The organism is Viridibacillus arvi, from assembly GCF_001274945.1.
In the GTDB taxonomy this organism is placed as follows: Bacteria; Bacillota; Bacilli; order Bacillales_A; family Planococcaceae; genus Viridibacillus; species Viridibacillus arvi.
In genome coordinates, this window is sequence record NZ_LILB01000001.1 from 1085937 (window position 1) to 1136082 (window position 50146).

The window sequence follows — 50146 nt, forward strand, 5'->3', positions numbered from 1 at the left end:
GCATTTACCGCATGCACCGCCGTAACGTGCTACATTTTTAAGATCCTTAATTTGCATTGGTTTCGCTTTAATTTTCACTAGTTTTCACCTCCTTTAATTTCTCTGCAGTAACAAATGCAATGACATTTTTTGATGTATAACTAATCGAGTGATGTAAAATAATTCCTTCTTCTTTTAAATTGATTTTTGATGTATAAATATTTGTCTCTCCATTATCATCGATGAAAAATTCAATATTTAAAAAATTAAATTTTTCATAAACAAGATGATTAATGGCTTTATATGCTGCCTCTTTAATAACGAAACATTTAGCTATCCATACTAATCTAAGCTCACTATCTTGTAATCCCATACAATAGTCTCTCTCTTTTTTGGAGAGAACCTTTTCAATGATCCAAATTTCATTTCTTTTAAGCATTTTATCTAAACTGGCTAGTTCAATCATATCTACTCCGATTCCAACTAACACTACAATGTATCACTCTTTCATATAATTAATTTTAAATCTTATTTATTTTAATAATTGACTAATATTGAGTTTTTTTTATTAAATACTTATCTACATTAGGATTCATTATTTACTTTTTTTGCAAGTTAAACAAACTGTATAGTATTGGTACAATAAACAGCGTTAATAAAGTAGATGTTGACAGCCCTCCAATGACGACAACAGAGAGTGATTTTGACACCATTCCTGATTCATTTGAGATAGCCATTGGAATTAAAGCACCGATTGTTGCAATAGCAGTCATCAAAATTGGTCGAATACGTATGACGCCGGCTTCAATTATAGCTTCTTGTTTGATCATTCCACTTCTTTCATTTTGCTTCACCTTATCTACTAGAACGATAGCATTCGTTACTACAATCCCATTCAACATGAGTAAACCAATCATTACAGGCATACCAATTGGTTCATTTACTATATAAAGTCCAATTAGCGCTCCAATGATAGAAAATGGTATTGCAAACAGAATAACAAATGGAGCCTTTCCTTCTCTAAATGCAATTACCATGACTAAATATACTAAGAAAATACTGATTACGATGGCAATGAATAGATCTTTAAAGCCATCTGACATCGATGCAGAAGCGCCTTCCTTGTAGTAGCTAATATTTTCTGGTAACTCTAAATCATTGATAATTTCATCTGCTTTCGCTATTACATCCCCTACTTTTTCATCTGTGATTGTACCATTTACCATGATATATTCATTTCCATTCAAATGAGAAACAGCGGTAATATTATCGACTCTTTTCAATTCACCTATCTCTTTGAGAGAAACCGGCATACCCATTACATTGTTAATTTTTTGATTCCCTAGTTTTTCGATGGATGTTATTTCGTCCATCTTCAATCCAAGTTTCACTTCTAATATTTCGCCTTCCATTCTCATTGTTGTTACTATATCACCGCTAATTAGTGTTCGAAGACTTTGTGCTACCACGGCTGGCATTAGTCCTTTTTCAGCAAGCTTAACTTCGTCCAAATCAATGACTATTTCAGGCTCTTCACCTTCTAAAGATGTTGTAACATCTGTCATTCCTTCTACTTCTTTTAAACTAGTTTTGATTTGCTCGCTTGCCTTTTTTAAATCCTCAGAATTAGACCCATTTACAACTAGAGTATACCTACCTTCTGCACCACCAATAATTCCACCTACCCCAGATACTGTAATTTTCTCTGGCTCTGTAATGGTTGTAAATTGGGATCTCAAATCTTTTACAAACCCATTAATATTTACTACAGAATCTTTTACAACAAATGAAATTGTTGCACTTTCAGAAGCTCCGTCAATATTTGTATTTACCAGATTTATATCCTCTTGATCAATTAAGATTTTCTCCACTTTACTAGCTGCTTCAATTGTTTTCTTTGGAGCAGTTCCTTTTTCCATTTTAATTTCGACATCAAAATCATTCACTTTCTCTTGCGGAAGGAAGGTTGTGCCGAGTCTAGGTGTGATTATGGCAACAGAACCAACTAGAATCAATAATGCTGTAGTTAAAGTTATGAATCGATGTTTTAACACCCAAGTCAATCTTTTACGATACCAAATTTGAAGTGCATTTTCTTGTGGTTCCTTCAGTGTAGTTTTTAAAAGAAAAATTCTCGATAATAGTGGAACAAGAGTTATTGCAACAATTAATGAAATCAATAATGAAATAACTATTGTCCATGCAAGTGGTTTGAAAAATCCCCCTACAATCCCTGGTACAAAAGCCAATGGCAAGAAAACCGCTACAGTTGTGATTGTGGAAGTGGTGATAGCAGATGCGACTTCTCTTGTAGCTTGTTCTATGAGCTTATCATTTCTTTCTTTTGAAGCCCTTACCCTTCTAAAAACATTTTCAATTACTACAATTGAGTCATCCACTACCCGTCCGCAAGCTACTGCAATTCCTGCAAGTGTCATAATATTTAATGTATATCCTATCGTTTTCATCAGAAGAAAAGATGCAAATATGGATACTGGAATGGATATAACAGCAATAATGGTCGAACGAATATTTCTTAAAAATAACAGGGTTACGACAACGGCCATTAATGCACCTAAAAATGCCTCCTTGAGCATAGAATAGACTGATTTCTTAATTTCAATAGATTGATCGCGCAGTGTTTCTACTTTATATCCTTCAGGAAGATCCAAATTTTTCATTTCTTCCTTAACTTGGTCAACTATAGCTACTACATTAGCTCCACCTTCGGCCATAATACCTAAACTTACTCCCTGTTCTCCGTTTATTCGTGTAATATTATTTGTGTATTCACTTTCATATGTAACTTCAGCAATTTCACCTAAAGTAATCGTTCCAGGTAAAGTCTTAGTGGTTTTTGAATTTGCTCCTTGTGTGAAAATCTTTATTTTTTTAACATCTTCAACTGATTTTAATTCTTTATTTATTCGCACCGGTAATACTTCGTTAGATACAGAAATATCACCGGTCGGCATCGAAAGATTATTTGCTGAAATGGCTGTTTTCACATCATTAATTGTAATTCCACTTTCCTCTAATTGTTTAGGTATTAGTCGAACAAGCACTAACCGATCTGCAACCCCGCCAACCTCGATTTCACTTACTCCATCGATTACTTCAATGAGTGGAATTATACGTTTTTTCATAAAGTTTTGAACTTCTTCATAATTTTCTTCGGCATAAATCCCCATTGAAAAAACAATTGGATTATCATCAGGACTAGATAATTCAAACTTCGGTTCTTCTGCCAATTTTGGGAGTTGAATCTTGTCAATACTTGCCCTTACTAACTGTTCAGCTTGCTTCATATCAATTGACATATCAAATTCTATCGTTGAATATGCTGCATTAGCAACGCCACCTGTATATACATTCTTTCCGCCTTCAAGCTTTATAAATTCTCTTTCCATTTGCTCCCCAATATCATTCATTGATTGTTCAGGTGAAGCACCTGGATAAGGTATAAAAACTGTCAAATATGGAATGTCCACGTTTGGATACTTCTCAATATGTAACTCTTTTAAAGAATAAATTCCCCCTGCAACAATAAGAAGTACCACTAAACACAGAGCTAAAGCACTTTTCATACTAAACTGAATTATTGATTTCATCTTATACCTGCCTCTATAAATATTTATTTAACTTCATTTCTGAACCATTTGATTAATTGTGTGCCATTCTATTGAAAATGATATGATATTCGGCGCAATTGGAAACTAGGTAAATACCAAATCACAAATCTATTTAGTATAAACAACTAATATATAGTGTTATTTCTGCCATTTACAATAAATTATATTTAATGAAATATATAGTAATTATTAATAAAAAAAAATAAAATAGTCCCAATTTGATTTCATAATTTGTCTGATTAGTGTATTACTAACTTCTTAATTCATCTATATTTTCTATATTCAGATTAATATACTATTATCCGTCATTTCAAGGTAAGAAATACGACATTACTATTTCGGTTTCCCGACATATTTTGTCATTATTTGTTAAAAACACTCTATAAAGATAGAGGTAACTCTATATAAAAAGAGTTACAGTCTACATAAAACAGTAATATAACACACATTTTTTACGTTATTTACCATTTTACTATTCCATTTAGTCGATATATGATTCATAATGAATGTATACTGAATGTATTTGTTACAACAAAAGGTGGTTTGTATAATGCGACATAATGAGGTCTTAATTATTAAAATGAAAGAACTAATTACAACGAATCAACATTTACATCTAGCTTTTCAGGACCAACTTATTCAATATATCAATGTCAAAACAAACGCTTCTTTCATGTTTGCTCATCTTTGCCTTTTCCATTATGAGGCATTTGGCTGTGAACTAGATGATGATGTGGTGTCGATTGCAGCAGCACTTGAGTTACTTATTTTAAGCTTTGATATAATTGATGATTTACAAGATGGTGATGTCGATACAATCTGGTCTCAGGATACCTCAATCGGTTTAAATGGAGCTATTGCGCTTCTGTTTATTGCGAAACAAATTGTATTAAAAACTTCAAGTCGATACAAATGGGAAGTTGCTTGTTTGCTAGAAGAATATGGCCTTGATTGTATTAATGGTCAACAACAAGATTTACTTAATACAGCACGGACTGAAGAAGCATATCTCAATATGATTCGCCAAAAATCTGGTTCATTAACTGCACTAAGTTGTCAGCTTGGTGTTGTCTTAGCTACTGGCCAAATAAATTCAACGGTTGCACGATATGCTGAACATATCGGCATGATTCAGCAAATCAAAAACGATATTACAGACTTAAAATATTGGAATGGAAAAAATGATATTCTCTATAAAAAATATTCGTTGTCAATTCTTTTTTTATTTTCACAGCCCTCATCAGTTGCGGTACATCTAAATGATTACTACGCAGGTAATACGCATTCAGTAAATGTTCCCTTACTTCAAAAAGCATTAATTGATAGTGGTGCGATTCAATATGCACTGGCGATTAAAAACTTATTAAAGCTAGAAGCTTTAGTATTTTTAAAGCAGATTAAAATGCACGAAGTAGACCTTTTATATGTAGAAAAATTAATGAAATGAGGTAATGTCAAATGATGAAATTCATTCAATACTTACAAGAAAACCCAGCGTTCATACAACTTTTAAAGGATAATAAGCTTTCTTTAGTAGGTGTAACTTCACTACAACAAAAAGCGATTGTGGAAGCATATGATAATGATGTATGCTTAGGCAGCCTAGGTTGGCGACCACTTTAATCCCTCTCCGTTCGTTCATCACCTTGTTAACACTTTATATCGCTGTTGGGAGTTATGTACTTTATATCAGCTATAGTTCTCCTATTATTGGGATAGAGGTTGTAAAACAAGACGATCGATTGGTAATTGAGCATTTCGAATATCCTGATTGGGCAGAACTCCATGAAATAAGTAAGGGTGATATATTAATTGCAATCGATGACTTCTCTCCTTATAAATTGGAGCACGTTGCACCAGACGGGATTGTTCGATCTGCTAAAACACTAACTGTAATGGACGCTACAGGAAACAATAAAGAAATTATTGTTTTGTATCATGAATTGCCTAAGGCATTTTCACATTTTTTCATTTTACCATTAATTTACTTTTTACTTATCTTGTCATTAGCAATTTATTTATATAAGCAAAAAAGTGGCAATGTCGCTTCACTGAATATTTTAATTTATTTTTTGCTAACGGTATCACTTGCATATTGTAGTGTTGGTGCATCCACCCAACTACATCCCGTGGGTAGTATTGTTAATAGTACATGTTTAATCCTATGCCTTGTACTACTCATTCACTTTTTACAAAAGTATTTTGCTTTTTTGCGTATACCATGGAGATTTAATAAAAACATTTGGATCTTATATCTCATTACAGTGTGTGTTTTCCTAGTATCTATGATAGAAATTTTCAATTCAGCATTTTTCACTTTGAATACGATCATCATATTGCTGCTATTTGTGGCTCTGATTTTTTATATTTTAATCATTCTTGCAACTTCGTACACTCGTGATCGAAGCATTCAGCTCCAAATACTTTTTTGGTTTATCGTTCTACCATTTTTACCTTTTGTCATTTTTTATGTACTCCCTGAATTATTATTTCAACAAACAATTTTAAGTCCATCGACTTGCGCTATATCGTTACTATGCATTCCCTTTACATTCACCTTTATGCAAGTAACGGAACGATTATTTGATGTTGACTATTATGTTTCTCGTATACGTTACTATGTGCTGTTTGCTGGTGGTATGACAGTTTGGCTAATGATAGGTATTGACTCGTTTTTATCGATTTCAATCCTTACTAATATAGGTATAGCACTTTTTATTTTCATTTCTATTTTTGTGCTGTTATGTGTTAAAGAAAAAATTGATTATGTGTATAGAAAAGTATTATTTTCTACGAACGGCAATAATATTCATTTTTTGTATTCGATTATCGATAAAGTCGGAAAAGAAATAAAAATGGAAGATTTATTTAACACACTTTCCGATCAACTTATGAAGCAATTAGAAATGAATACGGTTTATGTCATACATTATGATATGGAAACTGAACAGATTTCTCTTGCTAATGCTCAGTCTGAAGAGAATAGGCACCAACTCCAATTAACGCCAAAGGATTTACATCAACTACAAGTTGGATCAATAAAGAAATTTCAAACGTTTTACGTCGCTTGCTTACATCGAAATATAAAAACAAAATACTTTTTGATTTTAAGAACCAACTCCAAAATCCATTTAAAGAAGGAAGAACTTCTATGGTTAGAATTACTGCTTCATTACATTGATAATTTTGTTGAAAACACACAGCTTGTAGAGGATTTAATGTTTGAGTTAAAGCAAGCAAAGGAAGGACAAAACTATCCTGCTTGGCTACATAAGCTCTGCTGGTTACAGCTTGAAGAAGTAAAAAGTCAACTTGGACAAGAACTCCATGATACTATTTTACAAGAGCAAATTTTTTTAATTCGCGAATTGGACAACTTACTTTATGAACGTGATCGCAATCTCGTACAACAAAGAATTTTACAAATTCATCAGCAACTAATAACAATAAATGTCCAGTTGCGTCTATACTGCGAGCAACTTAAGCCTCCGCTTCTTCAAACACTTGGTTTGGAAGCTGCACTGACGAAATTATTTAATCAGACCGAACAACGAGCTCACTTTACTTTAATGCATTCTATTGAACCGTTACTAATAGATGACAATGAGATGTCGTTACTCATTTATCGTTTAATCCAAGAAATGTTAAACAATGCAATAACACATTCTAAGGCAACATATGTAAAAATTGAACTTCGTGCTTTATCACAAGGTTTTCATTTATTTTATATGGATAACGGGGTTGGCTGTCACTTAGAAGATTTGTGTTTATCTGGGACGATGGGGATAATTGGCATGAAGGAACGTGTTGCCGCATACAAAGGGACTATGGTTATTGACTCTTACCCTAATGAAGGTATGCAGTTTGATATTACGGTCAATAAAGGAGGCTAAACTATCCATGATAAATATTTTAATCATCGACGACCATCCAATTGTATTAGAAGGTAGTAAAAATCTATTTAATAATATCGATGATATGCGAGCGGATACAGAAAAAAATCCTGCAAATATTCCAGAAATTGTACAAAAAACACCATATGATGTTTATTTAATTGACATTAATATGCCAGGTACAAATGGTATTGACGTCGGAGCTACCATTTGCTCTCTCCAACCTGAAGCAAAGATTATTTTGTATACAGGCGATCAGATCGAAGATTACTACTCACTTATCGTGGAAAAAAAAATACATGGGCTTCTTTCGAAAACCGTCACAAAAGAGCGCATACTTCGGACAATACGTTCAACAATGGATGGCGATATTATCTTACCTTGGAGCTTCGTCGATTTCGTTCAGAAATTAGATCAACCTCAAATTTCTAAGCAACCACTACTTTTAAATGAACGTGAGAAGAAAATTTTACAATTCGTCGTACAGGGCTATACTAATAGTGCTATTGCTCTCGAAATTGATCTTACTCCACGAACTGTTGAACGAAACTTATCACATATTTATCACTTACTGAATGTTACAACACGAACAGAAGCCGCTCTAATGGCAAAAGAATTAAAATTAATTGATTAAATAAATCCAGTTGCACCAAAAAAATTGCACCCTATAAAGTTAAGTGACACTTATAAAAGTCTACTTTACTTTATAGGTTATTTGCATTTATTTTGAAAAAAATGAGTTTTTATATACAAATGTCGCACTGTTTTAGACATTAATCGAATTAATTTTAGGTTGGCTTAGCTTTTTGAAATCCTTACTTTTGGACTTGGAATCCGTATTGGAGCAGCTAATGGTGAGCCTAGGATGAATAAAACGATCTTGCTATATTTAAGTAAAGTATAGTGTATGTAGAAGTATTTTTATAGATAACAGAATCAATATCTTTAGAAATTGTGTTTTCTAAAGATGCATTCTTGATATCCACGAAAAACTTTTTTCCTATAATTAAAGAATATAACAATTGTTCAAACATTGCTTATGGGTATTCATCTTTTTTTCCTTAATTAAGTAATTTTTAAACCTAATAATAAACATATACACTCAAAAAATCCATTTTATAGTATAATTCTTCATATAAAACATTAGGAATAAATTAGTAACCAACAATTGTTTTAAATCCTTATTTATCGAGAAAGGAGCTACAAAAGATGTTAAATACTATATTCACTATTATTTTTATCTTTGGTATTTACTATTTAATTCGATATCGAATTAAATTGAGAAAAGCTGTTCAGCTCTCTAAAGACGCTCTCTACCCTAGTAAGGAAGAAGAATTTAATAGTATCCTCATCCCAACTGAGTGGCGGGAAATGGAGTGTCTCAGTAAAAATACGAAGTCTTACCAATATGTTAAATGGGGAACAGTAGTTGCAATTTTACTATTAGCCATTTTGTTAGCGATTGTGCTTGCAACTGATGTACTAGGAACTTCTTCATTTAGTATTGTTTCTTTATTTTTTGTGATTATTTCCGCCATTAAACATCGTAGTAATTTGTTCATATTAGCAAATGGCATAATCTTTGATAGCAAGTTCTATTCATTCAGTAATATAAAAGGTTATGAAGTAGAAAAAATAAGTCGTTGGCATGAGCTCTATGGTCTTGACCCAAAAGTAAATAATGGTTATAAATTTGTTTTAAACATAAAAAACAATCCATTTTCACCTAATTTCATTGTAGTAAAAGATTATGCAAGCATTGAAAAAATTGTAGATTTACTTGAGAAAGAGGGTGTTTCAGGGATAATAAATGAAGAGAAACCTTATGCTACTGTCAACTCATCTACTAATAAATTTTAGATATTAGATTTGAAGGTATATCAGTGCTTAACAATTGATAGATCATTAACCCATTTTTAATAAACAGATTTCTTATCAAGAAAAAAAGAGCATGTATTGATCAATCATTCAAAACATGCTCTTTTTTTATTCCCAGTATTATTTTGATGTATTTAATGTTCAGAACCCCTATATACCATTGTGATAGATGTGCCTGATATACCGAATTTTTGAAACCCGAGTTTATTATATATATGTACTGCGTCACTATTATCTGGATCTACACTTAAGGAAATGGACTTATACCCCTCTACCATAGCAAGCTGGATGATTTTGTTCATAAGTAAAGTTCCAATCCCCTTTCCCCTACCATTCTCTACAACAGCAATGCCTAATTCTGGCGTGTTGTGATCGACATATCCATAGCCTTGATTATTTTCTTCAAATAATCTGTACCAGACCGCTCCTACTTTTTGGTTTTCTTCATCGATAGCAATTAGTGCTCTATCGCCCTGTCTTCCCCAACCTTCATGATATTTTCTAATATGCGGGACATTTAACAACTCTTCTCTAGTCAGTTTATTGTTAGGAATATGGATTGACTCATACAACATATCCAATAAAAACTCGTGCTCATTTTCTTCAAGATCTCTTATAAAAACCAATATATATTCATCTCCTTTTCCTTTAATGTAATTACCCTTAAGCAAATTAATAAGCAAAGTCGTATTCGAAGAGCATCTAGCTTGTTCAGAAAGATTGTCCATAAGCATTTTTGATATCCTCTTACTATTAAAACAGGCTATGACCTCTATAAACCATAGCCTGTTTTTTAACTATCAAGTTTGTTTTTCAGTAATATAAGATTTTACAGTTGGTGCTTCATATGAATTAAATTGGTCGAGTAGTCCACTTGGTTCTACATCTACTAGCGCCATAGTACGGTACTTTTCATGTAAGAACTGTTCATCAGACATATGATTAAATAAAGCAATAAGAGGATCATAATAATGATTAATATTTAAGAGCCCACAAGGTTTTTGATGTAATCCAAGCTGAGCCCAAGTGAAAATCTCTAAGAATTCTTCTAATGTTCCTGGTCCACCTGGCAATGCCATAAATCCATCTGCAAGTTTTGCCATTTTTTCTTTCCTATCATGCATAGAGTCTACTACAATTAGTTCAGTTAGATTCTTATGAGAGATTTCTCTTTTCTCTAGAAAACTAGGCATTACTCCAATTACTTTTCCGCCCGCTTCTAATACAGCATCTGCAACTGCACCCATGACACCTACACTTGCCCCTCCGTATACAAGGGTAATATCACGTTTAGCCAACTCTTTACCCAGTTTTTTCGTCACTTCTACATAGATATCCGAAGCTCCATTACTTGATCCACAAAATACAGCTAGAGTTTTCAATATATCACGTCCCATTATGTAATTTTTCTTTCATATATTACATTACTTTGAAATTGCTTTTGCATCAATACCAAACATAAAAACCATTATTTTACTTTTATGTATTTTTAATTTAAACTTAAGTTTTATGAACGATTTTATTAAATGTTATTTTTTGATACTTTAAAGAAAGGGTGATCAAGCATGATAATTTTTGATTGGTTGGACAGCTGGTTAGCAAGCGATATAATGCATTTTAATTTATTTGTTGGTACCTCTACGATTCTCTCGTTAATTGCCATTATCATATTTTTTATTATAAGAAAAAAAATAGCGAGTAAAGGTGAGAATTCTTTTCGTATCTATTTCAAGATAACTTCTTCTATGTATATTTCACTGCTTATTTTGGTAACTGTATATATGTTCTGGGTTCCTGCTGGGACTTTGTATTCTAGGCAATATATAAACATGTCTATTTCACTTTCATTTTTTATTGGCGCTATTTCCAGCATTTATTATTATCGAAAAGCTTATTGAAAGAAGTGTATGGAATAAAAAAATGACTCCGCTACTTTTGCGAAGTCATTTTTTACTCAATTATTTTGATTTCTATAATTTGTTCTAATTACTACTTTTATTCATTTCAAATCAAAAGCTGTATATCATTCTATTTCTCAGCTTGAATAATAGCCGACACGATATATTCTTCCACTCGATGTTCTGGTGCCCATTCCTTGATAAATTCTTTCGATTCGTCTTTTGGAGTGATTTGAATATTTTTAAATCCTGCTTCTTGCAAGTAAGACGTCAATTCTTCTATTGGTGAGGCGCCTGCGATGCAACCTGAATATAGCTCCATATTTTGTTTCATATCAATTGGTAAAGTAGTTGTTAAAATTACATCTGAAATGGCTAAACGACCGCCATCTTTTAGAACACGGTATGCTTCTTCAAAAACGCGCAATTTATTTGGTGATAAATTGATGACACAGTTTGACATGATCACATCGACAGATTGATCTGCGACTGGTAAATTTTCAATCTCACCTAGGCGAAATTCCACATGATTAAATTGCGGTTTTTCTGCGTTTTTCCGAGCTTTCGAAATCATTTCTGGTGTCATATCTACACCAATGACTTTTCCATTCGAGCCCACTTTAGGCGCAGCTAAAAAGCAGTCAAATCCACCGCCAGAACCTAAATCTACTACAGTTTCACCTTCTTTTAAAACCGCAATTGCTTGTGGATTTCCACATCCTAATCCCATATTGGCACCGTTCGGAATACTTGTAAGTTCTTCAGTTGTGTACCCCATTTTTTGCGAGATCTCTTTTACAGAGATATTTTGATTTTCATCTGGTGTGCAACAGCTTGGAGTACAGCAGCTGTTTGTATCAATGTTTTTCAACGCTACTTTTTTATAATTATCACGCACACCTTGGCGTATTTGATCGTTTTTCATTTCTGTCATTTTTATATCCTCCGTCTACATCTATATATAAGCGTTCACTTATATAATGAGTTAAAATAAAACCTAGGCAACGCTAGGCGTAAACCTTATGATTCAATACTTACAATTCAACTTCAAAATATTTCTTTTTCCATCTAAGGGCTACTCCTACTAGAGCTATTAACACTGGTACTTCAACAAGTGGACCAATAACAGCGGCAAACGCAGCACCACTATGAATACCAAACACACCAACAGCTACTGCTATCGCTAATTCAAAGTTATTGCTGGCAGCAGTAAACGAAAGTGCTGCTGTCACTGGATAATTTGCTCCTGCTTTTCTTGAAGCAAAGAACGACACGACAAACATGATCAAGAAATAGATTAATAGAGGAATCGCTATACGAATTACATCCACTGGTAATTCAATAATCTTATCCCCTTTTAAAGAAAACATCATGACAATTGTGAACAATAAAGCAATCAATGTTAATGGTGAAATCTTAGGAATAAATCGATTTTCATACCACTCGATCCCCTTTACTTTAATACCAATAACACGCGTTAATATACCTGCAACAAATGGGATACCTAAATAAATCAGCACACTCTTTGTAATTTCCCACATTGAAATAGATATATTTAAATTTTCTAATCCAAACCAGCCCGGCATTATATTTAAAAAGAAATAGGCAAATACAGAATAGAATAAGATTTGGAATACAGAGTTAAAGGCAACTAACCCTGCCACATACTCGTTGTCTCCTCGCGCCAAATCATTCCAAACAATGACCATCGCAATACATCTTGCTAGACCAATCATAATTAATCCCGCCATATACTCTGGATAATCATGTAGAAAGATGATGGCTAGGAAAAACATTAAAAATGGACCTAATAGCCAGTTTTGTACGAGTGAGAGTAATAGAACTTTCCAATCTTTAAATACACGCCACATCTCTTCATATTTCACCTTAGCAAGAGGTGCATAGAGCATCACAATTAAACCGATAGCAATTGGAATTGACGTAGTACCTACCGATAAAGTATCTAATGTATCTTTAAAATTTGGTGCAATGACGCTTATAAGAACACCCAACCCCATTGCAATGAAAATCCACAGTGTTAAATACCGATCTAAAAAAGATAGCTGTTTTGTTAACGGTTTTTCCACCTTCAATCATCCCCTTCTTGGGAAGAACAAGTTGGTCCACAATGCTTATATGAGATTGGCTCTAATTCATCAATAATTGCTTGGATATATGGAGATTGTTCTTCATGTAATCGATAATGCTTCCAAGTCCCTTTTTTTCTTTCTAAGATGATGCCAGCATCTTTTAATTTACGTAATTGTTGACTAACAGCTGGCTGCGAGACCTGCAGGACATCAACTAAATCACATACACAGACCTCGCCTTGCTTTAAACAGGCTAACAACTTTAAACGGTTTGCATCACTTACGGCCTTTAACTGTTTTTCCATTATTGTTAAAGAATCCACAATCCCACCTCTTTTATATAATAATTTACTTATATAAGTATACTCTTATATTATAGAGTATTCAAGTTTATTACATTTGCTAATCCTTCATCTAATAAACAAGGTGCACGCTCTTTTTTTATCTTTTACTTGTAGCTTGATCAAAATCGATTAATTTTTTCTTAACTTGTACTTATAATTAAATATCCTTCATATAATTCATTACAATTGTTACAAATTTTTAACTTTTTTTCATATTTCTATTGAATATTAAAATATTTAATGCTATTATCTGAATATTAGAATAATAACGAATCGCATGTTACTGATACGATCAGGCATGGTGGTAAACAAAGAAGTTGTAAAAAACTACTTTGTTTCCTCCATGCCTTTTTTACGCTTTTCTAATGCAGCATTATTACATTATTCAATAAAGGAGTTTTATCATGCTATCAAATTTATTTAAAAAACGTAGTTTAGAAGTTATGGCACCTATAAGTGGAGAAATTATTCCATTAGGTGAAGTTCCAGATCCCGTCTTCAGCCAAAAAATGATGGGAGAAGGTGTCGCGATTATTCCTACTAATGGGAGTGTTCATGCCCCCGTAGAAGGAGAAATAGTTCTCATTTCAGATACAAAGCATGCTATAGGTATACGAACTAGTGATGGTTCAGAGATTCTCATTCACATTGGTTTGGAAACTGTCTCTTTAGGTGGGAAAGGATTTAAAGTACTTGTAAGTGCAGGTGATAAAGTTTCTACAGGGCAAGTTCTTATCGAAGTGGATTGGGAATATATTCGAGAAAACGCAAAAAGCATTGTTACACCTATCATCATTACTAATAGCGCTGACAAAAACATTCAATGCCATTATTCAAAAACAGGAATTCAAGATAAAACCGTATTAATGACCATTTCTGCTAAGTAATGCATCTTTACATTATCGTAAGTAAGGGGAGATCACTTTCGATGAAGATAACGAAGATTCTCAATAATAATGCCGTAGTTGTACTAGATAACGAGCGTGAGAAGATTGCTATAGGATCCGGAGTTGCCTTTAATAAAAAACGAAACGATATCGTCAATCTAGATAGAATAGAAAAGATATTTGTTATGAGGGAAAATGACAAACTTCAACAATTGTTAAGTCGAATTCCAGAAGAACATTTTACAATCTCTGAAGAAATTATTTCGTATGCTGAAGAATACATTGGTGGTAAGTTGAACGAACATATTCATATTGTTCTTACTGACCATGTGTCATTTGCAATTGAAAGGCTAAAAGATGGTATTCAACTCAATAACAAGCTCTTAAATGAGATAAAAATCTTATATAGGAGAGAATTTGAGATTGGTCTTTGGGCAATACAACATATAAAAGAAAGATGCCAAGTTGAAATGCCGGAAGATGAAGCTGCTTACATCGCTCTTCATATCCATACGATGAAACTACAAGGAGGCGATTTACATCAAACGTTAAAGCAAACGACAATTATTCGGGATATGGTTCAAATTATACAAAAAAAACTAAACATACATCTTGAGGAAAGTGATATTTCCTATCATCGTCTAATCACACATTTACGTTTTGCTTTAACAAGGATGAATCATTATGAGCTGCATACAATGGATGAAGAAATGCTCGTCATGATTAAAAAGAAATTTCCCTATTCGTACAATTGTGCTGTCGAAGTGACCAAAGAGTTAAAGAAGTTGCATGGTATTGACCTACCAGATCATGAGTTAGGCTACATCGCAGTCCATATTGAAAGATTACGAAAGCAATAAAAAATTGAAATTATTTTATTTTTTTAATCAGAGTTATCTAAATATTCTGTATTGGAGTGAGTTATTATATGATGAAATATTTACAACGGCTTGGTCGTTCTTTAATGTTACCAGTAGCTGTTTTACCTGCTGCGGCAATTTTGATGGGTATCGGCTATTGGATTGATCCGGATGGCTGGGGTTCCGGAAATGTATTAGCAGCTTTCTTAATCAAAGCTGGATCTTCGATTATTGATAACATGTCGTATCTATTTGCAGTTGGTGTAGCATTGGGGATGTCCAAAAATAAAGATGGCTCTGCTGCATTAAGTGGGCTAGTTGCTTTCTTAGTAGTGACGACATTACTTTCTACTGAAACAGTTTCTATGCTACTAAGTACTGATGTAGCCAATGTAAATCCCGCATTTATTAAAATCGAAAACCAATTTATCGGTATTATTTCAGGCATTGTTGCTTCTATCATGTACAACCGCTTTAGTCATGTACAATTACCAGATTTCTTAGCGTTCTTTAGTGGTAAACGATTAGTTCCCATAATGACAGCTGCTTCTATGCTAGTCGTTTCCGCAGCATTGTTCTTTATCTGGCCAGTTGTATATTCTGCATTAGTTAGTTTTGGTGAAGCTATTAGTGAATTAGGTGCTACTGGTGCAGGGTTATACGGATTCTTTAACCGCCTATTGATCCCAACTGGATTACACCATGCATTAAACTCAGTATTTTGGTTTGACGTTGCTGGCATAGATGATATAGGTAACTTCTGGAAAGGAACTGGCACAAAAGGTGTTACCGGAATGTATCAAGCAGGTTTCTTCCCTATCATGATGTTTGGATTACCAGCTGCTGCTTTAGCAATGTATCATACTGCTAAAACAAAAAGAAAAAAACAAGCTGCTTCATTAATGTTAGCTGCAGGTTTCGCTGCATTCTTCACAGGGGTAACTGAACCACTTGAATTTGCATTTATGTTCTTAGCACCGGCTCTTTATGTTGTACATGCTGCTTTAACAGGTTTATCCTTATTTATCGCTGCAACATTCCACTGGACAGCAGGTTTTGGTTTTAGTGCAGGTTTTGTCGATTTCTTCTTAAGTTCAAGATTGCCACTTGCTAACCAACCTTTAATGTTAATCGTCCAGGGCTTAGTATTTGCAGTCATTTACTATTTCTTATTCCGATTCTTAATAGTGAAATTCAACTTGAAAACACCTGGTAGAGAAGACGATGAAGATGTAGAAATAGATGAAGCTGGAGACACTGCATCAGGTAATAAATTCTCAGACATGGCATCTAAAATTTACGATGCGTTAGGTGGCGATAAAAACGTAACTTCTGTTGACCACTGTGCAACTCGTCTACGTGTAGAAGTTAAAAATATGGATGTTGTGGATCAAAAGAAAATTAAGGCTACTGGTGTTCCTGGTATAAATGTAGTAGGATTACAAAGTATCCAAGTAATCGTTGGAACAAACGTACAGTTTGTTGCTGATGAGATTGAAAAAATACGAAAATAATAGTAATTTACTAGACTGAGTTGTAAAATGCTCAGTCTTTTTTTATTTTTTTAAAAAATAACTCAACTTTCAAACCTAATATTACAACTACTTAGACGGCTCTTTTCTCTTATTCAACTTAAGAGGTAGTATAGTTGTAAAAAAACAATTTTAAATTACTGGAGTTAGTATAGATGTATGGACACATTGAAGTTAAGTCCTTATCCTAGAAATTAAGAGAGGACGTGTCCGTAATGAAACAAAAACGTTACAACAAAGAATTCAAAGAAACAATCGTAGAACTTTATCGCACTGGTACACCCGTCAATCAACTTGCCAGCGAATATGGTGTTACTGATGTAACTATTTATAAATGGATTAAATTGCATTCACCAATTGAAGGTGAAGAATCACTTACACCTGCTGATATCTCAGCCATACAGAAAGAAAACTTACGCTTAAAACAAGAGGTAGAAATTTTAAAAAGGCTATGACCATATTCGCGAAAAAGTGACGGATCAAGAAATTATCGAACATATTAATGAAGAGAAGGCACACTATCCTGTTCAATTGATGTGTCGCGTTTTAAAGTTGCCTAAAAGTACGTATTATCAGGCTGCCCATAAAAAACCTTCGGTATATCATCTGGAAAATCAACATATTACAGAACGTATTCGTGAAATATATCAAGCAAGTGACCGTCGTTATGGAGCACCTAAAATTCACTATTTATTGTGTAGAAGGTTTTCAAGTAAGTATCAAAAGAGTACAGCGTTTAATGAAAAGTGCTGGAATCCGTTCAACTATCGTAAAAAAGTATCGACCGACGCCAACTCAAGTTTTAGTAGAAGAGTGTGAAAATCGTTTAAATCAAGACTTTCAAACAACATCAATTAATGAAAAGTGGGTGGCCGATATTACATATATTCACACACTTAAGGATGGATGGTGTTATTTGGCTTCAGTGTTAGATCTTCATTCAAAGAAAATTGTAGGATACAAGTTTTCTCGTCAAATAACCGTTGAATTAGTCACGCAAGCTTTAGAAAACGCAATTCAGAGTCAAAAACCCCTTGAAGGGCTAATTGTGCATACAGATTTAGGTACGCAATATACAAGTGAAGCCTTCCAATAGCAATTAAAGAGCCACGGTATGATTGCGTCTTTTAGCCGAAAAGGATGTCCATATGACAACGCTTGTATTGAATCCTTTCACGCTACATTGAAAAAGGAAGAAGTTTATAGAAACAGGTATTTGAACTTTGAAACTGCAAAATTGTCACTCTTTCAATACATTGAAAGTTGGTATAATCGGAAAAGAATTCACGGAGCAATCAACTACTTAACACCAGATGAAGTAGAAAAAATATGTCGAGCAACATCCTGACTTAACTTTTTTGTGTCCAAGATATTGACTTAGATCCAAAGTCTTAATTTGATTAAATGGTATCTCCATGCTTGTTTAAACAATTAAATATTAAAAAAGATCATGTTTTGAATAACAATCCAAAACATAATCTTTTTTGTTATTGAATAAAGGTTCATTCTAAAATTATAAATAATTTATAATTCAATATTATTTAAAAATTATACTAATTAGATATTAAATAATGTATAAATAAATAGTAATAGGTTATAATTAATAACAAATATCTAATCATAAATAAAATATAAGGACTGATACATGATGAATAACGAAAATATAAAAAATAAAACGATCAAAGTTTCGGCGCAACGTCATTTAGTGATTCCTAAAGAATACTATGACACGCTAGGTATCAGTGAGGAAGTAACGATTGAATTACATGAGAGGCATTTAGTAATTAAACCCGTGATTAAAATCGATGCGGATTTTGCGGAGAACTTATTAGAGGAATTAATCATAGCTGGTTTTAGTGGCGAGGAACTAGTTGCCAAGTTTAAAGAAGTGAAGCAAATGGTGATAAATGGCGAGAAGCCCTGTTTATAACACTATATAATAGAAGAAACTCATAAAGAGTAGTTGGTAATTATATTATGTTTATTGACTTCAGGCTTCGTGAAATGTGAATTAGATGAACAATCACTCATTCGATTGTCCTCACAAGCCTTAAAAATCGTTATAATAAAGTAACTTATCTGTATGCAAGGATTGGAGGGATTGTATGTTTACTGAAATTGATCAAAAAAAGGCGTTACTAGATGCTAAACGACCTTTACCTAAATATACGTTAAAAAGCTTGGAAGAAAAGCTTTTATTGGATTGGACCTATAACTCAAATGCCATTGAAGGCAATACATTAACAATGCAAGAAACAAAAGTTGTGCTAGAAGGTATTACAGTTGGCGGGAAAACAATGCGTGAACATTTGGAAGTTATTAACCATCGCGACGCCATTAGTTTCGTTGAAGAAATTGTCCGAAAAGAAGACCCGTTGTCACAGTGGCAAATTAAAAACTTGCATCGTCTTGTGTTAAAAGGCATTGATGACCAATACGCTGGGGTTTATCGTGATCAGCAGGTATTAATCGCGGGGGCGACACACACACCACCTGCTCATTATCTTATTCAAGAAGAAATGGACCGTTTAATGCAGTGGTATGTAACAGGGGCTATATCCTTACATCCAGTTGCTCGTGGGGCGATGTTACATGCGATCTTTGTTGGTATTCATCCATTTATTGATGGTAATGGACGAACATCTCGCTTACTATTAAACCTTGAATTAATGAAAGAAGGCTATCCACCTGTCATTATCCGTGTGGAAAACCGCTTAGCTTACTACGAAGCACTGGATAAAGCAATCGCACAGAATGATTTCACTGACTTTATCACCCTTGTTAGCCAAGAAGTTGAACGTTCTTTAAATTTATATTTAAGTGTCTTGGATTAAAAGAAATATGTTAATTTCATTGACTCTATTTCCCTGTGAGAATTTACGAAACAAATAAGAGATAGATAACACATCTCTCTATTCGTCTAAGCCGCTCTGTAATGAAAAGACCTCCAACTCTCTAAATAATAACTCAAACTAATTGGACGTGAGAGTCATGGAAACCATTCATATACCTGCCGATACTGTACGAATTATTAGTACATCTAGTAAAGGCGACCAATCGAAATGGCGTGTTGGTGACAAATGGGGAAAACAAAATACAAGGGGCTACGAAGGGCAAGCAGAAGTACTTGCTTCACTTGTAATGGCTCACTCTACGTTACAAGAAACGGATTATGTCATGTATCATCCTTGTGAAATCATTCTCCCAGATGGTGAAAAGTCACTTGGCTGTTATTCACACGATTTTAAAGCGTAAAGTGAAAGCAAAACCATTCAACTCAAGCTTTTCAAAGCAGCTTGCCCTTTATACAGGACCAGCCTTTCTCAAAAAACAAGCACTTTTAGAAGCTATCGAATCAAGTACGATTGATTTCGGGCGTGCTAAGCAAGTACTCCTATCACAGTTGATTGATCCGATCTTTAAACATCTCTTCATGGAAGGAAGTGAAACACATGATTGATTATATGAAGTTTGATGTCATGTGGATGAATGACATCATTGCAACAGTCGATTTAAAGCCTGCAAATGGTGGAACGCCTTATGTTGTTAACTATATTGATGACTTTAACAAGCAGTTTTCACCGAATATGGAGGGGCATATTACACTAGAGGAGCTTGAAAAATGGCTCAAATGGCGTACGTTCCCACCAACACGGGCCAATGCAGATGAGCTTCTTAAAAGTCTGGGTATGCAAGCATATAATCGCTGGGGCATTGTGCGTAAAACACATGGTGTCATGGCAGATGATGAAATTTGGCTTCGTTTTAAAGGAGAAGAATTACGTCATAAAGATGTATGTCTTCGTAAAGAGCTCTATTATCCGAATAATTCGAGCGAAACACTTATTTAATCTAATATAAGAGAAATACATCCTACTTATCTAAATTGATAGGCAGGATTTTTTATTACTTTAAGTTTTTCCTTTATAATCGTATACTATCGAAGTCCTTTAAACCGAGCTGAAGGGTAGTTGTTAACGCTTATGTTGCACGCTCTAAATTTTCTTCTTGCTTCATAAAGTCTGCTAATAATTCAATAGCCGGTCTCGGCTTCACTTGTTCTTTTATAAAGTCTTTCCAAGGATCCGGTAATTCCTGATAAAATATCGTTTGTTTTAAGGATTTTGGCTTTTTCGCAATTAAGTTTAAATAAGGTGTCCATTTCATCGATTCTAAGCCTGTTCCATAGAGTCTTGGGTGACGAATAATTTCTTCATAATCTTCATTTAGTATAGAAACGCTACAATGTGTCATTTTTACCCAAACTTTTTCAGAGGCATATGCGGCGGGTGTCGTTGAATATAAATTCGTCTCGATTTGTACTTTGCCATAGCCATTTGCTTTTTACTGAATAACTCTTTGTACTTCAAACGATTGTTGCGGTAATGGCTTCATGGCTTTTTTATCCGCAATCATTAGCTCGGAAATCATAAAATCATGTCCCGTTTCTCCTGCAATTTTCCGTAAGGAATAACCTTTCTCGTCATATAAAAATTTGATATGATGGATTTGGCAATAAAAAGTTATTTCGCACATATTTCACCATATCCTCAACGTGACCCTTCTCGTTTCCTTGTGCTGGATTACAGAATTCATATTCAAAGCCATGGTGCAACACAAACCGTTCAAACATATCCGTTAATTCGCGTTCACCTTTTGCGAAAATCTTTTTCACAGCGGGCTTCAAATTATCATAGCGAATAGTTTTCGGTACGCTACCCATATGCTGAAATATACGTTGTAAGCCTTCAAGTAAGCACTCAGTATTTTCCGAAGGAAATACTTGAAAATAAAAGGTATTTGCGTGTGGAAATGACATCACCAAGAAAGGTAATTCAATGATTTCATTTAAGTATTTGAATGGCGCCTTCCCAAAATCAACTTGTGCTGTTCCACGGATCGTTTCCAAAGGTAATGTTGCGCCTTCAGCTTCTGCTGTAATCTCTCTTTTCCTTTTTGAAACGTATTCGCGAACGGTACGCGCCTTTCCTTCAAAGTTATGCTCCTGTACTAGCTGATTAAACATACGCTGCGCTGTTCGTTGATACTTCTTTTTCATTTTTAAATCTTCGCGAATCCATTCATCTAAGATTGGCTTCACTCGATCCATAACCGGTGCTTTTCTCGTTTGCTTCTGTTTTTGAGGAAATTCCTGTTGGTTGGCATATTTCTTTACCGTAGGTGGATCGTGCTGCACCTGTCGTGCCACTTCCGCATAAGTTTCGCCTTTTTGGTTTACTTCATGACTGATATAATGGATTTCTACCACTTCTAACATCTCCAATCCCTCCTGTTAAACGTTGTTGGTCCAACGAGGAGTTTACTTTTATTGGGGATTGTTGGCAAGTGGTTTTTTCATACATAAATTAACCGCCATAACTTACATTCTTATAATGCCATAACCAGATATGATGAACTTGTATCATTGTTAGTAGATTTGAAGGGTGCCTTCAATGATATTTTTTTGCGCTTAAAAGGAAGCATAGCTGCTGCAATTTCCCGTTGCATAATGCTCCCTTTTTATTTTGCACTAAACAGCCAGCGCGATTATCTATAGTATTGTAGAAACAGCAAAAGAAAATGAGCTGGATCCATTGAAATATTTAACGTATGTTTTGGAGCAATTACCGTTAATTGATTTAACGGATGAAGCAGCGTTAGATGCTTTGATGCCTTGGTCAGATGCAATTCCGACCAACTGCCACGTACCTAAACGAACTACATAGATAGCATAACAATAGCGTCCCCTGGAAAACAGGTGGGCGCTATTTGACGCTTACACTCTACTATACCACGTAAGCTCGGTACGACATCTATCCTAACAGAGGGGGGTGGTCGTCCGGCCGTAGATCCAGATACGAAAAGACGTATTGTGAAATTATATGAAAGTGCCACGGATATTGCGAAGGAATTTGGGATTGGACGGAGTACGGTTTATAATGGAGAACGACATTTTAAAGCAAGCAGCGCTGATCATAGAAGAAAATAAATGTGGTTCGTAATAAAGTGTACGAAAGGCTTAATATACAGCGATTTCAAAGGAAATCGAGCGTATATTTAAGGCATTCCGCAATAATTATGGTACCCATAAATATAAGAAAGAATTAGCAAGATTAGTTGAACCAAAATTAGTTTCTCGTCGTCGAACTCGCCACTTAATGAAAATCTTAGGTTCGTTTCAAACTATACAGTGGCGCAATTTAAGCCACATAAATCGAGTTGAATTGCAGCATCAGTTTGAGCAAGAAGAGCCGCCTGATGTCATATAAAGTTGCACTATGTATGCTTATTTGTTGACCTATTTAATCGCAGGCCGAGGGAAAGAGTTTGATAATAAACTGATTTCTGAAGAATTTGAAATATTTGGCATCCAACGATCACTGAGCATAAAAAAGTGCCCTTACGATAGAACGTGAGCTGAAGCTACATTCAAGGTATTTAAAACAGAATTCGCTAATCAAGCTCACTTCACCTCTCTTGAGCAGCTCATCCTTGAACTAAGCGATTACGTACACTGTTTCAACAACATTCGAATTCACGAAACACTGGGCTATCTAACGCCCATGGAATTCAAGCAACAACCTTTATAATTTTATCCAGTTTAGTGTCGACATTCTAGTAACTGGGGCATAAAAACTTATAAAAATTCCGCATCGCTTGTATCAGCTGCTCTCAAAGAATAGTCTTAAGTATTATAGTTCTAAAAAGATGACGGTTTTTTATATTTTAGGCATTGTGTATAAAACGAGGGTGAAGCATGGACAAGCTGCCTAGCCAAAAAATACTTTTTTGGGGCTTATTTGGCATTTCTATTTTTCGTGCCTTGGTTAGTTAGTCCGTAGAAAGTATTCAAATCTAGCATTTTCCGTTTTTAGCATAATAGGTATGTGATGGGACCACAATCTAAATGAATTTATTTTTGGAAATTCACCAAAAAATAATGAGGAATATACTCTATAAAACCCAACCCCTTAACAAATTTCTCTGTTTCAATCATATTAAATGACTTTAAGGGTCTAGAATTATATCCTTCTGCTGTACCCATAAGGATTTTTTCTTGACAAATAGACCCTATATTTATAATTTGACTACTTAGATCGGCATTTAAAAATTTTTTGTTGAAAAGGAATATATACAGTTCATTTACATATTTAAAATTTACTGTATAATTCAAACTATTAATTTCTGTATAATGGAATTTAACAGTATTATAAAAAAAAGAATCCCCACTTCTTGTTAATTTAATTGTTATAATCTCATTTTCAATACCCAATAAACTGTTTTTAACATAAACACACTCCTCTTTTGAAAACGAGTTATTTATAAAACTTGATTTTAAAAACAAAGAAGGTCTTTGTGGTCCACTTGTTCTATTAAGAAATAGTTTATCTAGTATTTTCATTTCTTCACTTTTTTTTAGGTCTTCTTTAAGGATATTGGTTGATTTTCTTAGAATAACTTTATCTTCTTCAATTTCTGATAATTCATAAAAAACCCCCATCACCTTTGTTTTAAGAATAATATTGTAAATTAAATGACCGACTTCTAGCAATAATAAGGATTTCTTGATTTTATCGTAATATTCCGGATATTTATTATAATCTTTTAAAGAGATTATGATATCCATTTCATTATAATAAACTTTGGAATTATTTTGATAAACTATCTGCTTGAATATTTCTCCGCTCAAATCGTCTATATTAAAATAGTAACCTCCGCTATAAATCTGAACATTTAAAGGATATATAGCTCTTGGTGATGGGTAGCTTTTATGAAGTATATACTTGTTATATTTATTGATTTTTATATAACTATTTAATTTAAGTATCTCTTTAATAATGCCTTCCTTACAATACCACTCTTTTGCAATATTACTAATTTGTAACCTTTTATAAGTCTGGAATTCGTGAGCTTGAGAATAATAATATTTTAAATTTAAATATGCTTCCATTTCTACAAAATAATCTTTTATATCATATAAAAAAGCCATGTACATCTCTCCCTTTATAGATGTTGGCACATCAATATCCCACGCTATTTTTGAGTCCTAAATAATATTTTTCAATACGTATTACAAATATCAACAAATCTATATACAAAAATACGCACTTTATAGTGTACGATATTACTCATCTTCAGGAGCTAGGTGATTTTCAAATGATAGGATTTGAAGTTAACGTTTGCTTTGAAAATGGTACTACGTTTTTCATAACGCATATAGATGAGCTAAAAGAAGAGTTTTGTATCCTTCGAATCAACCAGTAAACAACTAATCTCATCAATAATTATTAGCTTATATTTCTTTATAATCCTAAGGACGAATACTTAATTCTCGGTTCTATATTGAATGTTGTGCAATATATGCCATGTTATAATAAATCCATAATTGATAGTCATGTATTTGACTTCCGACTTTTTCGCCAATGTACTTAGTGGGGACTGAAATACTGACTGTAAGACCTTTTTCTCAATTCTTTCCTGATTTCTCTTGTGCCATAATTATTGTCATTCCGTTTTTTATGCTCAATTTTTTACGAAGAATCCTTTATCTTAACTAATTAGGCTAAAGGATGTATATTGTTCATCAACCTTTTATTTGCATCATTTATTTTCGTGCCGTTATAACGAATAAATTCAGTTGTGAAATCTAATAAAGGTGAACCTACTACAATTATTTTAACGCATGTAAAATTAATCCTAGAAAGTAAGGAATCAGACAAATTTACAATTAATACATCTTTGAAATCTTTAAGAATCTGTTTTTGTAAGTGGGCTATTTGTTCTTCTAGCTTATTACCTGTAAAAATTTTTTTATTATAACTATTTGAAATTACAATCCCCGCTAATTTCTTTTTCATCATATTTCTACCCTTAGAGGTATGAAAAAAAATTATATGATCATCAATATTGTCTAAATTCTTAATTTGTAAATCTGTATTTTTAAAATTTGTAGCAGTATTATACGCCCCAAATGCTTCTTTAAATGCTGATTTCATACTATTTAATATATTAAATGAGCATCCTAGTCCCGTAAAAGAATTATAATTATTATCATAGATAATGCACCATGTAACATTGACTCCGTAATTATTATTTAACTCTACAAATTTCAAGCTAAAATTATATTGTGCTAGACAAATTTTATAGGTTTCAAAAGATTTCAAAAGAAAATAGTCCCCTATTCCACTACCAATGCCATCATTAAACCAATAATTTATAAAAACTATTCTCTCGATAGATTCTAACAAGCCATATAATAAAGCCTCATTAAATGTATTACCTAATGCACACCCATTAGAATTTTCATATACATAACGATTAACCACATCTTTCACATGATGATATGCGCATTGTAAAGGGATAAGAGTAGTTTTGTTATTATTTAAAGAAAGCGCAAAAACCCACTCTAGTTCTAAAGATTTCGAATACATGTATAGATTTTTTTTTTTTGAAATTTCAGGATCATATACACCTAGACTTTCGGGATTTACTATTGAATATATTTTCTTTAAATTCTCATAATTATTAATTATTACATCTTTTGGTTTTATCGCGGTCGCCATTCTTTCAATATATTCGAGTAGTGCTAATTGCAAAGAATCTCGTTTTCTATTTCCTATTCCAAAAGAATTTAAATTTTTATCAAATCTACTACATATTTGATAAATATTATTTTTATCATCGTATCTGTAAATTAGCCTATCAGAAGTGCATTCAATTAAGTTCTCCAGTTTATGGATATTATGGTTTTTAATAATCCTATTACCTGCGGGGCTATTATTTTGAGTATTATTAATTTTATAAATGATTAGCATACTTTCTTCTTCAAGCAGAACTTCCTGAATGTTCTCGTTATACAGATTAATAAAGGATACTATTTTCAATAAATCAGATGGCAGTTTGTACTCTAGTATTTCTATTTTTTCTGAAAAAATCTTCTTTATTATGGAATTTTTGAATATATTAAATTGATTTTTTATATTCACTTCTAATCTTATATAAACATCACTTATATTATACACGTAATTCACCCTTTTCTAAGTTCAAAGATATTTACTCAAATTAAAAGTAACCTCCGAAAGTGAACATTCATATTCTTCTTCATCTTTGCTTATAATTCGAACCTTTAAATTATTAAAAATACAGCTTTTCATTTTAGGGAAATATACTGGAATTAATTTTCCAAAAAATGAATTCATTATTTCATCTCCATTTTTATAAATTTCAGGAATATATTCTTTAATATTTAGTACATTTTCAAATTCCCCTTTAATTAATTGATTATCATTAATAAATTTAATAGTATTATTTAATACATCATTCTTATCAAAACCCAAAATAATAGCTTCTCTAATCTTTTGTTGATTATTAATTTCTATAGAAATAAACGGGTAATAATCTTGATAATTTAACTCAAAATAATACCCAGAGAAAATCTCTAAATCAAGAAAACTATTCTCAAAATTAAAGTAACTAATATTTTCGAATTCTAATAATTCTTGCTTATTATCAAAATCTTTTAGATCAATTTTAATTAAATAGCTACTAATATAATTCATTAAATTATTATTTTTTATGCTATTATAAACTACAGCAGCAGCATATTCATTTATAAATTTTTCCTTCGTTGAATCTACAAAATTGTTTATATTTAAATTTCCGTTTGACACTAATATATACTCATTATTTATGTATACCGAAATGGCACTTTCATATTCTTTGTTTCCCCTATTCTCTAAACAATTGTTTATTTTTCTCCAATTAGGCATATGGGATAAATAGTTCTCATAAAATTTATTTATAAAAATTTCCGGACCTACAATCTTTTGTATTTTTATTTCTTCAGAATTTGAATTCTCTTTTACATATATTTCTTTATTAACAAAAAAATTATACATATCATTTTGGAATTTCGATAAACTTTCAAGAATTAAGGTATCATCTTTGTTGTTTAGTATGTCTATAAGGTTATATACTTCTGCTTTTTGAATGTTATTTAATATTAGTTTATAATTTTTTTCTTTAACACTTATAATAAAGTTATTTTCTAAATCCAAAATATATAATGAATTATCTAACCCCATCTAATCGTCCCCTAAGTATATTTCCATAATATGTCATTGAAATACTATAGTTTAAATAATATTTATCTTTTACATTTATATTCATTAGTAATAATTTTTCATAAAGTATGTTTAAGAACCATTTATTAACTATCAATGGGGTATTAACGTTCATTTCATTTATGAGTTGTGGATTGTTATATATCTTTGCGTGTCCTAAGGCTAGATTTTCATTGTCTATTCCTTCTAATATTACTTCCAATTTATAGGGCGAAAAGAAGTTAATTTCTTTATTAATGATCATCTCTTCAACCATACTAAAAATTTCTAAAAATGAGTTAAATAATTCATTTCTCTTGGGGATGTAATTTCCATTGTAATCATGCCTTTCTTCAAATTCATTATAAATAATATCACTCTCCATTTCATTTAACGAATTTACAAAACCCGTAAAATGTGAAAGATGAGATACATAAGGGTTAAAAAGTTTCAAACTATAACTATAATTTTCTTTCCAAAATTCATCAAATTTCAAAGTAAAATCAAGTAGTAATTCTAGTATTTCCAATAATACTTTCGGCTTAAAATAAAATTCAGCAAATAAATTATCTAACTTTTTATCTATCCGTAAATATAATTTCTTCTGATTAATATTTTCTAAATTAGACAATGGTATATGATTTCTTTCTATTATTGTATTTTGATATATATTTGATAAATCATATTTATTTTGATAAAATTTTTCATTAACCTTTGAATATACTTTTTTATAATTATCAACATCATATAATTTCGTTGGATATTTTTCCAAAATATTAGATAATCTTTCTTTCACTTTTTTTAATTCGTCAGCACTAAATCCATATAAGACTAGGTGAGTGCCATTTTCCCATCCCTTTTTTATGTGTATATTGTCATTCTTTAGTAAATCCAATAATTGTTGCTTTAATTCATGTGCCATTTCGTTGACATTTAAATAAATAGTTAATGTTTGTTTCATTATTTCTCCCCCCTCATCTATTATTCTCGAATTGTCTTTTTAAATTTTTAAAACAATAATAGGAGATTTCAAATACCTGATCTTCAACTAACCTATTTATCCCAAAATTTCTATTAAACATCATATGATGTATACTTTTTATAAGATAGGAATTTTTATCTTTATTATTACTTTCGTCAATTAATTTTTTTATAGGATCTAAGTAAATTTTCTCATCATTTTTCAGGTTTCTATTAAATTGTTCGTTAAAAATTTCATGTGAAATTGCTTTAAACAAATCTCGATTTTTCTTATAAAACAAATAGTTTTTATGATTTTTAGAATAAAATGTTGAAAGATAGGCTGTAAATTCTTCATAATCATTACATAAATTCACAAAAATCCTCAAACTCATCTTTACTAAATTAAAAATCTTTTCATCTCCATATAAGGTTTTAGATTCTGTATTTGTTATATAAAACCTATTAGTATCATATTCAAAATAACGTCTTACGGTTGGATAGCCATTTTCACCAAAATACCTGCTATATTCTGGGAAATGCAACTCTTTAGAATACGAAATAATTAACTGCTGCTGTGTTAACATATCATTTAATTTTTCTTCCAAATATGAAGTTATTAAAGCATCTGTCTTAAAACGCACTCTTAATTCAGGTACATGATTTTTTTTATAATTAATAAAGAAAACCCCTTGAGCTTTATATTTATATAACAAATCTAATATTGGTAAGACTATTTCTTCATATGAAAAATAATTATATAGAATTGAATAGTAAGAAGTATTAAAATCTACTTTCTTATTAATGAATTTAATTTCTTCTACTTCAAAGCTTGCAAGTTTCTGATAGTTATCTGTAGGTAACACAGAAAAAACAAGTTCGTGATTCTTTATTTTTCCATTACATAAATATTCACTTCCATCCACCAGTTCTAGATAATTTACTTTAGGATTATTAAAGTGTTCATACAAAATTTTATAAAATAATATAGTCCCTTTTTTTAAAGGGAGCATATTAGAATATTGATTTATTAATAAATATTCAGGTAAGTGAAATTGAATACATTTTTCATCTATAAAATATTTAAAATTTTCAAAATCCATTTTAATGTTTAAGTATTTATATTCAAATTTAAAAATTCTCCACGTTTTTTCCATCAATATTATGTTATTATACATTATTCTGGGAGTGAAGTTATTTTCAGTATACGTATTTAAAGAGAAATTTTTATTTACATAATCAGAATATAAATATAAAAATTTGGATATTGGCTTCTCATTAAAAAAGAGTATGTTATACAAATCTAGAAAATATGGTACTATTTTTTTATTTAGTAACTTAGATTTTAAATATATTCCCTTTTCATCAATACCTATAAACAAATCAGACAGAGGAATATTATTTTCTTTTATAGCTACATCTGTAATTGCTATACTTTCGTTTATAAAATAATGAGATATATCCTTATTTTCATTAGTTCTAATTTCTACAGGTAGTCTTAAAGTAGATTCTTTCATATTATATTTATTATTGTTAAAATTCTTCAAATCACTTATTTTGGCATAGCTACTTTTCATACTTTTACTTATTAGCCCGTTATAGAAACTAAGTTGGAAAGGTTTATTTTCCTTAATTATGGTATGAACGCTAAAATCAAATCCGTTCAAACCGTAATTATTCAAATTAATTTCACTGTTATTTCCAAAAATAAATTTCAAATCATTTTCATTTAAATTTATAACTTCTTTATTGTGATGTACCCTAATTAACTGATCCAATAAATTATTTTTTCTATTTTCTTCTATATATATATGTTCTGTTAGTAGCCGCTCTATTTCAATTTCTTTTATATATTCAGTTAATTGAACATCATGATATAAACCATATTTTTCTGTGAAATCCAATATGATTTCATCCATAACTTTTTGACTTGTATTTATCTCCAACAAGACCTTTAATTCTAAGGCCTTCATTAATTCATTAAAATTTATATTTTTCATTATATCGCTAAGATAATTAGGAGTTTTTTCTAAATAATATATGTTCAAATATTTCCTAGTATCACCCAGTACTATAAATTCCATAATTTCAATTATTTGTTTATATAAACTCAAACCTTCTCCAACCTTGGTATAAGAATATTTTGTTATTAATTCGTATAATTTATTTAAGTTACTTGAAAGATTTGGGTCTGTAAATTCTACAATATCTGCTAAAGTTCTTAGTGTTAGTATTTCATTACTTAATGTAAATAATTCTGTTCGTATTATTTTGTTGTCTAAATATAATAAAATAATTTTTTTTTCTATATCAGATAACTCATCAAAATTTATATCAATAGAGTTTTCTAATTTCAATATTAAATCCATATTTATATTAGTATATTTAAATTTGAATACGATTTTTTTCCTGTCTTTAAATCCATAAAAATAAATATGATCATCAATTTTTTTATAAGTCATACATAAAAACAACCTATAATTTTTTATATTTAAAGTTTGTTTTTCTACTATTTCAATTAATTTTTCTAACCAATCTATTGATAAAGTTATACTTTTTTTATCTTCATTTATTACTTTGTTATTCATGCTATAAGAACTAAATAATCCAAAAGGTGTTGTTCTAAATCCCATTCTCAGAATATACTTAGCTAATGTTAAATCCAATTTGTCTGATTTAGACTTTGTATTTAACAATTGTTGATTTGAGACGTAAAGTCTTTCATTGATAGAATCGTCTTTAAGATTTTTCTTTATAAATTCATTTAAATCTTCCGAAGTATACAATTCAGTTATTATATTTTTTTTTAATGTAGAGTTTCTAATTACAAAGTCTTCTGAAATTTCCCTCATAAACATAACCTCTCTTTTTATAAATGTGCAAAAATTAAATTTGCGACCAAAAGTTAACCTTTGGTCGCAAATTTAATTTTTTATTTAGTTAGTTCCTGGAGTTCCTGTTACTATTGAACTGCAATTTCTTGTTGAAATTGAAGCCCCCATATCTTCAAGTAAAGTACTAGCATCTACTTCATATACTTCAAAAGATAATGTCTCTTCTTCATGAATACTGTTCTGATCCTTTTTATTCACATTGTTATTCATTTTCTCACCTCCTTAAAATAAAAAAAACATATTTTACAAAAAAATCATTTACAAACTATTTGTAATTACAACTAAATAATACCAAATTAATTCTCCTAATACAAGAAACAACTAAAAATAAAAAGATAATTACGAAATTTTAAATAATTTTTCTTATAATCTTAAGTATTGGAAACAAAAAGAATAAATCAATTGATTTTAAAAGACAACTTTTAGAAATGAGCCGTAGTCCCATACCGCTCTGATGAGCCCCCTTTCAGTATTGCACTTAAAGTGTAAATTCAAGACACAAAAAAACCACTGATTTCTCAGTAGTTTACTATTTGCGAAGCGACGTCCTACTTTCACAGGGGAAAACCCCCAACTACCATCGGCGCTAAAGAGCTTAACTTCTGTGTTCGGTATGGGAACAGGTGTGACCTCTTTGCCATCGTCACTTCACTTATTAAATTAAAAGAATTGTTCTTTCAAAACTGGATAAACGGTTCATTGAGTTTTCGTAAACAATGTGGTTAAGTCCTCGACCGTTCATAGCATATGCTTCGGCCGTTAAGAAATTTTGATTCTTCTCCTTTTTCCAATTAAAAATATCCGAATAAATGCTTTTAAAACTAGCTATCGAAGGATTACTAGCTATTAGCTCTTTTGTTAATTTCTCTACTTTTAAATAAAGCATCTCATAGTCTTCTTTAATTTGAATGGTTCTACTTTGGTCAACATACTGACTAGTCAATTCAGCAGTCTCTTTATGAAATTTACCTGTCTCTATCAATAACTCTGCTATCATAGCGTTTTGTTGAGATTTAAATTTTCTTTTCCACTTTATATATATGAAAAGCCCATAAACTAATAAAGAAATTATGATAATACTGATTAAAATTGCGACTTCCAATGTGTCTTCCTCCCGTAATTCCATGAAATTATAAAGGTATTATAGTAAATAATACCATTTCATAAATTGATTAGTAGATAAATTCCTAATCAATATTCTTCGACTAGTTACTAAATTGTAAAATCGTCCCTTTCATTCTATAATTTAAGGCAGAAGGAGCGAAAACTATGAAAAACTTCCGTACATTAGCGTAGGCTAGGTTTAGTATTTGCAGTCATTTACTATTTCTTATTCCGATTCTTAATCGTGAAATTCAACTTGAAAACACCTGGTAGAGAAGATGATGAAGATGTAGAAATAGATGAAGTTGGAGACACTACATCAGGTAATAAATTCTCAGACATGGCATCTAAAATTTACGATGCGTTAGGTGGCGCTAAAAACGTAACTTCTGTTGACCACTGTGCAACTCGCCTACGTGTAGAAGTGAAAAACATGGATGTTGTGGATCAAAAGAAAATTAAGGCTACTGGTGTTCCTGGTATTAATGTAGTCGGTCCAAAAAGTATTAAAGTAATCGTTGGAACAAACGTACAGTTTGTTGCTGATGAGATTGAAAAAATACGAAAATAATAGTAATTTACTAGACTGAGTTGTAAAATGCTCAGTCTTTTTTTCTATGAATATATAAAATAATTCTACTTTCAAGCCTAATAACGAATTTAAGACCAATACAGCTTGATTAAAATCAAATCTCCCCAATATAAGATCTATGCGCTGTATAGACGGTTCTTTTTTCTTATTTAATTAGAGGAGCAGTCTAATTGAACAGGATATATTTATAAATATGGTAAAGTATAGTAAAATCGAAAGAAACAATAACTTAAACGTATTTTGTTCAACTTCCCCTATTGAACTAAGTACGTTACATATTAGGGGGTTTTTATATGGAGAAAATCTTAGTGAAAACAGGGATATATTCTTTTGTTATTTCTTTCTTCTTATTAGTAGTTTTTATGAAAATAGAAAAAAGTATAACTGATATAGAGGGGATGACTTCATTTGTTGTAACACCTTATCCAGAGTTTTTCTTTAATATTTTTAGATATTCTATAATCACTTCAATCATTGCGCTTATACTTGTATGCGTTTATATACTTTCAAATAAGAAAAAATAGTAACAAACTCAACAAGTGTATTTTACTTTATAGACAATGTGAAGAAACTAAAAAGACCGCACTACTTCCATGCGGTCCTTCTTTCATTTTTCTTCTAATGAAACTGGCGAGAAAACATAATGCCCTTTTTCTACAGGAGCAGAAATAGAGATAGGAACACGCTCAGAGAAAATAGGTCCATCAACTACAATCGTGTGAAATTCCCCATTCTCGCCACACGCATCAATGCCTGCTGCTTCTAGTTCCTCTACTAATTCTTTTGTTAATCTTTTCCCAACATAAGAAGCAGGCATCATAGTCGTATTCACTACAATAATCCACGACTCAAAACCAGCTTCTAACAGTTCCTCTACCACAGATTTTCGCGACATTTTCCATAATGGATGGACTGCTATAATATCCGATTTCGCACATGTTGTTTTGACCCACTCCAAATGACCTTCCAGATCAATATCACCGAACACGCCGTGTGTAATCCCTTTAGCCCGACATGCATCCATCGCATCTATAAATTGTTTCTCGTAAGAACTCCAACTTGCAGGTTTAGTTAAAAGGGGTACCCCTAATTTATCCACTTGTGCTTGTACAACTTCTAAAGGAACTGCATGAGACTTAGAAATCTCCCCATCTTCCTCAAACATTGTTAATATTTTCTTCGGAATCATTCCTAATTGCAGTGCTCGATAATATGCCATCGCCGAATCTTTTCCACCACTCCAAGAAGCAACGAAATGTACGTTTTTCATAGTAGAATCACTCCTTATATTGCCTGTGTTAGAATCAATTATTAATAGCTTCTCACACAAGTACATATTTAATCTTATTGTTGAAATTAAAACTTAAAGCGCCATACTAAATAGCTTTCTTAATATGTACTCATAATATAATTTGCAAGTTATATACCTCCATATTTTACTACAATAACAGCATATATGTATTAATTGATCATTCGTATAATATCACCAGTACCATCAGTTCGGATAATCACCTAACCTAAGTTCTTTATTACCTTTTTACTAACTCATTTCTTTTGGCACTCATATTTTTAATGAATAATATAGTTGAACATACCAAACCACCAACTAGACACTGAACTATACTGCTCATATATAAAAGTGCACCTATCCCTTCTAGCATAAAGTCTTTAGGATAATATGGACCCCAATCTCTATATGTAAATCCAAGATCCAAAAAGTAAATAGCAAGTCCAACACCACAGCTTATTATAATGAAAAGAAAGTTATTAAAAAAATATCTCCCTCTTCTTTCAGATTCTATTTTATAGTTGATTACCAATAATACTATCGGCGTAAATAATATAATTTCTGACTGTAATGTCGACAACTCTCTTGCATTCCCTAAATTTTTGAGCAACACCACTAATAAATGAATGGATAATACAGGTACTACATTAATTAATACTAAGTTTTTTAATCGCATCAGATTCTCCTACCTAAATTAATAAACATACTCCCAAAAGAGTAGTAATAATACAAAATGTGTATTATTACACTTATATTTTATAGTATTTTTTATTAAAATGCTAGATAAATTACAATCATTTTTTCATTATGGCTATAACTTAAACTAATAAAAACGCTATTGTTTATCACTTATTAATCCAGGTTCCATATAAAAATACCCCATATGATAGACTTTAAATCGTCAACCATAAGGGGTACATTTTATACTATTGTCATTAATTCCTTTAAATCATCTATGACTTTATCTGCTTTTTCTAGTTCTGTAGCCTGGGCGAAATCGAAATTGACACCAATAGAGAATAACTCATTGTCTTTTGCAGCAAGAATGTCTGATAAACGATCCCCGACTACTATCCCCTTCTCAATTTTATTTTCTAGTAAAATCTTCTTTACCAAATCCGATTTATGTCCAGAAGGTATGGTCTGAATACTGTATACTTTCTTGAAAAATCTATGTAGATCATAAGTATCAACAATTGATTGTAAATAAGAAGCTTGTCCATTACTCGCTATATATAAATCGTATTTTAAGCTAAGTGTTTCAAGTACAAGTTCTGCGTGAGGATATAAGTCACCTTGTTTGTCTTTAATCAGATTAATTGTCTTTTCGTGAAAAATCTCATTATTTTTTTCACGCATCTCTGATGAATGTTGTGGGCATAACGTTTCCCAAACAACCGGTAACGGTACTCCCATTATCTCTCGGTATTTATTGATTGGCGTTTCCTCGTTCCATGATCCATTGGCTCTTAAGATATCAAATGTTGCTGCCAATGCAGGTTCTAAGATTAAATTAGTCTGAAATAATGTACCATCCATATCAAAAATTATTGCTTGTTTCATTAATAAGCCACCTCTCAATCTTTATACAAATTCATAATTCTACAATCATTTTCAATAGTACAAGAGTTCATCTCGTTGTTGTTCATACAGTGTAGAATTCTTTCTCTTTTGTACCTTAAATGTTGGGAACATTACCTTTGCAATTACAAAACCTAAAAGAGTCACACCGATAAATGGAATAATACTAGATCCGTAATATAGCATAGTGCAATAAATTAATAAGGCAGCAATAAGTATAAAGCTTTCCTTAACATGTGTGATGGGGTATTTGAGCATTTGTAAAAAATACTGGTTTATCGTCAATTCATAATGAACGTAAATAGCAAAGCCCATTAAAGAAGAAATCGAGACATATATAAGTACTCCAAACAAAATAAATGTCATTACAAGTCCAATAAGGCTAGTTGACTGTAATGTAAGCTGTATATCTGCCCAAATAATAAGCCATAAAACTACCATACCGTAACCAAGTACATTCGCTTTCAAAAAGCTATTACGATAGGCTTGCCAGAAATCAGATAAAAGCTTCACGTCTTTTCCTTGTAACATCCATTTGCGGAGCAAACTAAAAATTGCAGCAGTTGCAGGAAAAACGCCTAATATGCCAGCACCTAATATTGAAAAGCCTATCCATAAGAAGTTTAAGAGTACAAGCCTATACAGCCATTCACCAAATACATTAAATTTCTCATAAAAACCTTGCATGTACTTCTCCCCTTAGTCACTTAAGTAGTTTGCAACCATGTCGTAATAACGCCCGACTTCATAACTTTTATGTGCGTCGGATCCAAAAACGATATTAATCCCGAGTTGCTTTGCCTGCGCAACAATTGGTAGTGGTGGATACGTCTGAAGACAATATGGCTTCGCTAATCCGGCAACATTTAGATCCAGCGATAACTGACGTTGCTGCATTTCTTGTAAAATCTCATTTAAATAGCTTTCACCGATTTCATTGAATGTCGTAGGCTCGTCAAAATAGCGTTCAAACTTATTGCAAAGGGTAATATGACCAATTCGTTTTGGCTTATATGGCCCTAAATCTGCTTTAATAGATTGTAAGAGTAATGACAAGTATGCATTTTGTGCTTCCTGGAACCCTCCGTAATACTCAACAATACCTTCCTTATAATCTTCTGGACAATAATCGATAGCACGCCAGCCACCATGACCTTGTAAAAAATGCAAAGATAGTATATTGTCGTCAGTTTGTGGACCGAATTCATTTAAAAACGCCGACGTCCAATCTTCAAATCCAGGAGCATAGTCAATTTCAAAGCCTACATGAATATTAATTTGACTAGCATATTTTTTCTTTAAATCATGCATTTCAGTTAAATATGTAGGTACATCTTCTATTCTCATTCCTGCCGTATCAATTGCATACTGCTCTCCTGCTGCTGACTTTAAAAAGGCTGTTGGCAAGGGTGCATGCTCTGTAATACTGTAATCAGTAAAGCCTTGTTTGATAGCTTGCATTATATATTCCTCGACAGACTCTATACTGCCATGTGGACAATAATGCGTATGTGTATGTCCATCCTTTTTCAAAAATATCCCCCTACTTTCTAAGATTGAATGATCGTAATTCGCTGCCATTTTCCTTTTAACCAATACGCTGCTAGCAATAGTAAGCGTAAGTATTCATCTACTATAAATATAAACCATATTCCATAAATACCAAAGCTTGTATATTTAACAATTAAAAAACAACTTGGGATAACTAATAGAAAAGTAGTGACAATATTTAAATACGTTGGGTATTTAACTTCTCCTGCAACATTTATCGCTCCGACTAATATTTCATTTAAAGCCCGAGCCGTTTCGAGTAAAATATTTAACCACAACAGTTGTTGGACGAGAGTAATAATGGCGTTATTATCAGTGAAAATTGAAATAATACTTTTACTACTTAAAGCAAGCAGCAATGTCATCGCAATAGTGGTAACGAACGACCATTTTAAAACACTATTTGTATAGCGTGAGGCATCTACCTTCTCACCTCGTCCTATCAATTTCCCTATAATCATTTGATTCACAGTTGACATCGAAGCTGCTACCGCAAAAACAACGAGTGAGATGGTTGATGCATAAACCTTTGTTGTAACAATTAATGTCCCTAGCGACGCGATAAATGCGGTAATCACCGTTTGAGATACGTTATACGAAATATTTTCAAATGCTGACGGGAAACCTAGTGATAATATACGCCTTGTCATTTTCCGAGATAAGTTTGGTTGAAAAAGTGCTTTACGATATTGTTGGAAGTACTTGACGAAGAATAACAAAATACAAATACTTCCTAACATCCTTACTAGCAATGTGACAGTAGCAATACCGGTTACTCCAGTCCCAAAGATTGAAAATGAAGTATTCAAAACGATGTAATTCCCAACAATATTGCACACGTTAATCGTAATCGATAAATACATGACAAAACGAACTATAGCAAAGCTACGAAGTACAACTCCGATACTTGAAATGACTGCTTGGAAGATAAAACTTATTGCAACAATTCTAGTATAACTATTAGCTATGTCCATTAAACTGGATGGTGTTTGCATCAACTGTAAAAGCGGAGTCGCAAATACATAAAATACACCTGCAATAACAATCGCGGTAAATAGCGTAAAGTAAACAATATGTGAAATAACTTGTGCAATTGTCTCCCTGTGAAGATGCTCATTCATTTGGAATAGTTGGATACTGCAACCGATCGTAATAATCCCAACGAGCATAAAAGCTAAATTTAAGAGCTGTGCCGAAATCCCAACAGCTGCTACCGCATCATCACTATAGTTGCTCAGCATTAGTACATCGATGTTACTTAATAATAGTGCAAAAAATTGCTCTATTAATATTGGAATCAGTAATACCTTAAACGTTAATGGCCGTGTAACTGTATCGTTATTTACTAAATTCATAACTAAATTGAGAAGCTGTTAGGGTATGTGTTTCTATGGATTCATCTTGCAAAGTAATGATACGCGCCCCCCGCTCTAAGTCACCGTAACACTGATAGCCACCCACTTGTCCATAAATTAATCGAATGCCATGATGCTCCCCAACGAAATTATTATCATGATCATGACCGGCAAAAAATGCTTTGACATCCCCTTGTATAAAGGCATTTGCGAATAAACCTGTATTGATGTAAGGTGCTGAAATCGTATCATTCGTTTCATTACATTCACCTGAAAGAATTGATTTTGATGCCTCCTTATATTCGGGAATCGGAATGTGCATAAAGATAGCATTATTCTTTAAGTTGTATTTAGCATAATGTGCAGCAGTTCTACGATACCAGTTTACTTGTTCTGGATGTATCCATTCATAATTTCCAACGGGTAATGGAGCGTCTGCGCCTGAGTCCATTACGTATAGCACATGTTTTAATGCCTTACTATCATTCCGGTCATAAACTTCAATCGCATAGCATTCACGATCTTCTACGATAAAAGAATGATTTTTAGTAACAGCATTTTTCAAATATTTTTCCAGTGCACGAATTTCGCCTCGACTAAATTCATCTTCTGAATCATGATTCCCATATGTTATTGCTACTGGGACATCATACTTATTAAACCGCTCTAGCAATTCCTTAAAAATAACGTCTGACTGTGGTACCCCATCACTCCAAATCAGGTCTCCAGTGATGATAGCTAAATCAGGATTTAGTTTTGAAAATGCATCTTCGATTAATTGAAATGTCTTTAAATCATCTTCATGATGCGGTTTTGAGCCAATATGTAAATCCGTTAACTGTAAAATCTTAAAGTTATTTTGTTCATTATAAATTAGTTCCATTTTTTTAACCCCCGTTTATTCTTTAATAGAGCCTACTGTAATCCCTTTAACAAAGTACTTTTGGATAAATGGATAGACGCAGACGATAGGTAATACCACAAAGATAATGGTTGCCATTTGAAGTGATTCACTTGTAATCGAAACCCGATCTAACATTTCATATGCTTGCGATCCAGAAGATCTCAGTAAGATATCAGCTAACGCATCTTGACGTGTCAACATTTCTTGTAATAAGGTGGCAAGCGGTTTTAACATTTCATCACGGACATAGAATGTCCCTGCATACCAGTCATTCCAATGTCCAACAGCTGTAAATAGACTAATTGTTGCTAAGACTGGTTTACTCATTGGTAAGACAATCGTCCGAAAAATCTTAAATTCACTACTACCATCAATGCGGGCAGCTTCTATTACACTCATTGGTAATTGGTTGAAAAATGTTCGTAATAGTAGAATGTTCGTTACACTATATAAGCTCGGAATAATATATACCCAAATCGTGTTCGTTAAGTTTAGGTCCGTTAATACTAAATAGTAGGGAATAGTACCGCCACTAAAGAGCATTGTAAAGAAGATGAAAAGCGTAATATATTTGCGACCTGGTAGCGTTTTGACTGTTAAAGCATATGCTGCCATTGCCATCAACCCAACACCAATAGTTGTCCCGACAACTGTACGGAATATAGAAATCATCAAGCCGTTTATTAAATTATTTTGTTTAAATACTTCGGTATAGTTTTCTAGTGACCAATCACGTGGTAAAAACATAATTCCACCCTTTTGGGCATCCATTCCATTATTAAATGACAATGCTAAAATGTGCATAAAAGGTAGAATAATTGTTAAACAAAGAATACCGATTAATATCAGGTTTAATATACGTAACGGCAATGGGGTTTCCATACTTTTACTCATGTATTCATCTCCTTAAAGACATCTTCTGAACACTTAATGTCCAGAAGATGAATGCTATCTTAATACTTAATTGTTACACCATCTGCAATTTTATCTTCGATGAACTTTGTAAAATTACTTAAGCCTTTACTTTCTAGGTTTTTCTTTGATTCAGCTAAAATGGCTTCTGCTTCGGTTAAATCTTTTGCATAGTAAGCACGTAGTACGTCGTCTTTGTAACGATCAATTGCTGCAGTCAGTTCTCCCTTATCTCCTTCAAATTCATACAGAAATGATTGAACGGATAATCCATCGATAATACGCGCTTCTTTTAAGTGTTTGTCAAAGTCGTAGATTTTTGCGATTTGTTGAGCAGCCGTATCATCCTCTTTAGCAACACTTTCACCCCATGTAAGTTCTCCGAAGTCAGCTACGTTATCCATATCTGTATAACCTAAATGCTCACCCCAGTATGAACCTACACCACGGAAACCTAGCTTTTTAGCTTCTTCTGGATTTTCTTTAAGTAAAGTTAATAATTCTTTTTTAACGACCGGTTTACCTTTCTCATCTAACTCATAGTCACGACCTTCAAGACCGTAGAAGTATAGTAATTTTCCTTCTTCACTTGCTAACCAGTCTGCAAACTTCACAATATGTTCAGGCATTTCCGTAGTACTTGGAATAGCCCATCCTGCATAACCAGATTTATAAGAAATGACCATATCGTTTGTTCCATCAACTCGTTTGATTGGTCCAAGTGGAATATAAGTTAAATCGTTGTTTTCTGTAATGAAGTTATGCATATTGGATACAATCGCAAATGAACCGTTCACAACGCCTTCTTTCGCTCTTGTTTCTTCCATTGTGTAGAACTCTTTTGTCATTAATCCTTCTTGCATTAATTTTTGTACATATTTTACACGTTCGATACCATAGTTGGTTTGAGTTTCATGTAGTACTTTACCGCTTTTATCTGTCATAAATTTCTCACCCGTTGTGCCTGTCCATACTAAATCGTTATATAGGGAGTCTCTGTCCATCCCTCCCCAAACTGTAGGTCCAATAACTGTTACTGGTTTACCATTATCATCAACAAATTTCCCATTTTTAATTTTCACGGCTAAATCATACAGTTTTTCTGATGTTGTAATTTCGTTTGGATCGATGCCAAGTGCATCAACAATTGCTTTTTTAATATAAACGCCACCAACCGTTTTACGACCAATATCTCCTACGTTACGGTTAATTGACATATGCACTAAGTAAGATGCAGCGTCCCAATCATCACGGAACATAATGTTTTTCGCTGTATCTTCTGGTAAATACCCTTTTTCAAAATATTTTGAGTAGGTTTTAGTGTCTTTTAAATAGGGTGCTAGGTCTGTAAACATCCCTTCTTTCGATGCTTTTAGAAGCATCGACATCTCAGGACGACCACTGTTATCTAAATAGTAAGAAATGAAATCTGGTAAGTCTCCCGCAGCTAATCCAGCAGCAAGTGCTTCTTGAGAGTCTTTAGATGTAATACCTTGTAGCTTTAATGTAATCCCCGTTTTTTCTTTTATATACGCTTGAATTTCAGGATTCATCTCTACAGATGCATCATTTGCTGATTGGAAAACTAAACCGGTAATTGTACGATCTGCAATCCAAGTATCAGGTGCATTCGCTGGTTTTTCCGTATTAATTGTTGAAGATTTATCGTTGCAAGCAACTAACATCAAAGTGAATGCCACTATAAAGATGCTCAAAAATGTTTTTTTAAAATTCCTCACTACTATTCCTCCTACCATAATGAACTATCGAATTTTTTACTGGTTACTCGATTCACTACTATCGTTAATACTAATCCTGCTATCCCTTGCATTAATCCAATAGCTGTTGCATATCCAAACTGACCACCTTGGAGACCTGTACGAACAATATACGTATCAATTGTCTCTGATACATTGGCATTCCCAGGGTTTTGCATTAAATAGATTTGATCAAAACCAGCTGATAAAATACTACCCAATGACAAGATAAATAGAATAATAATTGTCGATGTTATACCAGGCAAAGTGACATGCCAGATTTGACGTAAGCGTGATGCGCCATCAATTGATGCGGCCTCATACAATGTGGGAACAATGGCCATAATGGCTGCAAAGTAAATAATTGAATCCCAGCCAATTCCCTTCCAAACGTAACTAATAAATACGAGCGGGAAGAAATGTGATTCCTCCATCATAAAGAAAGTTGAACCATCACCACCGAATTTTTGAATTAGTTGATTTAATAAGCCTGTATCTGGTGCAAGTAAGCGTGACATAATCCCAACTACAACGACCCATGAAATGAAATAAGGTAAATAGGTAATACTTTGTAAAGTGCTTCGTAGTTTGCTATTTTTCATTTCACTAAACATGATGGCTAATATGATTGGAAATGGTAAAGCGACAAATAATTTCAAGCAACTAATAATGAGTGTGTTCTTTATGTAAATCCAGTTTCTAGGGTCGTCAAAAAATTGCTCGAAATATTTTAAACCGACAAAGTCGCCTCCTAAAATCCCCGTATTAAAACCGTACTCTCGGAACGATAAAACTAATCCAAGCATTGGCCAATACGAAAAGATTAAGAAAAAAACAAGACAAGGAAATAGCATCGTGTAAAAAACTTTATGCTTCTTAAGACGTACCCAAGTGGATACCTTTACTGGTTTGTAATGTTGTTCAAGCTCCTCTTGGGACTTGAGTTCGCCGTTATAGGTGACAAATGTAGTCAATGATTATGCCTCCTTTTTATACAAATTGAAAGTACACAGGATTTGTAAAAGCTGTTATATCCCCGACTTTGTTTTTAATTTCTATACGTACATAATTTTCTGTAAAATCATCGGATGTGTAATCAATCACCATTTCCGAATCCATCACCTCTTTTTCATAAAGCAAACGTTCTCCTGCAATAATGCATACACGGGATGACGATTCCATATTGGAAAGGATCAGCGAGATTTGTAAACGATTATCGGTTATACGGATGTGGTCTCCAATTGAGAATCTCTGGTTAACAGTTAGCTCAATTCTTGGACCCATTGATATATATGACCTTCCGTATTTTAAGCTGTCTATAATACTAGCCGCACTCGCATCATTTGCTTGTACGAACATGTAAGCGCATTGCTCATCTTGACCCATAGGATTATGCCAATCACGGCCACAGCTCGCTTGAATTTCATAGCCTTGTTGGAGTAGCTGAGTCCATTTAGCATAGGCATCAAGATTGCTTAGTGATAATGTCGGACTTGGACCATTCCAGACTTCAATAGCGTCAATGTGATTGATATGATCTAATACATAATTCCACTGACACCCTGTACAAAAAGGGTTCCCCATATCAAAAGGATGTGCAATTGTTATAAAGGCTTCGTTATTTTGTAGCTGTTGCAAAAATGCTTGTAGTGACGATGATGATAAGTGAGTCCAATTGTTCAATGGAATATTTTCTGCATGATGCACTAAAAAGTGACCATAAAATGTTGTGTATTCCACCCCTTGGAGTATTGTTAAGTTATGTTGATTTAACTGTAAATCTTGGTATGCAGAAGTCGTATTATGATCCGTGATTGATAGACAATGAATGCCTTCTTGTTCTGCTGCAGTTAATAATTGTTCTGTAGTTTGATTTCCATCGCTATGCACTGTATGCGTATGCAATTCTGCTTTTACCCACGGTGCATTTTGTTCTACTTGTAGTGTTTTAACTACCTTTTTCTTAGGTTCCCTTAATTGTGCCAACGGGACTTCACGTGAAAACGATGGTTCTTCCACTACAGCTTGCACCTCTAAGTCACACTTTATATTTGGTGATAGGCATGCATGATTATGGATTGTAAATTGCCAAACACCCACTGGTATATCACCTGCTTCAAAGCCAAGTGATGCTTCACCATCACTAATTTCGATAAGCTGATTTGAATTAAAATAATGACGACCACCACGGAATTTGTATGGATCATGAATCGATAATGTTAATAAATTTCGCAAAACGGTGTCATTTTCTAGTATCGAAACACTATATCCTTCTCTTAAAACGGCATGTTCAAGTGCAACTCTGTCACTTTCTTCAATTGGACTGTAATTAAAGTTGACTACCAAGCGAGAAACATTCTCTGGTACCTCAACATGAAATGTCATATGTGCTTGATTTGCTTTTTCATCTAATGTCATGGCTATTTGAAAGAGCTTTCTCATAATTTGATACTTTCCCTTTCCAAAATTTTATGCACATTATTTTCTACATGAAGTGGTAGACGCATTTCTGTTACTTTATCGAAGAAGTGCATATCTTCTAAGTTAATGCTAAGGGCGATTTTTTCACCTGAATTGTAAAAGCCCATATCATTAACTTTTAATATCATCTGTTGTTCATTCACATTGAAATAAACGAGGGTTTCAGCACCCATTAACTCAGCAATTTCTACTTCTGTGACAAATGACAAGTTATTTGATTGCTCTTCTACTTCAGTGACAATACTGATATTTTCCGGACGAATACCAAGAATAATTTTCTGTTCTTGATAATCTCTTTGCTGTAGCTGATTAACAATGCTTTTTGGTAACTGATATCGGATCAGGCCTATTATTAGCTCACCGTTTACGTATTCTGCTTCTATAAAGTTCATCGCAGGTGAGCCGATAAACTTTCCAACAAATACATTCGCTGGTTTTAAGTAAATTTCACGTGGCGTGCCGACTTGTTGAATCAGTCCATCTTTCATGACTACAATACGCGTTGCCATAGTCATGGCTTCTGTTTGATCATGCGTTACATAAATCGTCGTAGCTTTTAAACGTTTATGTAATTTTGATATTTCAGCACGGGTTTGGAACCGTAGTTTCGCATCTAAGTTTGATAATGGCTCATCCATTAAAAATACTTTTGCTTCGCGAACAATAGCGCGTCCAAGTGCAACACGCTGACGTTGCCCACCAGACAATTCTTTTGGCTTACGTTCTAGCAGTGGATAAATGTCTAAAATTTTGGCAGCTTCTTTTACTTTTGCATCAATTTCACCCTTAGATATCTTTTTCATTTTTAAGCCAAAAGCCAAATTATCATATACACTCATATGAGGGTATAAAGCATAGTTTTGAAATACCATTGCAATGTTACGATCTTTAGGATGCAAATGGTTTTCTACGCAATCATCTATTACAATCTCTCCTGAAGTAATATCTTCTAATCCAGCTATCATTCGAAGCGTTGTCGATTTACCACAGCCTGAAGGCCCAACTAATACGATAAATTCTTCATGATCAATGGTTAAGTTAAAGTCTGTTACGGCATGCTTACCATCCTCGTAATCTTTGTAAAGATGTTTCAGTTCAATTTTCGCCAACTTTATAGTCACCTCTCTCGTGAATTCTTCTTAAGCTTACTGTTTGGATGTTAATACCGTATTAGCTAAATAATAATGATTGTGTTGAATTTCTTTGTTTTCTTCATAAATAGAGTTATAAATTTACATCCCCTTCACAATGGGGGTGTTTATATATACATTTTTATGAAAAATAGGATTAATTGTTGGTTTCAATACACTTCTTTTTGTTTTATGTAAAAAACGCACAAAAAAACAGCAATGCGAAAAACGCATTACTGTTTTCAAACTTGCACCTTTGTCCATATGTATTTGTAACGATTCCACTTGCTTGGGTATACTACATCACTAATTATTTCATGAATATCTATCACATCTCCAAATTTCACAAGAGATGATATGTTAACTTTGGATCCATCCACAAGTAGAATAGCTTGCTGAGCATTACGAATCATTTTAGAAGATACTAATGTTTCATCTAAATCAAAGTCATATATACCTTGTTCGAGTAAGCCCCCACAGGAGATAAACGATTTATTGAATTGAAAATTATCTATTAGGTTTAATGTCAAAGCACCATGTACTGAGCGCTGTGTTGGATTTGTATATCCACCAAGCAAGATGATCTTTCCTGTGAATTGTTGACGTTCTAATGCTTGACTAAATGCATCAGCTGCCACTATAGAGTTCGTCACTATCGTTATATCTTTCCCGCTAATATAAGATGCTAGGTGGACCGTTGTGGATCCAACGTCAACTGCGATAATATCACCATTTTCGATACGTGTTGCTGCTTCTTTTGCAATTCTCTTTTTCGCAATACTATTTGATTGAAGCTTTTGTTCAAAAACAGGCTCCTTTTCAACTTTTTTATACATAGTGGCCCCACCATGAAAACGATTGACGAGTTTCATCTGAGCCAGTTCATCTAAGTCTCGACGAATGGTTTCCGGTGAAACTCGTAAATATTCTGAAAGCTCCTTAACGAAGACTTTTTTATTTGTCTTGAGTAGCTCTTCAATCATTTGAATCCTTACATGTTTAACTTTGCTCATCGTAAGAAATTCCCTTCTATTAGGATGTTGTAAGTCCACCCTAATATAGCATGGCAGTATTAATCATTCGTAAATGTTTTATTAAGGTTTGTAATGACTGCTTTTTTATATAACCCTTAGTAAAACACTAACAAGATGCCGAATAAAAGTGATCCCATTACTATCGCAACATAAAAACCATAAGTGTCCAAGATAAAATCAATTGATAAAAAAATAAAAGCTTTGAAAAAAGACCTTTTTTCTGTCTTATTATCTTTATTTACAATAATAATCCCGGCTACTAGATTCACTACAAAAAATAAAATTAATGCTAGCCCAATTAATTGCTCCAATTTTATTCCCTACTTTCGTACCTACCAAATATTTAATGCCGCTTATCCAAGTATTTGAATACCCCCTCCTTTCATACTACTAGAAGAAGTATATAGTATTATATTTTTGTTAAATATAGAATTTACTCATCATAATATTTGAAAAATCATACAATTAAGGAACATATAAACCTACCCAATTAGTATGAAGTCATTAGTTTATTCTCTAGACAATGACAACTCTACAATAATACTCATATACTATCAGTTATCACATTTGTAATATATTGGTTTAAAAGGTTATTATATATGTATGGAGGTGGTTTAAGAATGAAGTTTGAGTTAAATCAAAGAGTAATACATGAAGGACAAAAAGCTATTATTTGGGACTACAGTGTTAGAAAGAATACGTACTCCATTAAGCCTTTTGAGGATGGGGATATGTTGCTTTTCGATATTCCCGAAGACGCAATTAAACCTATTGATCAATCTGGTATGGCGGAATCTGCGAAAAGACTAGCAAGCTCACTTAGTAATGCAGTACACTCTCGAAATGGAGACGTTGAATCTAGAGATGTGGAGAACTGTATGATAGACCTTTATAATAAGGGGCTACTAATGGAAAATGCTTTTTATGATTATTTCATTAAAGAAATTAAAAACCAGGAAGAAACTTTGAAAATATAATAAAGAAGCCTAATTTCTTGCATAATACACCAGGAAATTAGGCTCTGTTTACTTAATAAAAGAAGTGCAATAAAAAAAGACCCCAGTAAAACACTGGAGTCATCTATTAAGTTGCGAAAATACATTCAGTAATTACTATTTAACGTAATACTTTGTAACATCTCCGCCAGCTACGATAAGATATTTGCTGTCCTTAGTGAAGTTCATACTAGTTTTATCAATCATTTTAAGTTCATATAATAATTTATATGAACTGTCATACATTTTAACGCCTCTCATGTCCAGAAGAGCAATTCTTTTTCCATCAGGACTGATTTTAACTTCCCCAATAACGCCATAAGGTCCTCCGAATTTTTTAAGAACTACATTTTTATCTGTATCATACACGTAGACCATAAAATCTTCTTCTTCAACGTTTGTAACACTTAATAATAATTTATTATTATCTTTTGTAAACGTAATACTTCTTACTTCTTTATTATCGATTTTAAATTCTTTTATAACATTCCCTGTTTTTGTATCATTTAAAACAACACGAGTATCATCATAGGATGTAGCTAATATTGAACCATCTACAGAAAGTGCTGCTGCGTTTCTTCCTGTTTCAACATCATCTATTTCCACCACATCTAAGTCCGAATTTACAACTTTCCCTTTGCTCTTATTCTGACTAGCATACGATACCCCATTTTTTACATCGAAGAAGTAATCATTGTTAGGGTTAAACAATTTGAATTTATTATATGAAGTAAATTTGAAATTGTAGTAATTAAAAATACTACCATCATAATGAACTAATCCTTTTTTCGAAAAGAAAATAGAATTACTCTTACTGCTATTCTTAGCAAAAGATTTTACTAGATGCCCATTTTTTAAATCATAAAGAGATGAGCCCGCCGAAACATATTTATTGCCAAAAGATGTATCTACTTTTCTTCCTTTATATTTCCCCTCAATGCTCCATACTTTCCTAGAAACAGTGACAGGCAATTTAACTTTTTCACCATATGCTTTTACGTACACATAGGCTTTACCGGCGTTTTTAGATTTCACTACACCTTTACTAGAAACAGTCACAATATTCTTATTAGAGGAACTAAAAGACACTTTTGGTTTCTTTACGATCTTCCCATTTTTCTTAACACTATAATTAACTTTTGCAGAACCGTTGTACTTAAGCGTACTTTTACTAAGCTTTGCAGAAACCGTAATCTTACTTGCTGCATCAGCAACTGGAGTTACAAAAGTAAATAACAATACAACCAATACGAAGTAACGGATAATTTTTTTCATTTACACCTCTCCTTGATTTTTTTATTGTAAAAATTTTCGTTAATAATTATATCATATTCAGGTTTTAATAATCAGAAATTTTAGACTTATATATAACTAATAAACGAATTCATTACTTTGAATGTAATGTTCTGGACATAAAAAAAGTAATGGTATGTTCCGGGACTGACCCCTGTATTTAAGACAGGGATCAAAAAAGCATTTATCCAACCAGTTGTCGGTATTGTACCGGCGACTG

General features: G+C 32.7%; 48 protein-coding genes, 1 rRNA gene and 3 pseudogenes. 20 read left to right on the forward strand and 32 right to left on the reverse strand.

Features of this window, described 5'->3' with window-relative positions; translation table 11 throughout:
• Window positions 1-67 precede the first annotated feature (67 nt).
• Window positions 68-469 (reverse strand): holo-ACP synthase, encoded by a 402-nt coding sequence (locus tag AMD00_RS05105; protein ID WP_053415982.1) that lies wholly within the window; start codon window positions 467-469, stop codon window positions 68-70.
• Between the two features lie 109 nt (window positions 470-578).
• Window positions 579-3590: an efflux RND transporter permease subunit gene (locus AMD00_RS05110; RefSeq protein WP_053415983.1), complete on the reverse strand. Its 3012-nt coding sequence runs from the start codon at window positions 3588-3590 to the stop codon at window positions 579-581.
• A gap of 571 nt (window positions 3591-4161) precedes the next feature.
• Here AMD00_RS05110 and AMD00_RS05115 point away from each other — a divergent pair.
• The 5 genes from AMD00_RS05115 to AMD00_RS05135 all read left to right on the forward strand — a co-directional run bounded on the left by AMD00_RS05115 (window position 4162) and on the right by AMD00_RS05135 (window position 9364).
• Window positions 4162-5058, forward strand: coding sequence for a polyprenyl synthetase family protein (locus AMD00_RS05115; RefSeq protein WP_053415984.1), 897 nt, complete (start codon window positions 4162-4164; stop codon window positions 5056-5058).
• A gap of 11 nt (window positions 5059-5069) precedes the next feature.
• Window positions 5070-5234, forward strand: a complete 165-nt coding sequence (gene comX / locus AMD00_RS05120) for a competence pheromone ComX (RefSeq protein WP_038185187.1) — start codon at window positions 5070-5072, stop codon at window positions 5232-5234.
• Window positions 5219-7504 (forward strand): sensor histidine kinase, encoded by a 2286-nt coding sequence (locus AMD00_RS05125; RefSeq protein ID WP_157059175.1) that lies wholly within the window; start codon window positions 5219-5221, stop codon window positions 7502-7504. The genes comX and AMD00_RS05125 overlap by 16 nt, the downstream gene beginning before the upstream one ends.
• Before the next feature lie 7 nt (window positions 7505-7511).
• Window positions 7512-8138: a response regulator transcription factor gene (locus AMD00_RS05130; RefSeq protein ID WP_053415985.1), complete on the forward strand. Its 627-nt coding sequence runs from the start codon at window positions 7512-7514 to the stop codon at window positions 8136-8138.
• Between the two features lie 575 nt (window positions 8139-8713).
• Window positions 8714-9364, forward strand: coding sequence for a hypothetical protein (locus AMD00_RS05135; RefSeq protein ID WP_053415986.1), 651 nt, complete (start codon window positions 8714-8716; stop codon window positions 9362-9364).
• Window positions 9365-9516: 152 nt separating this feature from the next.
• Here the strand turns inward: AMD00_RS05135 and AMD00_RS05140 are convergent, their stop codons facing one another.
• The 5 genes from AMD00_RS05140 to AMD00_RS05165 form a co-directional block, all read right to left on the reverse strand.
• Window positions 9517-10116: a GNAT family N-acetyltransferase gene (locus tag AMD00_RS05140; protein ID WP_245639441.1), complete on the reverse strand. Its 600-nt coding sequence runs from the start codon at window positions 10114-10116 to the stop codon at window positions 9517-9519.
• A gap of 66 nt (window positions 10117-10182) precedes the next feature.
• Window positions 10183-10764, reverse strand: a complete 582-nt coding sequence (locus tag AMD00_RS05145; protein WP_053416793.1) for an LOG family protein — start codon at window positions 10762-10764, stop codon at window positions 10183-10185.
• 646 nt (window positions 10765-11410) lie between these two features.
• Complete coding sequence (locus tag AMD00_RS05155; RefSeq protein ID WP_053415988.1) at window positions 11411-12214, reverse strand: arsenite methyltransferase; 804 nt, start codon at window positions 12212-12214, stop codon at window positions 11411-11413.
• A gap of 100 nt (window positions 12215-12314) precedes the next feature.
• Window positions 12315-13367: an ACR3 family arsenite efflux transporter gene (gene arsB, locus AMD00_RS05160; RefSeq protein ID WP_053415989.1), complete on the reverse strand. Its 1053-nt coding sequence runs from the start codon at window positions 13365-13367 to the stop codon at window positions 12315-12317.
• Between the two features lie 2 nt (window positions 13368-13369).
• On the reverse strand, window positions 13370-13675 hold the full coding sequence (locus AMD00_RS05165) for an ArsR/SmtB family transcription factor (protein WP_053416794.1): 306 nt from the start codon (window positions 13673-13675) through the stop codon (window positions 13370-13372).
• A 443-nt stretch (window positions 13676-14118) separates the two neighbouring features.
• Here AMD00_RS05165 and AMD00_RS05170 point away from each other — a divergent pair, with 443 nt between their 5' ends.
• The 9 genes and pseudogenes from AMD00_RS05170 to AMD00_RS05215 all read left to right on the forward strand — a co-directional run bounded on the left by AMD00_RS05170 (window position 14119) and on the right by AMD00_RS05215 (window position 20844).
• Window positions 14119-14601: a PTS sugar transporter subunit IIA gene (locus AMD00_RS05170; protein ID WP_053415990.1), complete on the forward strand. Its 483-nt coding sequence runs from the start codon at window positions 14119-14121 to the stop codon at window positions 14599-14601.
• 41 nt (window positions 14602-14642) lie between these two features.
• Entirely contained in the window at window positions 14643-15461 is an 819-nt protein-coding gene (locus AMD00_RS05175; protein ID WP_053415991.1) for a PRD domain-containing protein, read from the forward strand.
• A gap of 68 nt (window positions 15462-15529) precedes the next feature.
• Window positions 15530-16975, forward strand: a complete 1446-nt coding sequence (gene nagE, locus AMD00_RS05180; protein ID WP_053415992.1) for an N-acetylglucosamine-specific PTS transporter subunit IIBC — start codon at window positions 15530-15532, stop codon at window positions 16973-16975.
• Between the two features lie 233 nt (window positions 16976-17208).
• Window positions 17209-18341, forward strand: a pseudogene (locus tag AMD00_RS22780) (IS3 family transposase).
• Between the two features lie 297 nt (window positions 18342-18638).
• Window positions 18639-18923: a hypothetical protein gene (locus AMD00_RS05195; protein ID WP_053415993.1), complete on the forward strand. Its 285-nt coding sequence runs from the start codon at window positions 18639-18641 to the stop codon at window positions 18921-18923.
• Between the two features lie 175 nt (window positions 18924-19098).
• Window positions 19099-19827, forward strand: coding sequence for a Fic family protein (locus AMD00_RS05200; RefSeq protein WP_053415994.1), 729 nt, complete (start codon window positions 19099-19101; stop codon window positions 19825-19827).
• Between the two features lie 157 nt (window positions 19828-19984).
• Complete coding sequence (locus AMD00_RS23890; protein ID WP_053415995.1) at window positions 19985-20248, forward strand: hypothetical protein; 264 nt, start codon at window positions 19985-19987, stop codon at window positions 20246-20248.
• On the forward strand, window positions 20217-20453 hold the full coding sequence (locus AMD00_RS23895; RefSeq protein ID WP_053415996.1) for a hypothetical protein: 237 nt from the start codon (window positions 20217-20219) through the stop codon (window positions 20451-20453). Before AMD00_RS23890 ends, AMD00_RS23895 begins: the two co-directional genes overlap by 32 nt.
• The gene (locus AMD00_RS05215; protein WP_053415997.1) at window positions 20446-20844 is read left to right on the forward strand and encodes a hypothetical protein; all 399 of its coding nucleotides are present in this window, start codon (window positions 20446-20448) and stop codon (window positions 20842-20844) included. The genes AMD00_RS23895 and AMD00_RS05215 overlap by 8 nt, the downstream gene beginning before the upstream one ends.
• Before the next feature lie 130 nt (window positions 20845-20974).
• Here the strand turns inward: AMD00_RS05215 and AMD00_RS05220 are convergent, their stop codons facing one another.
• Together AMD00_RS05220 and istA are read right to left on the reverse strand one after the other, a co-directional pair.
• Window positions 20975-21310 carry a hypothetical protein gene (locus tag AMD00_RS05220; RefSeq protein ID WP_407701119.1) on the reverse strand — a complete coding sequence of 112 codons (336 nt, stop codon included), beginning with the start codon at window positions 21308-21310 and terminating at the stop codon, window positions 20975-20977.
• A gap of 166 nt (window positions 21311-21476) precedes the next feature.
• Window positions 21477-22271: an IS21 family transposase gene (gene istA / locus AMD00_RS05225; RefSeq protein WP_053415999.1), complete on the reverse strand. Its 795-nt coding sequence runs from the start codon at window positions 22269-22271 to the stop codon at window positions 21477-21479.
• Between the two features lie 280 nt (window positions 22272-22551).
• Between istA and AMD00_RS05230 the strand changes: the two genes are divergently transcribed.
• The 3 genes and pseudogenes from AMD00_RS05230 to AMD00_RS24295 form a co-directional block, all read left to right on the forward strand.
• Window positions 22552-22719, forward strand: coding sequence for a transposase domain-containing protein (locus AMD00_RS05230; RefSeq protein WP_281173049.1), 168 nt, complete (start codon window positions 22552-22554; stop codon window positions 22717-22719).
• An 89-nt stretch (window positions 22720-22808) separates the two neighbouring features.
• Window positions 22809-22982: a helix-turn-helix domain-containing protein gene (locus AMD00_RS23900; protein ID WP_281173050.1), complete on the forward strand. Its 174-nt coding sequence runs from the start codon at window positions 22809-22811 to the stop codon at window positions 22980-22982.
• Between the two features lie 442 nt (window positions 22983-23424).
• A pseudogene (locus AMD00_RS24295) lies at window positions 23425-23583 on the forward strand (IS3 family transposase); the annotation flags it as partial.
• A 323-nt stretch (window positions 23584-23906) separates the two neighbouring features.
• On the opposite strand, the gene AMD00_RS05235 reads toward AMD00_RS24295, so the two are convergent.
• From AMD00_RS05235 to AMD00_RS05265, 8 genes are all read right to left on the reverse strand, one after another.
• Window positions 23907-24983, reverse strand: a complete 1077-nt coding sequence (locus AMD00_RS05235; protein WP_053416001.1) for a hypothetical protein — start codon at window positions 24981-24983, stop codon at window positions 23907-23909.
• Between the two features lie 568 nt (window positions 24984-25551).
• A complete protein-coding gene (locus tag AMD00_RS05240; RefSeq protein ID WP_053416002.1) occupies window positions 25552-27015 on the reverse strand; it encodes a YcaO-like family protein in 1464 nt (487 codons plus the stop codon).
• A gap of 21 nt (window positions 27016-27036) precedes the next feature.
• Window positions 27037-28077: a hypothetical protein gene (locus AMD00_RS05245; protein WP_053416003.1), complete on the reverse strand. Its 1041-nt coding sequence runs from the start codon at window positions 28075-28077 to the stop codon at window positions 27037-27039.
• Window positions 28064-29056, reverse strand: coding sequence for a hypothetical protein (locus AMD00_RS05250; RefSeq protein ID WP_053416004.1), 993 nt, complete (start codon window positions 29054-29056; stop codon window positions 28064-28066). The genes AMD00_RS05245 and AMD00_RS05250 overlap by 14 nt, the downstream gene beginning before the upstream one ends.
• Before the next feature lie 13 nt (window positions 29057-29069).
• Window positions 29070-31907, reverse strand: coding sequence for a thiopeptide-type bacteriocin biosynthesis protein (locus AMD00_RS05255; RefSeq protein ID WP_053416005.1), 2838 nt, complete (start codon window positions 31905-31907; stop codon window positions 29070-29072).
• 84 nt (window positions 31908-31991) lie between these two features.
• Window positions 31992-32159: a hypothetical protein gene (locus AMD00_RS23135; protein ID WP_157059177.1), complete on the reverse strand. Its 168-nt coding sequence runs from the start codon at window positions 32157-32159 to the stop codon at window positions 31992-31994.
• 325 nt (window positions 32160-32484) lie between these two features.
• Window positions 32485-32600, reverse strand: a 5S ribosomal RNA gene (gene rrf, locus AMD00_RS05260).
• 4 nt (window positions 32601-32604) lie between these two features.
• Window positions 32605-33051, reverse strand: a complete 447-nt coding sequence (locus tag AMD00_RS05265; protein ID WP_053416006.1) for a hypothetical protein — start codon at window positions 33049-33051, stop codon at window positions 32605-32607.
• A 198-nt stretch (window positions 33052-33249) separates the two neighbouring features.
• Here AMD00_RS05265 and AMD00_RS05270 point away from each other — a divergent pair.
• Window positions 33250-33624: pseudogene (locus tag AMD00_RS05270) on the forward strand (glucose PTS transporter subunit EIIB); the annotation flags it as partial.
• Window positions 33625-33938: 314 nt separating this feature from the next.
• Window positions 33939-34169 carry a hypothetical protein gene (locus tag AMD00_RS05275; RefSeq protein ID WP_053416008.1) on the forward strand — a complete coding sequence of 77 codons (231 nt, stop codon included), beginning with the start codon at window positions 33939-33941 and terminating at the stop codon, window positions 34167-34169.
• An 83-nt stretch (window positions 34170-34252) separates the two neighbouring features.
• On the opposite strand, the gene AMD00_RS05280 is transcribed toward AMD00_RS05275, so the two are convergent.
• From AMD00_RS05280 to AMD00_RS05345, 14 genes are all read right to left on the reverse strand, one after another.
• Complete coding sequence (locus AMD00_RS05280; RefSeq protein ID WP_053416009.1) at window positions 34253-34915, reverse strand: Dph6-related ATP pyrophosphatase; 663 nt, start codon at window positions 34913-34915, stop codon at window positions 34253-34255.
• A gap of 259 nt (window positions 34916-35174) precedes the next feature.
• On the reverse strand, window positions 35175-35609 hold the full coding sequence (locus AMD00_RS05285; protein ID WP_053416010.1) for a hypothetical protein: 435 nt from the start codon (window positions 35607-35609) through the stop codon (window positions 35175-35177).
• Between the two features lie 245 nt (window positions 35610-35854).
• Window positions 35855-36496 carry an NIF family HAD-type phosphatase gene (locus AMD00_RS05290; RefSeq protein ID WP_053416011.1) on the reverse strand — a complete coding sequence of 214 codons (642 nt, stop codon included), beginning with the start codon at window positions 36494-36496 and terminating at the stop codon, window positions 35855-35857.
• A gap of 51 nt (window positions 36497-36547) precedes the next feature.
• Complete coding sequence (locus AMD00_RS05295) at window positions 36548-37201, reverse strand: YesL family protein (protein ID WP_053416012.1); 654 nt, start codon at window positions 37199-37201, stop codon at window positions 36548-36550.
• A 12-nt stretch (window positions 37202-37213) separates the two neighbouring features.
• On the reverse strand, window positions 37214-38047 hold the full coding sequence (gene hisJ, locus AMD00_RS05300; RefSeq protein ID WP_053416013.1) for a histidinol-phosphatase HisJ: 834 nt from the start codon (window positions 38045-38047) through the stop codon (window positions 37214-37216).
• Window positions 38048-38064: 17 nt separating this feature from the next.
• Entirely contained in the window at window positions 38065-39420 is a 1356-nt protein-coding gene (locus AMD00_RS05305; protein WP_053416014.1) for an MATE family efflux transporter, read from the reverse strand.
• Window positions 39404-40303, reverse strand: coding sequence for a metallophosphoesterase family protein (locus tag AMD00_RS05310; RefSeq protein ID WP_053416015.1), 900 nt, complete (start codon window positions 40301-40303; stop codon window positions 39404-39406). Before AMD00_RS05310 ends, AMD00_RS05305 begins: the two co-directional genes overlap by 17 nt.
• 15 nt (window positions 40304-40318) lie before the next feature.
• On the reverse strand, window positions 40319-41218 hold the full coding sequence (locus tag AMD00_RS05315) for a carbohydrate ABC transporter permease (protein ID WP_053416016.1): 900 nt from the start codon (window positions 41216-41218) through the stop codon (window positions 40319-40321).
• 59 nt (window positions 41219-41277) lie between these two features.
• A complete protein-coding gene (locus tag AMD00_RS05320) occupies window positions 41278-42921 on the reverse strand; it encodes an extracellular solute-binding protein (RefSeq protein WP_322787042.1) in 1644 nt (547 codons plus the stop codon).
• A gap of 65 nt (window positions 42922-42986) precedes the next feature.
• Complete coding sequence (locus AMD00_RS05325) at window positions 42987-43967, reverse strand: ABC transporter permease (protein WP_053416018.1); 981 nt, start codon at window positions 43965-43967, stop codon at window positions 42987-42989.
• 16 nt (window positions 43968-43983) lie between these two features.
• On the reverse strand, window positions 43984-45411 hold the full coding sequence (locus AMD00_RS05330; RefSeq protein WP_169786318.1) for a CehA/McbA family metallohydrolase: 1428 nt from the start codon (window positions 45409-45411) through the stop codon (window positions 43984-43986).
• 20 nt (window positions 45412-45431) lie between these two features.
• Window positions 45432-46583 (reverse strand): ABC transporter ATP-binding protein, encoded by a 1152-nt coding sequence (locus AMD00_RS05335; RefSeq protein WP_053416020.1) that lies wholly within the window; start codon window positions 46581-46583, stop codon window positions 45432-45434.
• Between the two features lie 263 nt (window positions 46584-46846).
• Window positions 46847-47617, reverse strand: coding sequence for a DeoR/GlpR family DNA-binding transcription regulator (locus tag AMD00_RS05340; protein ID WP_053416021.1), 771 nt, complete (start codon window positions 47615-47617; stop codon window positions 46847-46849).
• A gap of 116 nt (window positions 47618-47733) precedes the next feature.
• A complete protein-coding gene (locus tag AMD00_RS05345; RefSeq protein WP_053416022.1) occupies window positions 47734-47949 on the reverse strand; it encodes a hypothetical protein in 216 nt (71 codons plus the stop codon).
• Between the two features lie 309 nt (window positions 47950-48258).
• Here AMD00_RS05345 and AMD00_RS05350 point away from each other — a divergent pair, with 309 nt between their 5' ends.
• Window positions 48259-48615 carry a hypothetical protein gene (locus AMD00_RS05350; protein ID WP_053416023.1) on the forward strand — a complete coding sequence of 119 codons (357 nt, stop codon included), beginning with the start codon at window positions 48259-48261 and terminating at the stop codon, window positions 48613-48615.
• Between the two features lie 135 nt (window positions 48616-48750).
• Here the strand turns inward: AMD00_RS05350 and AMD00_RS05355 are convergent, their stop codons facing one another.
• The gene (locus tag AMD00_RS05355) at window positions 48751-49908 is read right to left on the reverse strand and encodes a WD40 repeat domain-containing protein (protein ID WP_053416024.1); all 1158 of its coding nucleotides are present in this window, start codon (window positions 49906-49908) and stop codon (window positions 48751-48753) included.
• Window positions 49909-50146 lie beyond the last annotated feature (238 nt).

Excerpts from the sequence above, each read along its gene's own strand:
- AMD00_RS05320 (WP_322787042.1), bottom strand. The coding sequence starts at position 42,921 with ATGTTAGTTGCTTGCAACGATAAATCTTCAACAATTAATACGGAAAAA.
- AMD00_RS05170 (WP_053415990.1), top strand. The coding sequence starts at position 14,119 with ATGCTATCAAATTTATTTAAAAAACGTAGTTTAGAAGTTATGGCACCT.
- AMD00_RS05140 (WP_245639441.1), bottom strand. The coding sequence starts at position 10,116 with ATGCTTATGGACAATCTTTCTGAACAAGCTAGATGCTCTTCGAATACG.
- AMD00_RS05215 (WP_053415997.1), top strand. The coding sequence starts at position 20,446 with ATGATTGATTATATGAAGTTTGATGTCATGTGGATGAATGACATCATT.
- AMD00_RS05285 (WP_053416010.1), bottom strand. The coding sequence starts at position 35,609 with ATGCGATTAAAAAACTTAGTATTAATTAATGTAGTACCTGTATTATCC.
- AMD00_RS05315 (WP_053416016.1), bottom strand. The coding sequence starts at position 41,218 with ATGAGTAAAAGTATGGAAACCCCATTGCCGTTACGTATATTAAACCTG.
- AMD00_RS05135 (WP_053415986.1), top strand. The coding sequence starts at position 8,714 with ATGTTAAATACTATATTCACTATTATTTTTATCTTTGGTATTTACTAT.
- AMD00_RS23135 (WP_157059177.1), bottom strand. The coding sequence starts at position 32,159 with ATGAATAACAATGTGAATAAAAAGGATCAGAACAGTATTCATGAAGAA.
- AMD00_RS05290 (WP_053416011.1), bottom strand. The coding sequence starts at position 36,496 with ATGAAACAAGCAATAATTTTTGATATGGATGGTACATTATTTCAGACT.
- AMD00_RS05175 (WP_053415991.1), top strand. The coding sequence starts at position 14,643 with ATGAAGATAACGAAGATTCTCAATAATAATGCCGTAGTTGTACTAGAT.
- AMD00_RS05275 (WP_053416008.1), top strand. The coding sequence starts at position 33,939 with ATGGAGAAAATCTTAGTGAAAACAGGGATATATTCTTTTGTTATTTCT.
- AMD00_RS05165 (WP_053416794.1), bottom strand. The coding sequence starts at position 13,675 with ATGGAAAAACAGTTAAAGGCCGTAAGTGATGCAAACCGTTTAAAGTTG.
- AMD00_RS05355 (WP_053416024.1), bottom strand. The coding sequence starts at position 49,908 with ATGAAAAAAATTATCCGTTACTTCGTATTGGTTGTATTGTTATTTACT.
- AMD00_RS05130 (WP_053415985.1), top strand. The coding sequence starts at position 7,512 with ATGATAAATATTTTAATCATCGACGACCATCCAATTGTATTAGAAGGT.
- AMD00_RS05115 (WP_053415984.1), top strand. The coding sequence starts at position 4,162 with ATGCGACATAATGAGGTCTTAATTATTAAAATGAAAGAACTAATTACA.
- AMD00_RS05235 (WP_053416001.1), bottom strand. The coding sequence starts at position 24,983 with ATGGCTTTTTTATATGATATAAAAGATTATTTTGTAGAAATGGAAGCA.
- AMD00_RS05250 (WP_053416004.1), bottom strand. The coding sequence starts at position 29,056 with ATGAAACAAACATTAACTATTTATTTAAATGTCAACGAAATGGCACAT.
- AMD00_RS05155 (WP_053415988.1), bottom strand. The coding sequence starts at position 12,214 with ATGACAGAAATGAAAAACGATCAAATACGCCAAGGTGTGCGTGATAAT.
- comX (WP_038185187.1), top strand. The coding sequence starts at position 5,070 with ATGATGAAATTCATTCAATACTTACAAGAAAACCCAGCGTTCATACAA.
- AMD00_RS05330 (WP_169786318.1), bottom strand. The coding sequence starts at position 45,411 with ATGACATTAGATGAAAAAGCAAATCAAGCACATATGACATTTCATGTT.
- AMD00_RS05305 (WP_053416014.1), bottom strand. The coding sequence starts at position 39,420 with ATGAATTTAGTAAATAACGATACAGTTACACGGCCATTAACGTTTAAG.
- AMD00_RS05340 (WP_053416021.1), bottom strand. The coding sequence starts at position 47,617 with ATGAGCAAAGTTAAACATGTAAGGATTCAAATGATTGAAGAGCTACTC.
- istA (WP_053415999.1), bottom strand. The coding sequence starts at position 22,271 with ATGTTAGAAGTGGTAGAAATCCATTATATCAGTCATGAAGTAAACCAA.
- AMD00_RS23890 (WP_053415995.1), top strand. The coding sequence starts at position 19,985 with ATGGAAACCATTCATATACCTGCCGATACTGTACGAATTATTAGTACA.
- AMD00_RS05245 (WP_053416003.1), bottom strand. The coding sequence starts at position 28,077 with ATGGGGTTAGATAATTCATTATATATTTTGGATTTAGAAAATAACTTT.
- AMD00_RS05110 (WP_053415983.1), bottom strand. The coding sequence starts at position 3,590 with ATGAAATCAATAATTCAGTTTAGTATGAAAAGTGCTTTAGCTCTGTGT.
- AMD00_RS05255 (WP_053416005.1), bottom strand. The coding sequence starts at position 31,907 with ATGAGGGAAATTTCAGAAGACTTTGTAATTAGAAACTCTACATTAAAA.
- AMD00_RS05310 (WP_053416015.1), bottom strand. The coding sequence starts at position 40,303 with ATGGAACTAATTTATAATGAACAAAATAACTTTAAGATTTTACAGTTA.
- AMD00_RS05350 (WP_053416023.1), top strand. The coding sequence starts at position 48,259 with ATGAAGTTTGAGTTAAATCAAAGAGTAATACATGAAGGACAAAAAGCT.
- AMD00_RS05280 (WP_053416009.1), bottom strand. The coding sequence starts at position 34,915 with ATGAAAAACGTACATTTCGTTGCTTCTTGGAGTGGTGGAAAAGATTCG.
- AMD00_RS05200 (WP_053415994.1), top strand. The coding sequence starts at position 19,099 with ATGTTTACTGAAATTGATCAAAAAAAGGCGTTACTAGATGCTAAACGA.
- nagE (WP_053415992.1), top strand. The coding sequence starts at position 15,530 with ATGATGAAATATTTACAACGGCTTGGTCGTTCTTTAATGTTACCAGTA.
- AMD00_RS05295 (WP_053416012.1), bottom strand. The coding sequence starts at position 37,201 with ATGCAAGGTTTTTATGAGAAATTTAATGTATTTGGTGAATGGCTGTAT.
- AMD00_RS05195 (WP_053415993.1), top strand. The coding sequence starts at position 18,639 with ATGATGAATAACGAAAATATAAAAAATAAAACGATCAAAGTTTCGGCG.